Annotated in this window: 49 protein-coding genes (2 of these 49 cut by a window edge); 16 read left to right on the plus strand and 33 right to left on the minus strand. The window is 44.4% G+C overall.

From position 1 onward, the window contains the following. Nucleotides 1-1,021 carry the 3' portion of a DUF3502 domain-containing protein gene (locus tag MHH89_RS21620; protein ID WP_076282202.1) on the plus strand. The gene continues 515 nt to the left of window position 1, outside the view, so only the last 1,021 of its 1,536 coding nucleotides appear in the window; its start codon lies off the left edge, out of view; it ends in the stop codon at nt 1,019-1,021. Between the two features lie 78 nt (nt 1,022-1,099). After that, nucleotides 1,100-3,451: an AraC family transcriptional regulator gene (locus tag MHH89_RS21625; RefSeq protein ID WP_341088084.1), complete on the plus strand. Its 2,352-nt coding sequence runs from the start codon at nt 1,100-1,102 to the stop codon at nt 3,449-3,451. Between the two features lie 86 nt (nt 3,452-3,537). On the opposite strand, the gene MHH89_RS21630 is transcribed toward MHH89_RS21625, so the two are convergent. The 3 genes from MHH89_RS21630 to MHH89_RS21640 form a co-directional block, all read right to left on the minus strand. Beyond that, nucleotides 3,538-5,436, minus strand: a complete 1,899-nt coding sequence (locus tag MHH89_RS21630) for an AraC family transcriptional regulator (RefSeq protein WP_341088086.1) — start codon at nt 5,434-5,436, stop codon at nt 3,538-3,540. 6 nt (nt 5,437-5,442) lie between these two features. After that, nucleotides 5,443-6,150, minus strand: a complete 708-nt coding sequence (locus MHH89_RS21635) for a DNA alkylation repair protein (protein WP_076191538.1) — start codon at nt 6,148-6,150, stop codon at nt 5,443-5,445. 68 nt (nt 6,151-6,218) lie between these two features. Beyond that, the gene (locus tag MHH89_RS21640; RefSeq protein WP_076124245.1) at nt 6,219-6,773 is read right to left on the minus strand and encodes a TetR/AcrR family transcriptional regulator; all 555 of its coding nucleotides are present in this window, start codon (nt 6,771-6,773) and stop codon (nt 6,219-6,221) included. A 166-nt stretch (nt 6,774-6,939) separates the two neighbouring features. Here MHH89_RS21640 and MHH89_RS21645 point away from each other — a divergent pair, with 166 nt between their 5' ends. The 3 genes from MHH89_RS21645 (at nt 6,940) to MHH89_RS21655 (ending at nt 10,053) form a co-directional block, all read left to right on the plus strand. Further along, nucleotides 6,940-8,415 carry a DHA2 family efflux MFS transporter permease subunit gene (locus tag MHH89_RS21645; RefSeq protein ID WP_076124247.1) on the plus strand — a complete coding sequence of 492 codons (1,476 nt, stop codon included), beginning with the start codon at nt 6,940-6,942 and terminating at the stop codon, nt 8,413-8,415. Nucleotides 8,416-8,682: 267 nt separating this feature from the next. Further along, on the plus strand, nt 8,683-9,258 hold the full coding sequence (locus tag MHH89_RS21650) for a C39 family peptidase (protein WP_076124249.1): 576 nt from the start codon (nt 8,683-8,685) through the stop codon (nt 9,256-9,258). Between the two features lie 135 nt (nt 9,259-9,393). Continuing rightward, the gene (locus MHH89_RS21655) at nt 9,394-10,053 is read left to right on the plus strand and encodes a hypothetical protein (RefSeq protein WP_076282206.1); all 660 of its coding nucleotides are present in this window, start codon (nt 9,394-9,396) and stop codon (nt 10,051-10,053) included. A 153-nt stretch (nt 10,054-10,206) separates the two neighbouring features. On the opposite strand, the gene MHH89_RS21660 is transcribed toward MHH89_RS21655, so the two are convergent. Next, nucleotides 10,207-10,755, minus strand: a complete 549-nt coding sequence (locus MHH89_RS21660; RefSeq protein WP_076124253.1) for a pyridoxamine 5'-phosphate oxidase family protein — start codon at nt 10,753-10,755, stop codon at nt 10,207-10,209. 153 nt (nt 10,756-10,908) lie between these two features. On the opposite strand from MHH89_RS21660, the gene pdxR reads away from it, so the two are divergent. Both pdxR and MHH89_RS31370 read left to right on the plus strand, forming a co-directional pair. Further along, entirely contained in the window at nt 10,909-12,339 is a 1,431-nt protein-coding gene (gene pdxR, locus MHH89_RS21665) for a MocR-like pyridoxine biosynthesis transcription factor PdxR (RefSeq protein ID WP_076307583.1), read from the plus strand. A 365-nt stretch (nt 12,340-12,704) separates the two neighbouring features. Then, nucleotides 12,705-12,830 carry a DUF4352 domain-containing protein gene (locus MHH89_RS31370; protein WP_139332114.1) on the plus strand — a complete coding sequence of 42 codons (126 nt, stop codon included), beginning with the start codon at nt 12,705-12,707 and terminating at the stop codon, nt 12,828-12,830. 147 nt (nt 12,831-12,977) lie between these two features. On the opposite strand, the gene MHH89_RS21670 is transcribed toward MHH89_RS31370, so the two are convergent. The 7 genes from MHH89_RS21670 to MHH89_RS21700 all read right to left on the minus strand — a co-directional run bounded on the left by MHH89_RS21670 (nt 12,978) and on the right by MHH89_RS21700 (nt 21,785). Then, nucleotides 12,978-14,342 carry an MATE family efflux transporter gene (locus MHH89_RS21670; RefSeq protein WP_312147342.1) on the minus strand — a complete coding sequence of 455 codons (1,365 nt, stop codon included), beginning with the start codon at nt 14,340-14,342 and terminating at the stop codon, nt 12,978-12,980. Nucleotides 14,343-14,417: 75 nt separating this feature from the next. Next, a complete protein-coding gene (locus MHH89_RS21675) occupies nt 14,418-15,077 on the minus strand; it encodes a dihydrofolate reductase family protein (RefSeq protein WP_312147340.1) in 660 nt (219 codons plus the stop codon). Nucleotides 15,078-15,097: 20 nt separating this feature from the next. After that, a complete protein-coding gene (locus tag MHH89_RS21680; protein ID WP_341088097.1) occupies nt 15,098-16,234 on the minus strand; it encodes a sugar ABC transporter substrate-binding protein in 1,137 nt (378 codons plus the stop codon). Nucleotides 16,235-16,249: 15 nt separating this feature from the next. Next, complete coding sequence (locus tag MHH89_RS21685) at nt 16,250-18,190, minus strand: alpha-amylase (protein ID WP_341088098.1); 1,941 nt, start codon at nt 18,188-18,190, stop codon at nt 16,250-16,252. Nucleotides 18,191-18,226: 36 nt separating this feature from the next. Then, nucleotides 18,227-19,273, minus strand: a complete 1,047-nt coding sequence (locus MHH89_RS21690) for a zinc-dependent alcohol dehydrogenase (RefSeq protein ID WP_254848691.1) — start codon at nt 19,271-19,273, stop codon at nt 18,227-18,229. Between the two features lie 265 nt (nt 19,274-19,538). Beyond that, nucleotides 19,539-20,921, minus strand: coding sequence for an SMI1/KNR4 family protein (locus MHH89_RS21695; protein ID WP_341088099.1), 1,383 nt, complete (start codon nt 20,919-20,921; stop codon nt 19,539-19,541). Between the two features lie 120 nt (nt 20,922-21,041). Beyond that, a complete protein-coding gene (locus tag MHH89_RS21700; RefSeq protein WP_076124265.1) occupies nt 21,042-21,785 on the minus strand; it encodes a glycoside hydrolase family 16 protein in 744 nt (247 codons plus the stop codon). A gap of 148 nt (nt 21,786-21,933) precedes the next feature. On the opposite strand from MHH89_RS21700, the gene MHH89_RS21705 reads away from it, so the two are divergent. The 6 genes from MHH89_RS21705 to MHH89_RS21730 all read left to right on the plus strand — a co-directional run bounded on the left by MHH89_RS21705 (nt 21,934) and on the right by MHH89_RS21730 (nt 31,806). Next, a complete protein-coding gene (locus MHH89_RS21705) occupies nt 21,934-22,854 on the plus strand; it encodes an ABC transporter permease (protein WP_076124267.1) in 921 nt (306 codons plus the stop codon). A gap of 18 nt (nt 22,855-22,872) precedes the next feature. Continuing rightward, the gene (locus MHH89_RS21710) at nt 22,873-23,757 is read left to right on the plus strand and encodes a carbohydrate ABC transporter permease (RefSeq protein ID WP_038573901.1); all 885 of its coding nucleotides are present in this window, start codon (nt 22,873-22,875) and stop codon (nt 23,755-23,757) included. A 64-nt stretch (nt 23,758-23,821) separates the two neighbouring features. Next, on the plus strand, nt 23,822-25,486 hold the full coding sequence (locus MHH89_RS21715; protein WP_341088104.1) for an extracellular solute-binding protein: 1,665 nt from the start codon (nt 23,822-23,824) through the stop codon (nt 25,484-25,486). 148 nt (nt 25,487-25,634) lie between these two features. After that, nucleotides 25,635-27,473, plus strand: a complete 1,839-nt coding sequence (locus tag MHH89_RS21720; RefSeq protein ID WP_076124271.1) for a sensor histidine kinase — start codon at nt 25,635-25,637, stop codon at nt 27,471-27,473. Between the two features lie 3 nt (nt 27,474-27,476). After that, entirely contained in the window at nt 27,477-29,048 is a 1,572-nt protein-coding gene (locus tag MHH89_RS21725; RefSeq protein ID WP_076181764.1) for a response regulator transcription factor, read from the plus strand. 136 nt (nt 29,049-29,184) lie between these two features. Then, the gene (locus tag MHH89_RS21730; RefSeq protein WP_341088110.1) at nt 29,185-31,806 is read left to right on the plus strand and encodes a family 16 glycosylhydrolase; all 2,622 of its coding nucleotides are present in this window, start codon (nt 29,185-29,187) and stop codon (nt 31,804-31,806) included. Nucleotides 31,807-31,989: 183 nt separating this feature from the next. On the opposite strand, the gene MHH89_RS21735 is transcribed toward MHH89_RS21730, so the two are convergent. From MHH89_RS21735 to MHH89_RS21770, 8 genes are all read right to left on the minus strand, one after another. Beyond that, nucleotides 31,990-32,370 carry a FlxA-like family protein gene (locus MHH89_RS21735; RefSeq protein WP_076124277.1) on the minus strand — a complete coding sequence of 127 codons (381 nt, stop codon included), beginning with the start codon at nt 32,368-32,370 and terminating at the stop codon, nt 31,990-31,992. Between the two features lie 203 nt (nt 32,371-32,573). Beyond that, entirely contained in the window at nt 32,574-33,098 is a 525-nt protein-coding gene (locus MHH89_RS21740; RefSeq protein WP_341088113.1) for an ABC transporter permease, read from the minus strand. Between the two features lie 181 nt (nt 33,099-33,279). Continuing rightward, nucleotides 33,280-34,125: an ABC transporter ATP-binding protein gene (locus MHH89_RS21745; RefSeq protein WP_341088115.1), complete on the minus strand. Its 846-nt coding sequence runs from the start codon at nt 34,123-34,125 to the stop codon at nt 33,280-33,282. A 104-nt stretch (nt 34,126-34,229) separates the two neighbouring features. Beyond that, entirely contained in the window at nt 34,230-35,165 is a 936-nt protein-coding gene (locus MHH89_RS21750; RefSeq protein WP_341088116.1) for a LytTR family transcriptional regulator DNA-binding domain-containing protein, read from the minus strand. A 265-nt stretch (nt 35,166-35,430) separates the two neighbouring features. After that, entirely contained in the window at nt 35,431-35,964 is a 534-nt protein-coding gene (locus MHH89_RS21755) for a YceI family protein (RefSeq protein ID WP_076278212.1), read from the minus strand. A 250-nt stretch (nt 35,965-36,214) separates the two neighbouring features. Beyond that, on the minus strand, nt 36,215-36,649 hold the full coding sequence (locus tag MHH89_RS21760) for a MarR family winged helix-turn-helix transcriptional regulator (protein WP_076124286.1): 435 nt from the start codon (nt 36,647-36,649) through the stop codon (nt 36,215-36,217). A 1-nt stretch (nt 36,650) separates the two neighbouring features. Continuing rightward, nucleotides 36,651-37,607, minus strand: coding sequence for a quinone oxidoreductase family protein (locus tag MHH89_RS21765; RefSeq protein ID WP_341088118.1), 957 nt, complete (start codon nt 37,605-37,607; stop codon nt 36,651-36,653). A gap of 172 nt (nt 37,608-37,779) precedes the next feature. Next, nucleotides 37,780-40,662, minus strand: a complete 2,883-nt coding sequence (locus tag MHH89_RS21770; protein WP_341088120.1) for an S-layer homology domain-containing protein — start codon at nt 40,660-40,662, stop codon at nt 37,780-37,782. 316 nt (nt 40,663-40,978) lie between these two features. Between MHH89_RS21770 and MHH89_RS21775 the strand changes: the two genes are divergently transcribed. Continuing rightward, nucleotides 40,979-41,449 (plus strand): pyridoxamine 5'-phosphate oxidase family protein, encoded by a 471-nt coding sequence (locus tag MHH89_RS21775; RefSeq protein WP_076191502.1) that lies wholly within the window; start codon nt 40,979-40,981, stop codon nt 41,447-41,449. A gap of 474 nt (nt 41,450-41,923) precedes the next feature. Here the strand turns inward: MHH89_RS21775 and MHH89_RS21780 are convergent, their stop codons facing one another. From MHH89_RS21780 to MHH89_RS21800, 5 genes are all read right to left on the minus strand, one after another. Beyond that, nucleotides 41,924-42,100, minus strand: a complete 177-nt coding sequence (locus MHH89_RS21780) for a hypothetical protein (protein WP_175619910.1) — start codon at nt 42,098-42,100, stop codon at nt 41,924-41,926. Between the two features lie 12 nt (nt 42,101-42,112). Continuing rightward, nucleotides 42,113-44,356, minus strand: a complete 2,244-nt coding sequence (locus MHH89_RS21785) for a U32 family peptidase (protein WP_341088124.1) — start codon at nt 44,354-44,356, stop codon at nt 42,113-42,115. Nucleotides 44,357-44,466: 110 nt separating this feature from the next. Further along, a complete protein-coding gene (locus MHH89_RS21790) occupies nt 44,467-44,607 on the minus strand; it encodes a hypothetical protein (RefSeq protein WP_175623597.1) in 141 nt (46 codons plus the stop codon). 550 nt (nt 44,608-45,157) lie between these two features. Then, nucleotides 45,158-45,637: a 23S rRNA (pseudouridine(1915)-N(3))-methyltransferase RlmH gene (gene rlmH / locus MHH89_RS21795; RefSeq protein WP_036677839.1), complete on the minus strand. Its 480-nt coding sequence runs from the start codon at nt 45,635-45,637 to the stop codon at nt 45,158-45,160. Between the two features lie 257 nt (nt 45,638-45,894). Next, nucleotides 45,895-46,245 (minus strand): ArsR/SmtB family transcription factor, encoded by a 351-nt coding sequence (locus MHH89_RS21800; protein ID WP_076124295.1) that lies wholly within the window; start codon nt 46,243-46,245, stop codon nt 45,895-45,897. Between the two features lie 142 nt (nt 46,246-46,387). On the opposite strand from MHH89_RS21800, the gene MHH89_RS21805 reads away from it, so the two are divergent. Continuing rightward, nucleotides 46,388-47,800 carry an MFS transporter gene (locus MHH89_RS21805; RefSeq protein ID WP_341088127.1) on the plus strand — a complete coding sequence of 471 codons (1,413 nt, stop codon included), beginning with the start codon at nt 46,388-46,390 and terminating at the stop codon, nt 47,798-47,800. A gap of 98 nt (nt 47,801-47,898) precedes the next feature. Here the strand turns inward: MHH89_RS21805 and MHH89_RS21810 are convergent, their stop codons facing one another. From MHH89_RS21810 to MHH89_RS21845, 8 genes are all read right to left on the minus strand, one after another. Continuing rightward, nucleotides 47,899-48,066, minus strand: coding sequence for a CxxH/CxxC protein (locus tag MHH89_RS21810; RefSeq protein ID WP_063829780.1), 168 nt, complete (start codon nt 48,064-48,066; stop codon nt 47,899-47,901). 231 nt (nt 48,067-48,297) lie between these two features. Then, nucleotides 48,298-50,049: a thiol reductant ABC exporter subunit CydC gene (gene cydC / locus MHH89_RS21815; RefSeq protein ID WP_341088128.1), complete on the minus strand. Its 1,752-nt coding sequence runs from the start codon at nt 50,047-50,049 to the stop codon at nt 48,298-48,300. Continuing rightward, nucleotides 50,046-51,812, minus strand: coding sequence for a thiol reductant ABC exporter subunit CydD (gene cydD / locus MHH89_RS21820; RefSeq protein ID WP_076124299.1), 1,767 nt, complete (start codon nt 51,810-51,812; stop codon nt 50,046-50,048). Before cydD ends, cydC begins: the two co-directional genes overlap by 4 nt. Beyond that, a complete protein-coding gene (gene cydB / locus MHH89_RS21825) occupies nt 51,812-52,828 on the minus strand; it encodes a cytochrome d ubiquinol oxidase subunit II (RefSeq protein ID WP_076278208.1) in 1,017 nt (338 codons plus the stop codon). The genes cydD and cydB overlap by 1 nt, the downstream gene beginning before the upstream one ends. Further along, nucleotides 52,815-54,218, minus strand: a complete 1,404-nt coding sequence (locus tag MHH89_RS21830) for a cytochrome ubiquinol oxidase subunit I (RefSeq protein WP_076181720.1) — start codon at nt 54,216-54,218, stop codon at nt 52,815-52,817. Before MHH89_RS21830 ends, cydB begins: the two co-directional genes overlap by 14 nt. 222 nt (nt 54,219-54,440) lie before the next feature. Beyond that, nucleotides 54,441-54,668 carry a cold-shock protein gene (locus tag MHH89_RS21835; protein ID WP_036677829.1) on the minus strand — a complete coding sequence of 76 codons (228 nt, stop codon included), beginning with the start codon at nt 54,666-54,668 and terminating at the stop codon, nt 54,441-54,443. A 92-nt stretch (nt 54,669-54,760) separates the two neighbouring features. Further along, the gene (locus MHH89_RS21840) at nt 54,761-54,961 is read right to left on the minus strand and encodes a cold-shock protein (RefSeq protein WP_019914582.1); all 201 of its coding nucleotides are present in this window, start codon (nt 54,959-54,961) and stop codon (nt 54,761-54,763) included. 419 nt (nt 54,962-55,380) lie between these two features. After that, nucleotides 55,381-56,628, minus strand: a complete 1,248-nt coding sequence (locus MHH89_RS21845; protein WP_076124305.1) for a S1C family serine protease — start codon at nt 56,626-56,628, stop codon at nt 55,381-55,383. 388 nt (nt 56,629-57,016) lie between these two features. Here MHH89_RS21845 and MHH89_RS21850 point away from each other — a divergent pair, with 388 nt between their 5' ends. Further along, a complete protein-coding gene (locus tag MHH89_RS21850; protein ID WP_036677826.1) occupies nt 57,017-57,223 on the plus strand; it encodes a hypothetical protein in 207 nt (68 codons plus the stop codon). On the opposite strand, the gene MHH89_RS21855 is transcribed toward MHH89_RS21850, so the two are convergent. After that, nucleotides 57,192-57,671, minus strand: the 3' portion of a protein-coding gene (locus MHH89_RS21855; RefSeq protein ID WP_036677825.1) for an MBL fold metallo-hydrolase. Its footprint extends 327 nt past the window's final position; the window shows 480 of its 807 coding nt (coding positions 328-807); the start codon falls outside the window, past its right edge; the stop codon is at nt 57,192-57,194. The genes MHH89_RS21850 and MHH89_RS21855 overlap by 32 nt on opposite strands.

A 57,671-nucleotide genomic window follows, 5' to 3' on the forward strand; every position in this document is an offset into this window, starting at 1 on the left:
TGTGATTATTGCACGAGAGGATCTGCTGCAAGAAGTCGGTATGACCGATTTGAAAACCGTTGAGGATGTTGAGCAATTTTACAAATTGGCAAAGCAAAAATATCCTGATATGATTGGCTCAGGACGCGGCTGGAGCTTGAATATCTTCAATGGCTCGATTAATTCAAACATTAATATTTATCAGCCGTATAGCTTTATTATGACCGATGGCAACAAGCCGGAAGATCCGACTGTCTACAGCTTTTATGAATCGGATGAATACAAACAAATGGCGGATATCGCCCGCAGATGGAATAAAGAAGGTCTTATCCCAAGCTACGCCTTGTCAAATCCTGCACAAGCAGATTCATCGTTTTTTGCAGGCAAAGCCTTATTCGGCATGGGTGCAAGCTATCGCGTATTTGAGTATATGGATGCCATACGCAAAGCTAACCCTAATGCGGTGTTCAAAAACTACTATTTAGGTGATCCTGCGAAAAAACCACTAATGTCACGCGGCACATATTCTACAGCGTTTGCAGTTGGGGCTAATGTAAAGGGTGCTGAACTTGAGGGTTACGTGAAGTTAATTAACTTACTGCAAAGCAGTCAAGAATGGACAGACTTTATTCTGTATGGCGTTGAAGGCAAAGATTATAACCTAACTGCTGATGGACAGATTGAGTTTATTAATCAAGATACATTGTTCGACACTTGGTTGCCTGATAACATTCATTTTACAAGATTTAGAGATTATATTACTGAAGAACAAATCAGTACGTATCAAAATTGGAACGAAGGCTCGATACTACAAAAAGATATTGGCTTCTCCTTCAACATGGAGCCCGTAAAAACGGAATACGCTCAAATGCAAGCCGTAGAACAAGAATATATACAACCCATATCACAAGGTTTTAAAGACTATGACTCCAATATTGACACTGCCTTGAAAAAGCTGCGTGATGCCGGTTTAGAAAAATTTATTGCTGAATATCAAAAACAATTTAGTGAGTTCATTTCCAGCAAAAAAGCAACTAATTAAGCTTATATGACTATCGGAATAGCCTGATTCATCAACTCACAATTAGGCTATTCCTTCATAATTTCATATAAGGAGGGAATGAAGCTATTGAAGCTGTTGAATCCAGGCAAACAATTTGTAAGTAAATATGCCAATAGATGGCGCAAAAGCTTTAAGTTCAAAGTCTATATGAACTTTTTATCCATTTCTATTATTACTGTAATTATTATCAATGTTGCGGCCTTCCAATATTTTAATGTTTATATGAAAAATCAAATTAATGACATGTTGCGAAATAAGCTGGAAAATATCAGTACCGTATACAACAGCAAACTAGATCAATACCGTCGCCTGACAGAGCTTATTAATAAAATGCCCAAATCTATTTCTTACATTTATGACTATGAAAACACCAGCGTATTGGACGCGATAGAGATAAGCAATAACTTACACCCGATTTTGAATGCGAACGAATCCGTCAACTCCATTTTCTTTTTTAATCAGGATGACATTATTTATGAACTGGATGACTACTATCTTAATCGAAATGAAAAACAAAATATTTTAAAGCAAGTACTGCAATCTAAGACGGATCGTTATCCTATTCCGATTACATTAGCAGATGGCAGCCAGCGACTCGTATTTTTTCAAACCTCGCGCACAGCCTTATACGGCACTAGTCAAAGTGGTATTATCATAGTCTCCAATACGGAAACATTACGTAAGAGCATTCTTTCCAGCTATGAAGATCAGTCTGACAGTATATTAATCGTAGATAATCAAACAAGCCAAATTATAACTGAACAAAATAATAATTATCCCATAGCACCAACTACACTAAATGAAATAGCGCATGCCACAGATGGCTATAACAGCTATTCATCAAAAAATAAGGGTAAAGATGAAGATATAGTAATTTCCTATGTAAATAATGGGCATGAAGGATACAGTATCGTTTCCGTCATGGATTATCAAAGCAGTATTGAACAATTACTTAAGGCTAGAAATGCGATTATTATCTTTTCCATCTTCATTATTTTCATTGCGCTATTATTAAGTTATGTGTTCACTAATAAAGTTTACAAGCCAGTTAATCATATGCTGCTCAATATTTATACAGCCTTCAGAAACTCGGAGCAGGATGATGAAGAGGAGCAAGAACATGGAAATCATTATGATGAGATACAAACAGCATCACTGACAATATCGAAAGCGCTTTCTAAAATGAGTGCCTTGGAATCACGGCACAGCAGCAATGAATTTATAGATTTTCTTCAAAAGCGTAACTATAGTCAACAAAATGCAGACCCGCAACTGCCGCGAGAACTGAAAAGCCTGCAAGAAAAGCTAGGAGATCAAGGACATTATCGCGTTATCAGTGTAGAAGTTACTGCACCTTCTGCTCTAGATCTCGATTATAATCTCTTACTTCTTTTGCAAAATGTCGGGCAACAAATATGGAGCCGGGAAATAGATTATAAAGCCTATCCGATAAGCAGCAATCAGTTCATTCTAATTGTCAGCGAAGGACGGTCGGGTATTTTACTAAACGATCTGCAAGTTGTGGCGCAATACGCTGAACAAATGATTCATAAGCTTGCCGAGAACTATAAAGTTCATATCACTATAGGCATTTCACAAATAGCATATAACTTGCAGCAATTACCGGATTCCTATGAACAAGTCCAACATTTGATAAGAAATAAATTGTTTTGCTACAAGCAGTCGTACTTTATCTTTGACACCTTTACACCAAGTAGTCTATCCAAAGGGCAAGCGAATGAGTTGACACAGAAGATTTTGGAGCTAATTAAAAGCAACCAATTGCAAACGATCCCTCTTGAAAATATAGAAGCTTTACTTGAGCTTGTGAAAAATATTGAATATGAAGCAGGTTTAAGTTATTTAGCCAATTTGCTTGCTGATGCTGCTATGCTAGCGCATAACTCCATAGTAGAAAATAAGGAATACCGTAGCATCTATCTGGATGTCTATGTGAAGCTGCAAAGCTGCAATAATATTGATGAGCTTAGTACCCTGCTAAAAACAATGCTCGACAGTGCTTGTTTAGAGTTAAGAACTTCCCGTTCATTAACGGTGCAAAACAACATTATGAAGGCGATCGAGTATATCCATGAGCATATTAACGATAATACGCTATCCATTGATGCCCTTGCTGAAAAATACAATATGAGCTCATCGTACTTTAGCAAACTGTTCAACAGCTATACGCAGAAGACCTTTCCAGATTATATAAATCAATTAAGACTGCAAAGAGCCGCAGCTCTACTGGTGGAGAAGAAAGATTTCAATATTAACGACATTGCCAGCGAAGTTGGCTTTAATAGTAGTTCTTATTTTGCTGCTGCCTTTAAGAAGAAATATGGGCTGTCACCGTCGCAATACAGGATCAATTATCTTGATGTTACTGCAGAATCAGCTGGAGAATGACACATAGAACATGGCGGCGAACCATCTCCAAAAAAACCTAAAAAGGCACCCGAAGGGGGCCTTTTAGGTTTGGAATACACGTTGTATTAGTGGCTTGTCAGCCAAGCCGCCAACTCTTCTGTCTGACTCAGAATAGCTATTGGGTCCCAGTAGCCGGAGCGATCGCTTGTCCAAAGAAATACGTGATCATTTTTGACTGCTGGCAGTGCGCCCCAGATCAGGTCGGCTTTAAGTTCATCCAGCTTTTTCGAGTCGGAGGTAAGAATAATATAGTCACCGGCATACTTTGGTAAGACCTCAGCAGAGAATGAAGCCCAGCCCGGATCGGCCATTTCGGCGGCGATATCCGCAGGAGGCTTAAATCCCAATCCATTATAGATTGGTTGTCCACCTTTGCCGAAGTCTGTTCCGACGGCCATCAAGCTGTTTTCAGACCATTCAATAATGGAAAATGTGCTATCTGCAGGCACAACCTTCAATACGCTCTCCTTGGCATTGGCCATACGGCTGTCATAGTCTGCAAGCCAGGTTTTGGCCTTATCTTCTTCACTAAGCAGCTCACCGAAATAACCCACTTCCTCATGTACCGTTTTTAAGGAAGCGTATGGAATAACGACCGTAGGTGCGATTTTTGACATCTGCTCATTTAGCTCAGGATAGAAATCATCCATAATAATCAAATCGGGATTAAGCGACAGAATTTTCTCTACATTTCCATTTCCGTCCCCTATATTCTCAACGTCTTTCAAATACTCCTGAAAATATGGATTTTTAATATGATGTTCGGAGGTTCCGATAGGTGTAATGCCAAGCGCAATTAAGCTGCCGAGATATTCACCTGCAACAATTCTTTTGGGATGAAGGGGGATCTCCACCTCACCGTTAACCGTTTTAACGATTTTGGTCTTCGGCTGCTGTGAGGCAGCATTCTCCGTAGCACCGTTTGTACCACATGCGCTCAGTACCAAAATGAAGCTTAACAGCAATACCGATGCCAGCGTAGGCCTTGAATGTTTAAACATGAATGAATCTCCCTCTTGATCAAAATGATACTGATAATCGTTATCAATATAATCAGTATAGTCAAATGATTCAAGGGCAACAATGGAGGATTCTATGTTTGTGGCAGGACTATCTTCTAGTTTGTTCTTTCTGGAATGCAATTCTCTATAGCTAATCGGGGAAACACCCTTATACTTTTTGAACAGCCTGCCCAAATAACTAGGGTCTTGATAACCGACGCCCACTGCAATTTCCTTCAGCGTAGCATCTGTTTCCAGCAGAAGTGCCACCGCTTTTTCGATGCGCACCTTAATTAAGTAATCAATCGGGCTAAGTCCAGTACGGATTTTGAAGTAGGAAGATAAATGGGTTACGCTATAGTTCAGGCTTTCCGATAATGATTCCAGCGTAATGTTATCCGTATAATGTTCATGGATAATGTCGGCAATCCGGGCGGCCAGATCACGCTTAGTCGTATTAACCCCTTGCACCGACATTTGATGAAATAGCTCATACACAAACTGATGGAGTAAAGTGCGAACATGCAACCGCGCAAGCGGCTGCGGCTTCTCCCACTCCTTAAACATCTCGCTCACTATGCGATACAGCGCTACCGAATTGTCAGGCGTCATGCTGTACGAATGATCAAAGGATTTAGCGCCCTCGTATAGCGTAGCAATCTCTAAGGGTAGTGAGGGATGCATACTCACTTTATAATAAATGCTATAGTAATCCAGCCCCTCGCTGCCTGCGTCAATGTTGAGCACAGTTCCTTTGCCTACATGAAGCACTGTAAAGCGCTGTAAACGGTGAACTTGGCTTCCCAGGTTAACTGTAGCATTACCGTGAATCGACATAAGAAACAGCCTTGAGGGGACGTAATAGGAAGGTATAGATTCGCCAGGTCTAAGGGTCATCCGACGAATATCAACTACTTTGCAATTCGCGTGATTCCATACAGCAATAAGGTCATTGATGTCCATGATTGACTAACACCTTACATGTTTTCGTTTGAAGCCGAGCTGCGATTTATCAACTGCCTTTTGAATATTAATTGAAGCATTCAAAATCTTGCTTTTTGCACTACCGGTATGGACTTCCACCGGGCCAACTTCCTTTGCAATCTCAACCGCTTTATCATGAAGCGGCAGATAGGATACGCCCACAGTGTAGATGAAATTGTTCATTGCGTATTTCGTTCGCTCAGGAGCATCATGAATCGTATTTTTAGCAAGCTCCAACATAGCGGCCAATTTTTCTGCGGAAAATTCACTGTCCGGGCGATTTCCGAGCAGCCAGCAGTAACAGTTCCAGCCCGCCGACATTTTCAGCTCTATCTCACTGGCAATCCATTTATCAGAAACCTCTTGCGCAATATCCGTCTCCGCCAACGTTACTGCCACCACAAAGTCCGATAGCATATAGAAATAAGCGCCATCAATCCACCGCTCAAAATCCGACTCGGTCATTGCTTTAGGCTCCGCGATCACCCCGGCAAAATACATAGCGTCGTAATTTCCCGTAGCATAAAGCTGCTCGGCCAAGGGTTGATTATGTTTTATTTTTCTGAAGATAGGCTTCATCTGGCCTGTGGCCACACCAAAAAGCGGTTCGTGCGCGCCATTGGATAGATATATTTTCTTGGTGCGTTCCTTGCCGAGAGCTTCAAGCTCTTGCATGACCGTTTCTAAATCCATTGTTCGCACTTCCTTTTTAGATTATTGGCTAGGGACTCAAACTTTACTTGAATATATCATAAAAGCTCTTATAAATACCTTCTTTTATACATCAAGGTAATTTGCCCCGCTATGTATTCAGCGCTATATTGGTTGCCATCCTTAATCCACCACATAATAATCCCCAGTAGTGAGGCTGCAATAATATCAACGGAGACTACCTCCTTAGTAAGGTCAATGTTCCTCGCGTTTCTTCGTTTTTCGACAGTACTTTTTAACAGGTTGGTCAAGTGTTTTTTGAAGCCTTTATGCTCAATCAATACAGCAAAAACTTTCCGGTATTCAAAAAAATAATTTAAAAAGGTGACCAGCTGCTCCTGTTCGTTGTTGCTCTTCATTTGTAATAGCGGTTCAACCTTCATGGACAGGTCATCGAAGATTTCATGTACGATCTGGCGCAATAAATCGTTAATATCCTCATAATGCAAATAAAACGTTGCACGATTTAGTTCCGCGCGGTTGGCGATTTTTTGGACGGTCAATTGCGAAATCTCCACATTGTCGGCCAATAATGAAAAAACGGCGTTCTTAAGCATCTTTTTTGAGCGAATAGCTCGTGGGTCAACTCTTTTATGTTCAGTCATTTCATCCCTCTATTATCGTTTAAATGGCCTTTCATCAACTAATTTGCCTATTCTGTCGATTAGTCGACATTTTCAATAAAATTGCAAATAGGAATACTATTTAAATCCTGATATGATTTATTTTATTGACACTATGTCGAAAAAGCAATGAAGAGAGGACTGCAACATGCAAGAAGACATTAAGAAAATAAATAAAGGGATCTTACTAACCATCTTAATCTTTGGTTGTTTCTTATCCACACTCAATCAGACGCTTTTAAATGTCGCCTTAAGTAGTCTGATGGATGTATTTGATGTCACGGCAACAACCGTACAATGGATTTCAACAGGATTTATGCTGATCAACGGGATTTTGATTCCGATTACGGCCTATTTAATGAAACGTTTTACAACACGGCAATTATTTATAAGTGCCATGTCATTTTTATTAATCGGTTCTATAATTTGTGCAGCAGCGCCGAGCTTTAGTCTACTCTTAATCGGACGAATGATCCAAGCTGCCGGTGCTGGCATTATAATGCCGCTCATGATGAGTGTTGTGCTGGCGATCTTCCCCGTTGAAAAACGTGGCAGCGCTATGGGACTGCTTGGACTGGCGATGATATTCGCTCCTGCTATTGGGCCAACGCTGGCGGGATTTGTTGTCGAATACCACTCTTGGCGCTGGTTATTTATCGGGCTTATTCCACTTGTCCTCATTGTTATAGCGTTGGCACTCAAGTATTTAGTGAATGTATCTGAGACGTCTAAGTCGAAGCTTGATGTCATAAGTGTTCTTTTATCAACCGTCGGATTTGGCTTAATTTTATACGGCTTCAGTAGTGCAGGCAGTAAAGGCTGGGATGATGTAATCGTGATCCTGACCTTAGGGATTGGGGTCGTGGTAACAGCCGTATTCTGTCTTCGACAAATCAAATCGGATGATCCGCTGCTAAACCTGTCGGTCTTCAAAAATAAAGTGTTTACGATGACGTCTCTTATTAACGTATTAATCACGATGATGATGTACGCAGATATGATCTTATTGCCTATTTATCTGCAGAATGGCCGCGGGTTTACAGCATTTGATGCAGGACTACTATTGTTGCCGGGCGCACTCGTAAATGCGTTCATGTCACCCGTCACCGGTAAACTATACGACCGTTTCGGTGCGAAGCCGCTGTTCATCATTGGTCTATTGTTTATTATTCCATCTATGTGGGCGGTAACAGATTTATCTGAATCAACTACGTATACGTATCTAATGATTCGTACCATTGGCCTGCGAATTGGATTAAGCTTCATTACTATGCCACTCAATACAGCCGGACTAAATGCGTTGCCCAAACAACTTGGCACTCATGGTACAGCTGTGAACAATACCGTTCGCCAAATTGCCGGGGCCATTGGTACTGCTGTCGTAATTACAATTTATACAGTGCAGGCAACAAGTCATGCAACTACAGTGATGCTGAACAATCCCTCCACTACTCCTGACATTCTTAAATCCCTTACATCAATTCTTGGGGCAAGTGACGCCTACTACTTCATGATGATTTTATCCATTGCCGCATTTGTTATAACCTTATTTATGCCCACGAAAAACAAGCTCATGATTGAAAAGAAAGCAAACCTAGTTAGCAAGGAAGAACCTCAGTTGTAACTAGTAATTGCAGAGTAAATGAAGAAAAGCCATTCCTTAGCGGAGTGGCTTTTGTTATGAATGGCTTGCTTTGGATCATTGGAGCACGTATTCCTACGAGCATCAATATTTTCTTATCCATATCAGTATCCCCCTCTCCGTATCAAATGTGTAGACTCTATTATAAAAACGGAAAAATATTTAAACTTTACACATAAGTTAATATATGGTATTTTAATAGTGTTTTTAAAAGGAATATTAATCCATAATAAGGAGCTGATTCCATTCATGAAATTATCTTTAAAAAAGAGATTGATGCTTGTTGGAACCTTTGTTTCAGTCTTTCTTTTTTCTTTTGTTTCCCAAGCATATGCGACTAATTTAATTGGCTACCCTACAGCTACACAAGCTAAGAATAATTGGTGCTGGGCTGCGACTAGCGTTACCATACTTCAATATTACGGAATCTCTGTAAGCCAATGTTCTTTTTATGATCATGTGAAGGGAACCTCCGGCTGTACAACAGACGAGAGTGAATCTTATGGAACTGTTCAAGAAGGCATTCATGATTATGGTGTCTCCAGTTGGAATCATACAGGAGCACTATCTTACAGCGATGTAAAAAACCAGATTGATAACGTTGGCAGTCCTATATATGTAAGCTGGAAATGGAATAGTGCTACCGGTGGCGGGCACGCAGTAGTTATCTATGGGTACGACACATATAGTGGAAATGATTGGATTCAACACATGAACCCGAGTGGGGGCACAAAAACCTCCATGTTATACACCAACGTTAAAGGTGGCTCCAGCTACGATAGAACCTGGAGATGGGGACTTCATGGCTTCAACAAATATATTTAAGGAGGGCTTCCCATTAAGAAAACGCTGCTGTTAACTGTAACTTCATTCGTTTTATTTCTGACTTTTTTCTCACCTGTATGGGCTCAGACCGTAACTGAAGATGTTGTTTCTTTTGCAAATACAGAAGGATTAACATTGATTAAAGAAGGGCTATCTAAAGATCCTGAAGGGTATGGTTACAACAATGAAGCAGAGATTAGTGAAATTACCGTAGGTCAAGGAATGCAGATTCATTTTATTGATGGCGCTAAGCTTAGGGCGGCTTCCGATAGTCTGATTGAAACGGTCACACCCCAAGACAACTGGGAGTTTCTTATTTTATCGGGCGGAATACCCAAATCTAAAATGATCATTCAAAAGGATTCAAACGGGTCCTATCAAGTTACTGAGTTTGGAGGAAATCCTAATACTTTGGCCTATGCTATTCATTCACTAGAAGCTGAGGGTGAAGTGAGTGAGCCTACACTTATCCGTGAGCGGGACGAATATATAGCTGCCTTCAAGAAAGACAATCAGGAACTAATCATCGCCCCACAACAAGCCTCATCAGCAGAAACAAAAGGACTAAGCAATATTTCGGAGCCTCAAGCACCCGGGCATTTAATTGATGTGTTACAAACGATGCAGAACGATTCTTCCGATGACGAGCAGGATGGGTCGGGAACCATTGCTTCCGCATATTATGCGGACGATAATAATCATCTAACAAGGTCTATCACCATTAGCGCCATTATTGCTCTAGTAGCGGTATTTGTGTTCTGGGCCTATCTCAGAAGACGTACACAACCTAAATAAATGTAAAAATAAGTAGGCCGCCCTCCTTCATTGGATTGCGGCCTACTTTGATAGATAGTACCTCTAAAAAGCCTCCCTCTCCCCATATGATTAGGACATAAAGGCTGCCAAAGACCTCGTTAGCATAACACCATTTGTAATGGTATCTTGCGGCTAAACATCTCGTCCAGTACCCATGCCCCTTTTATACATTTTTTCTGCTTCAATAGGACTTTCTTTTGCCGTGATATGATACGGAATTACCCGATAAACTTGAACCGGACCGCCAAATACAGCCGATCTATACTTTTCCACATGCTGCTTGGACAAGGGGCGATTATAATAACCCGGTACGTATTTATTGATCAATTCCTGAAGTATGTGTGTGGCTTCATCCAAATCTGAAATCGGTTCTGCTTGTCCAAAAATCATTACGCTCATATAAGCTGTATCCGTTTTGGCTGGTACCGGATCTGTAATAGTTCCGTATTCCTCACATACCGTAAAACATACCTCCGGATTATCACGCATGACCTGATTACGTCTTCCATCTCCAGCCCCATGAATATACAGTTTCCCTTCAGTCCATACATAATTAAGTGGCACAACATAAGGGAGGTTCCCATCAACCAACCCCAGATAACCTAATCTCGTTTGGTGAAGGAACCTTTCAATCTTCTCTTGATCTAGGCATTCCCTGGTCTTGTAACGAACCGAATTCATATCGAATCTCTCCTTTTATTTAAATTGCGGATACCTGCGTTGTTACGGTAGTATATCAATGAATGGATTGCATTAAAATATCCATAATTCGCTGTTTAGAGCAATCCATAATCAGCTTTTTATGATTGGAGTTTCTATTTGGAGGTATGTACGATGATGAAAGTAATTCGTAATGATAAGAGACCGATCTGGCAGCAATTGCTTGATCAAGCGATCCATAATATTACTAGTGGAGTCTGGGCACCAGGAGAACTACTGATTCCTACCCGCGAACTTGCGCACATCGTAGGTGTCTCCCGCTCAACTATACAGATCGTCTATGAGGAATTGTTAAGTCGGGGTTATACAGTTACCTCCCGCCGGGGAGGGACGCGAGTTAGTACATGGAAGCAAGTCGCTATATCAACGAAGGAAATAGAAACAGAGGGCCCCACACCTCCTTCACTCTCCTTGCTAGACTCAGCTGTTGATCAATTACATGACTGGTTCAGAGGTAAAGAGCCGCTAGAAGTGGATATTGATTTCAGTCCCCATGAACCCTATTTGGACGAACAATTCCAAAAAAACTGGCGGCAATCGCTGCTCCAGGCATCCGCTGAAATGGATTTATCAAGCTGGGCTTACGGTAACTGCTACGGGTACACACCATTACGTGAGCAAATACAGCGTTATTTATCACTTGAACGGGGCATACATGTCCAAACCAATCAGATTCTGTTGACCTCAGGAGCTCAGCATAGTATTGACTTAATCGCACAGTCACTTTTAGCTGATGGGGACACTGTCTCAGTAGAAGATCCAGGTTTCCCAGCTGCTTGGATGGCAATGAAATACCGCCGTATGAATGTGGTACCCGTTCCTGTTGATGAGTATGGTCTAGTGGTTGAGCATATTCACCCGCAATCCAAGCTGGTCTTTGCCACCCCTTCCCACCAGTGCGCAGTAGGGGTCGTTATGTCGGAGCCCCGCCGGCAACAATTGCTGCATAAGGCCGTTCAAGAACGATTTTGGATCATTGAAGACGATTATGATAGTGAATTTCGATATCGCGGGGAGCCGCTGCCAACGCTGTTTAGTCAGGCATCTAATAATACTTTGTATCTCATGAGTTTCTCTAAAATGATTGCACCAGGCATTCGTATTTCGGCTATTGTTGGATCAGTCGAGGCAATTGCTCAACTAGCGAAGGTGCAGGAGCTGACTTACCGTCATCTTCCGATTATGGATCAGCTAACACTAACCCACTTCATTAAAAATGGTCATTTTATGCGCCATATGCGAAGAGTCAGAAACGTATACCGGCGAAGACACGAGGTCATGGCAAAAGCTATTATGGCTACCGGTTTAGGGGAGCGCTTCACGCTCAGTGGAGTAGAAACTGGATTACATATGTTATTAGAAGCTGAGGAAACATTCGACGAAGAAGCTGTGACAAAGTTAGCCCTACAACATGGAATACGTGTGTACCCTCTTGGACCCTATTGTTTGGATAGCAAAAGAAAAGGATGGGTATTGGGGTTTGCAAAAGTAAATGAGGCAGCGATTGAGCAGGGCATTCATCGTCTTGCGGAGCTGATCCTATAAAATCATCTCCGCAGCACTCACAAAATTTGTTAAACAGTCCATAGACTATTTTAGATCTATGAAACCCTTGCTTCCGCGTATTATCCGGACGATAATAATCACCTAACAAGGTCTATTACCATTAGCGCCATTATTGCTCTAGCAGCGGTATTTATGATCTGGGCCTATCTCAGAAGACGTAAGCAACCTAAGTAAATGTAAAAAGAAATAGGCCGCTCTTTTCATGGAGTGCGGCCTATTTTTCTCTCATCTACGGCTCCCGAGAAATATTCAAACACTGCACTCTAATACTATTAAAAACTTACCAAGAAACTACTAAAAGGCATGTTGATTACTACTTCCGGAGACTATTTTTTATATGAGAAATCAATCCTGGATTGGCTCAAACAGGCAATGTAGTATTTGAAATCCCAGAAGATATGACTGGCTTTCTTTTGAATGTCCAAACTGGGTTCTGGGGAACCGAACAAGGACAGATTGAATTGAAATAATACTATATGGATCGTAAACCACCCAACTGGATATTTAAAAATCAATGCAAAAGGCACTACCTTGAGGCAGTACCTTTTGCATTGTTAAGTGAAGAGATATCCAATTTAGGGGGGGAATACTCCACATCGACCCAATCAGGTCGTACATTACATAGCTTTTTCAGCCAGATCGTTAACTAAATTTCTCATCCACTTACGGGAGTAAATCCGGGCGTAGCCGAAGCCAAAGCGGACAACCTCCTCCAGCGAGATGACGAGATACACAAGGTAGACAGGTTGCTTCCAAATGTATGACAGCAACAGCCCGGATGGGACACCTATCAGCCACGTTGCGGTAGACTCCATGCCGAATACGAACTTGCTGTCTCCTCCGCTGTTTAGAATACCGCCGGCTATAATCATATTGGATACTTTGACCCAAAGAAATCCAGCAAACACGATAACGATATACATGCTCATTTGCTTAGCATCCTCGGAGATATTGAACGCAGAGACATACAGCTTCGAGCCTGCCGCAATGATAATCCCGACAATCAGAGAGATAATGATGCCTAGGCGAATGAACCTTTTCGCATGATCGAGTGCGATATCAGATTCATTCGCACCCAAACGGTTGCCAACCATTACCCCTGCTGCACTAGCCAGACCCGATAATAAACCGATGCAAAGACCCTGAAGTGGGAAGGTAATGGTCATTGCAGTCATTTCCATCGTCCCCATACGGCTATAAATGACCGCATATGCCGTTTCACCCAATACCCAGATCAATTCAGTCAGTAGCAGCGGATAGGTCGTTCCAAAAAACTTGCGAATGAGCGGTTTAGGAACGCTGAATAAGTTCTTTAACCCGACAGCTCCCGGTAAACGATACCGGTACACGGCACCAATGATCAACAAGCATTCAAAGACCCTAGAGATAAGAGTAGCAATGGCAGCGCCCTTCAGACCAAGCGCAGGAGCACCGAAATGACCGTAAATAAGTACGTAATTCAGTATAATATTCAAGCCAACTGCAATTAGACTTACATACATCGGCCATTTGGCATGGCCAGTACTGCGTAAAATGGCGGAATACATCATCGTGAGCATGACAGGCACAAAACCGATCGACATTATCTGGAGAAAGATATAACCCTCATCTATTACATTCACGTCTGTAGTAAATAGGCTCAAAAAGAGCGGCGAATCGATAAAGACAGCCGCAGAGAACAGGAACGAGAACGCAAAGCCGGTGATCAGTCCGAGACCCAGTACTTGAGAGACGCTTTTGGAATCTTTATTTCCCCAAAACTGGGCTGCATATATGGATACACCCGTCGATAAACCGGCCAAGACAACCGCGATGATCCCGTATATTTTGGTCGACATCCCCACCGAGGCAATTGCCACATCTCCCAGCTGCCCAACCATCAATTGATCCGTCAAATTAAGCAACGCCATCAGCAAGCTTTGAAGCGTAACGGGCACAGCGATTTTATACACACTTTTGTAGAAATCTTCTTTCTCTGACATGTATCGTTCACAACCCCCATATTCTCGATTTTTCCAGAACTTATAGCCATTCGCAGTCTATGACTTAGTGTGAGGTTAGATCACCTTTTTGTAGCGCATGAGCGTGTAGTTATCTTTTGGTTGAATTTCTACAATCTTGAACTTTTTCGCAAAGTTCAATTGCTGATACCCGTCTCCATCCACTAAAGTAATGTTTGTGGAGCCGCCTATGATGATTGGAAGCTGCATTAGAATAATCTCATCGACGATATCCTGATTGAAAATATGCCAGTTTAAGAATCCGCCGCCTTCGACCATCAGACTGGTAATCCCATAGTTCTCCTCCAACTGACGTTCAAGCTCCACAAAATCTACTTTATCCTCGCCGCAGATAAGGCACTCCTTTCCTCTTTGCCGGATCTGTTTGATTTTTTCTTCATCCCGTCCTTTCTCGGTCGTGACAATAATTGTCTTCCCTTGGTCCGAGAGTACATTGCAATCTAGCGGAATATCCAAGGTAGTTGTCGGAATGATACGAATTGGATTTTTATTTTCCTCATACCGATTAGTAAGGAAGGGATTGTCCGTCAAAATTGTATTTTTGCCGACCATAATTCCCTGCACCTTCCCCCGGAATAGATGAATAAATTCCATATCCTCACTGGAAAACAAAGAAAAAAGCTCTTTACTCGAATTACCAGCGCCCATAGTGAGCTTTCCATCAATAGAAATTTGGCTGAATATCGTTGTTTTCATTTGGCTCTCCCCATCTCTTATTAGCTTTTAAATGCGCCCCAAGAGGCTTGAATAGTCTGTTCTATTTTGTTCAATGCTTGTTCAGGATTGCTCAAGGGCAGCTCGATAAGACCCGCATTTAACGCCTCCCATACATGGATCATGAAGGGATAATTCGGCATCGGCCGTGAGTGATCTAGAAGCGATAAAATCATCTTTTTGTTAGGCGCAGCAGAGGCAGCTAGACGGTTCAGTACCTCTTCATGAGCCGGAATCCGCTGTACACCCAGCGTCCACATCGTTTGGCATTCGTCACTCAGCATAAAGCGCGTGAATGATAAAATATCTTCCCGCTCCTCGGACGTTAATGAATGATTAGGGTAGATCAGGCCAATAGAAGAAGACATGGATAACGATTGCCGCCCTTCGATGCTCGGAAGCTGGCAAACCGCAAGCCTATTGTTCATATGCTTATCTAGATGGTTATAAATCCACTCGCCACAAATAATGGCGCCGATCTTACCGTCAATGAACTGCTCAAGCAGTCCTGTCGAGCCGTCGAGACTAACGAGCACGCCTTGATCCATCTTGTCGCGAATAAACTGAAGCGCCTGCTTCATTTCAGAGGTGACGATATTCGGCTTTCCATTCTGTACAGGCCAGCCGCCGAAAGCTGTAAGGAACGGAATAAACCAATAGCCTTGCTGTAAGTCTGCTCCAATCGGTACGATACCTTGGGCGGATAACCTTTCTGCTGCCTCTTCGAACACGTCCCATGTCGTCGGCGCACTAGGGTAAATCGACGGGTTGTAATACACAACCAGATGATTGCCCCGCAATACCGGGATACCATACTGAACACCATTCATTTGCATCGTTGAAAGAGCACCCTCAGTCAGCGTATCGTCAAATAGCCCGCCCGGCACTTCGGAGTAAAGACCGTTCTCAACATAGGAGGACATGTCGGCAGGAACCATCGCCAGATGTGGACCTTGCTGGGTGTCCTTAATTTGGTTCAGGCGCGCAGTCAGCTCCGTAATATTCATGACTTGTGGCGTAATTTGTAACCCAAAGCGCTCAGTATACAGCTTACAAATTCCCTCCAGCACCTCAATCGAGGTATCTCCCGGACCATCAAACTCATGCCATATCACGACTTCCTTATTGTTCTTTTCCATTGCAGCCTCTCTCCCTTACCTAAATTGTCTATGATTGTTTACGAGCACTAGAGCCTGATTAGGCGCAAGCAGCAAGCAGTCGAACGCCTGACCTACGCTGCTACCCGTTAAGGAACTATCCAGTGTTACCGTCATTGGGCATCGGCCAGGTACGGCTACCTTCAAATCAACTTGACAGAAAGCATCAGCACTCAAGTTAAAGCAGCACAGCAGCGTTTCATCCCCTTGCATATACCCATACAGAACAATACCTTCCGGGGATTGAGCCACAAAAAAGTTTTCCGGCTTCACTAGGTGGCGCCAATCTCTCTTGAGTTCACTTAGCTCCGCCAACAGCGGCAGCATCGGTGTAGGATTGGTCCAATTAATTTGCATGACGTTAAAAAAAGCTCGGGAAATCTCCTCTCCGTTCGTGTTGTCTCCAAGACCACAGTTGAGCGGCTGCTCCTCATTCATTTCATAACCCGTCGTCACGTATGGAATTGCGTTCGGAAGAAATTGATTAAATACCGCAATCATCCGAGCAACCTCAACACCGCCACGGCTGGTGATCCGAGGAGTATCTGCTGTTTCTGCACAAGCAAATACATGAATATTCAACTCAGGCAGCTCTTCTAAGAATGAAACGAGATTGTCTTTAGTAATTTGTGTCATGACGTTCCACCCACTGCCAAGCATAATGTTATAGCCGGTGTTTGCCGCCTTCTTGTGGTTGCGATTGAACAAATCTTCGCTGATTAAGATCGCATTTGGATTCATCTCTTTAATCGTGTCAAAAATACGAGTCAACAACGGAATAGGAAGCACGTGTCCGATGTCGATGCGGAAGCCGTCAATCCCATATTTTTCGAGATTAACCCGTACTGTCTCCTCCAGAACATCCCACAGCTCCAGATTCGGCTCCTCTCCCGGGTAGTCATTACATTTAATCGTATCAAAAAGGACATATGGCGCCTGATCCGGACTTATAAGATGTCTCACTTGCGGAGAGAAATCCTCGTAGAGGCGTAAGAACGTAATGTCTGTCCAAATCGGCTGCACATCATTTATCCAATCCGAATGCGCTGGAGCAGTCGTTATCCCCATCTCTTGCTCCACCAAAGTTAATAGCTCATCTCCAGTTTTAGCAGCTTTCTCCTTTAAGTGCTGCCAAAGAATTGGATGGAGTTCATTGGGCGGTGGCGTGAACTTCCGCAGAAATACTGCTGTCTCCTGGCTGCGGTAGACCGTCTCCAATTTGTCCGGCGTACACTCCTCAAAAAATCCAAGCTGGGGAATCGCGGGCGGCGCAAAGCCTTCTAATTCGTCCATTTTGATCCAATATACCCATTCAGGATGCTCGGTAATGAACACACTGTTTTTCGCCGTCACACGGGGAATGAAATCAACAACAGTCTTAATATCAAGTAAATGACAAGCCTCTACCAAAGCGCTGAGCTCATCGTGGATCGTAAACTCCTCCATATCATCCAATAGGCTATCGTGCAGGTTCTCGTCCAAATGGAATAACGATTGCACTGCGTAAGGGGACCCAATATCCCCCTTCAGATTCAACTTGCTGTACTGGTTAACTGGAAGCATGTACAGAATATTGATGCCCATTTTCTTTAGCAGAGGCAGAAGAATAAAGAATCTTAAAAAAGTACCCGATTCAATTTTTCCGTCATGGTTATAATCCCAAGCCGTAGAATAGCGAATAAGCGAAGAATAGATCGCGCTATCGTCCAGATTTATGCGTTCCTTAAGCAGATATCTCCACGAAAGCCTGTCCACATAATTCAAATGATCAGTCAAAAAATCATACGGGTGTACACAAATTTCACCCTCTTTTTCTAAGAGAACACGTTCATATTGGCACTCATTCCACACTGCGGGTATCCAAATTGGCTCTACCTCTTTGGCCTTTTGTGTAGACAAGTAATCTTGAATTAATCTGAATTTGCTATCATTGCTCATCAACAGTGCCACCTCTCATTGATTGTAGTCTTACGTTTAGGGAACAAAAACCGTCTTTACGGTTTCACTCCCAACCACCTTCAAAGAGTTCAATTCATAGCCGATTAACTCATCTATCGCTGCTTCATGCTGACTGAGCTTAACTTTTCTAGTTACTAGTTTCTCCATTTCAGGAGTTTCAGCGGCAAACCGCAAAGCTTCCTCGAACATGTAGCGGTATTCACCTGCTGCTATAATTTTTATTGCATGCTGCACGAATTTGGTAGGGGAAAAGGTGTAGCGATACTTCGCATTAATACCAAAAGGAACGATGCGGCCTCCACGTTCAATCCACTTTTCCGCCATTTCGAGTTGAGTGCCCACCGTATCGATAATCACATCAAACTTATGTCCCGCACAGATTTTGTCTACGGTAGCTTGATTTAATTGGGCAGGGGTTAGAGCAAAATCTGAGATCTCTTTGGCAAAAGCTAGCCGAAAGGGATTAACTTCAGTCGCTACCGTGAGCGCAGATTTCGACTTGCTCACAATTTGGCTTAACAGTCCCATTGGACCCGATCCAAGAATGAGTACCTTGTCGTCTGCTGTGACATTAGCTTCTTTGAAATTGTGCAGTACACAGGCAAGCGGCTCAATCAAAACCCCCGTCTCCCAGCTCATATGATCGGGAAGACGGTGTGCAAACGTTTGTGCAGTTGAGTAAAAAAAAGTGAATGTCCCATTTCGATTCAAACCCGCAATAGGCATCCCATTTCCATCGATGCCCGTACAGAGGTGCGGCTGTTTCTTCAAGCAAAAATAGCATTCATCACAGCTTTGATTCGGATCGATAACTACGCGGTCGCCTACCTTAACACGGTCAACGTTGCTGCCGATTTGGATTACAGTCCCTACTGCCTCATGACCACGAATGACGCCTGGAACCCCCTCCTCTTTCCCAGTTATGACTGCTAAATCTGTTCCACATACACCTGTCATCTCAATCCGGATCTTGACTTCATCCGGTGCTGCAATCTGCGGCTCTTCCCATTCGCAGAGCTCCAGCTTATGATTGGATGTCCACACCAACGCTTCCATACTCATTCCCCTTTCTCTTTTTTGTTATCCATATTCGCCCAGAATATATCATAAATACCATGTAAAAGTAAGGTGAATGTTGTCGAAAAATGTTAATAATTACATTTTTATATAAACGCTCACGAGTAAGCGCTTTAATTTTCTTTCGCTTATTATGCGGAGTGCACTGTCTGAAACGGCAAGTTTAAGGGCCATCCCTTGTGGGATGACCCTTGAATACTATCGTGATCAATCGAGCACCGCACGGGAATAAATCCCGAATCAACGTCTCCTATTTTGCAGCTTCCGCTTCCAGCCGTGCAATGACCTCTGAGCCAGCTTGATCTGTGAAGCTAAGCACCCCGTTTTCCTGAACGATCAGTCCTTCCCGTATTCGGCCATCCAGCCAATCGCTGATCCAGCCGGGAGCATACCCGCCTTGGCCGAACTCGCCGCCAAAAGCAATCATTTCTTCATATACATCCAGATATTGTTGACGGCTCGTATTTGGATAAGAGCTTGTGTATAGCCAGAACTGCACATCATACATCAGAGTAGAAAGCTCATCCGCATGAAAGGAGAAGTGTCCCTTCTCTTCAACGATTCGGGTACATACTTTACGTATCTTCTGCTCAAGCTGATCTACTTCAGACACATGGCTGCACAGCTTCGCAAGTAATGGTGAGAATTGGCCTACGGCTACTTTGCGCAAATCCTCCTCTTTATCTTCTTCAGAGGTGTCGTATTCTTCATCACTCACCAGGCCGCGTATAAACGTCTCGAAGTCTGGGGCCAGAAACGTAATCTCATAATTATCTTCCTGATCCACATGAATCACCTCGGGTTCACCGTCCTTCCCGCAATTCCGGTAATCCAGCATCACGACATCATGACCTGCCGAAGGGCAATCGCAAATTACCACGCCAATGTCAGGGTATCCCCACTCCTCAATCATAAACGGACTGCCGAGATCGCCGCAGAGTGAATAGCTTTTCTCACGTCCGATGCCCATAATGCCCGTAATCGCGATATGATCCTCAGCCCATGAGGTCGCATCCTCCGTAGGAAAACAGGTATTATAAGGCACTCCCCCATTGTGCTGCTTCATCAGACTGATATAAGAGGCAGGAAGCTTGTAACCTAGTTCTTCTTCTACAGAAGCAATCAGCTCATCCGTAGGCGGGGCCGAAACATATTCTTTTAGCGCATAATCGCTATCTTTCCAAAATTCGGAGAGGTCCATCCCTTCAAAAGGAGTTGCAGTCGTCCCCGAATCATTATGTTGCTCTCTGATTGCCTGTCTGGCTGCGGCGTGTTGTTCTTTGCGTAGCTTGCGCTGGCTGAATTTCAGAAACATGGCCGTATTCTCATCATCCGGATCGAGGTCATGGGCAATACCCAGCACTCTCACCGCTTCCTCATATCGATTCAAATAATAGTAGGAATATCCCACACGAAAATGCCACAGATAATCATTCTGTCCTTGTTCCGCAATCTTCGCGAAGTGTTCAAGGGCTTCTTCATAACGTTCCAAATTGTTATACGCTCTTGCCAGACTGCTGACCATCTCGTAATCTCTGTCCGCTGGAGGAATCTCCATCAGAGTGTCTACAATCTTCTGGTGTTCATCATCTTCATGCCACTGTGTCAGCTGTGCGATTAGTTCTTTGTCCATGGTCTACCTCCCAAGCTTATAATCAAGTTACTAGAATATAGAGAAATATGGTCTTCCCTATTCTACCAGATGGGATGTAGGTATTGAAAATCGATAATAGAGCCTCACAAAGATTCTTAATTATGGGTACAGCCATATCCCTGAAACCGTCATCACCGCTGGCAGTGCAGCCTCGTCAACCGCTACATTGTCATACCAGCCGCCCACTGCAAGGTTCAGCACCAGATAAAATGACTCGTTAAAGGGCATAACCCCTGGCTCCAAGCAGCGCTCGGCAAAGCAATGTCCGTCTACCAGCCATCGAATCGAACTGGCGGTCCATTCCAGTGCATAATCATGGAATTCATTAATGGTTCCGCTTTCAAAATGGTGCGAGAACTCCTCGACGATTTGATGTTCCCAATCCTTTCCGTAGTGCAGTGTTCCGGATATTTGCTGAGGCAAGCGGCCTTTGGCTTCCATGATATCAATCTCGCCGGAAGCTGGCCAAGGTCCGTAAGCCTGTTCCTGCGGAAGCAACCAGATGGCAGGCCAAACCCCTTGCCCCACCGGCAGCTTTGCACGCACAACTAACTTCCCATAGCAAAAGGAAAAATGGTCCTTTGTATCCAAACGAGCCGAGGTATATGCAAAATTGCGCCCATCTTTTCCAATGGATTCACTGCGTGCGCACAGATTTAAGCCAAATTCATCGATATACAGATTGCTGGAATGATCCGTGTAATACTGCTGCTCTCCGTTGCCCCAACCTGGGTCTATGGGATTACCTTCATTATCTAATAAGTCGTTGCCAAGGCGGATATTCCATAGCTTCAAATCGGCATTTCTATCTAAGAAATTCTGTTCCCATATAGGTTTATTCATCCTTTGCACACTCCCTTCATTTAATCACAGCATACTTAATTTTTGCGGCTGGTCAAACAAATCTAAAAAAATGGGATAGGGTCGATAATCATGGGCTTTTTTTCCTATACGCTTTTTCATACGATGAAATAGAAAGGGGGCACGGAAAATGTTCCAATACAGAACGGAACAAATGAAAGCGCTTTTTAAGCAGTGGCAATTGCAAAGCATGGTTATCCCGGGAATCATCTGGATGTTTATCTTTTGTTATATCCCTATGTTTTGGCTCATTATTGCATTTATGGACTACAGCATCGCCAAACCCTTACTAGAATCACCGTTTGTCGGGCTGAAGCATTTTCAGGATTTTTTGACGGATGAGCGTTTTTGGCGTTCGATTCGCAATACTCTGGGGATGAGCAGCATCAAGCTGGTCCTGGGTTTTCCCATTCCTATCTTGTTTGCCTTGCTGCTGAATGAAATACGGAGCCTTCGATTTAAGCGAACGGTACAAACCATTTCGTACCTGCCGCACTTTATTGCCTGGACGATTTTTGGCGGCATTGCGCTCAATTGGCTGGGCGAGGGCGGTGTGATCAATCAGTTGATGATGGCGATCGGGCTCCAGGAACGCGAAATCCTGTTTAACAGCGACCCTAAGTACTTTTGGTGGATCACCTTTTTCACCGATACGTTAAAAGAAACCGGCTGGAGCGCCATTATCTACATAGCGGCAATATCCGGCATTGATCCGGGGCTGTACGAAGCGGCTGAGCTGGATGGCGCAAACCGGCGGCAGCGGATGTGGCATATCACCATTCAGAGCATACGCCCCACCATCGCTATTTTGTTCATCCTCGCTGTCAGCGGGATACTTGGCAGTAACTTTGAGCAGATCTTTATGTTGAAGAACAATATGAACATGAGGATGGCGGAAAGCCTAGACTTGTATATCTACAACATGGGGTTGGTCTCCGGGCGCCATTCCTTCTCAACAGCCGTCCTGTTCGCCCGCTCTATTGTGGCGCTAGGTTTGTTGTTTTTGGCCAATCACACATCCAAAAAACTAACCGGCGACAGCATTTTTTAGAAAGGAGAGGACAGAGGTATGGAAAGACGCAAAAGATTTCGGCAAATTGGAGTATTTGAGGTCTGCAACACCCTGCTGATGCTGGCGGTTTGCTTTTTAACACTGTACCCGATGTGGTTTGTATTCATTAACTCGCTTAACGCGCCGCAGCAGGCATCCCTGGGCACCGTCAACTGGTTTCCCAAAGAATTATCGCTGGCCAGCTATAGCGTTGTGTTCAATGATAAGACAATGATGAACGGTTTTTACATTACCACTCTGCGCACAGTGATCGGGACAGCAACGCATGTGTTGTTTACCGCCATTATTGCTTACGGAATGAGCAAGTCTAATCTAATCGGACGCAAGCTGTATCTTAAAATCGCATTGGTTACGATGCTGTTCTCAGGCGGGCTGATCCCTACATTTATTCTGATGACGAAGCTGGGATTATATGATAATTTTTGGATATTCATCATTCCCTCCATGTACACTTTTTTTAATATGGTCATTTTCATGAGCTTCTTCCGCACCATACCTGACAGCCTGGAGGAATCTGCGAAAGTAGACGGTGCTTCAGACTATGGTGTCCTGTTCAGAATCGTATTGCCCAATAGCATGGCTGTCATTGCGACTATATCGCTTTTTTCAGCCGTTTATCATTGGAATGATTATTACCAGGGGGTCATCTACATCCGTTCGCAGGAATTACTGCCACTGCAGACCATGCTGTACAAAATCATTGCGGAGAACTCTATGTCCTTCATGCAGCAGCAAGCTATGGCGCAATTCGGCGCAAGACTTCCCGGCAACTCTATTAAATTTGCATCCATGATGGTGGCCACACTGCCTATTCTGATAGTCTATCCTTTCATTCAACGCTATCTGGTCAAAGGCGTGATGATTGGCGCCATTAAGGGATAAGAGTGTGAGTGTCTAGAAACTGGTATACAAAATTCAGAAGCAGCAAAGAAAGGATGATAATGTCATGAAAAGCAATCTGATTAAGCCGGGGTTGACCCTCGTTCTGGCCGCAAGCCTGATGCTAGGCATAGCCGCGTGTTCCAATTCAGCGAATAGTGAAAATAAGCCAACACCACAGCCTACAGATAGTACACAGCCGCCGCAGAGTGAAGCAAAGCTCAATTCCGATGATCCGGCATGGAAGCTGGATACCAGCCCTGTTGATTTGACCTGGTTCGTAGGTGCTAACTGGTATGCCCACACTTGGGGAGACAGCTTGACCTCCAAGTACGTAACGGAAAAAACAGGCGTAAACATCAAGCTTGAGGTACCTTCCGGGGAAGCGAATGAGCATATTACCCTAATGATGACCTCGGGCAAGCTGCCAGACTTGATATCAATGGGTTCGTGGGAAACCGCTGTCAAAAAGCTGTGGGAAGGCGATCATGTCTACGCCTTAAATGAATTAGCTGACAAGTATGACCCTTACTTCTTCAAGGTGGCCGGGGACGGTACACTGAAGTGGTATCGTCAAGAAAATGGCAATACCTATGGCGTTCCGAATGATTCATATAGCCCCAACCTGATGCATGAAACTGGCATGACGGCCGCCAACCAGACTTTCCTGGTGCGAAAAGATTTGTATGAAGAGATGGGCAGCCCGAACCTTAGCACTCCAGAGGGCTTTCTGAACGCACTGCAACTGGTAAAGGATAAGTACTCCCAATATAAAGGCCAGCCCATCAGTCCCTTTTTTGCACAAGGGAACGTCCCTTACGGGATGACCGAATATCTGCAGAACCTACTGGCCGTACCGCATGAGAAAGACGGAAAAGTATACGACCGCATTACCGATCCCGATTATATTGCCTGGCTAAAAACCTTCCGTACGGCTTACGAGCGCGGGTTGATTAATGTGGATTTCCTGGTGGATTCCGATACTCAGGTAGAGGAAAAAACAAACAACGCCCGCTATTTCATGATGGTCCGTGAGTGGACCGGTATGTCGGCTGTCAATCCTATGCTGGCTGCTAGCGGCAACCCGGACTCTTACTACATCGCAGTCGATGGGCCAAAGAACAGCAAGGGCGATAACCCTAAGTTATTCCCTGGCAACATGGACGGCTGGATGGTGACGATGATTAGCAAATCAACCGAAAACCCTGAACGAGCCATCCGCTTTTTGACCTATCTGGCCAGCGAAGAAGGCCAGCGAGATTTGTTCCTTGGCAAGGAAGGCGAAACATGGGAGATGGTAGATGGCAAGCCGCAACTGAAGCCTGAAATGGTAAAATTACTCGACACTGATATTGAGAAGCTGGAGAAAGAATACGGCATCATGGATACCTATTGGATGATGCGAAACCCTGTAATCGTCAACCAGTGGAGACCGGAGAAATCTCCTGTCATTAAGCAAATGGAAGACTTCGCCAATAAGCAGGCCGATATTGATAGCGGTATCTATAAGGGCTTAGATCCACAGGGCGATTCTGATGTGTCGGTAGCCTGGTCCCGTATTTCGCAAAATTGGGAGGAAGTACTCCCTGAGCTAATTACAGCCAAGAATGAGGCTGAATTTGATAAAATCTTCGACAATTTCCTTGACCGCCGCGAGAATTACAGCTTTGGCAAGGTGATGGAATACCGCCAGGCTGAACTGAATGTGCGAAAATCCAAAATGGCAGAGTAATAATGCCCGTATTAAGATTGCTGCCGGCCACCGAAAGGGTGGCCGGTATTCCCTTTTTCGCTTCTTTTAACCATTTAACAAAACAGCCTAGTTACCTACCGGGCAGTTTGTAATATATGGTATATTACAAGGGTAGGAGGCTACTTAAATGAAGTATCTGCTGACTAAAATGAAGAAGCTGTACCGTAATTCCCGCATCTCCCAAAAATTGTTTTTGGCCTTTAGCATGATGATTGCCATCCCTGCGATTGTGGTATCCTTTTTATTTATCCGCACACAGGAAAGTCAGCTATACAAGGACGCTATGGCTACCGGCAGCAGCCATGTTTCAAGAATTAACGAACAGCTGCGCAGCAAAATGGGCATTCTTGAGAACGCTTCCTCTACTGCGCTGAATCAAAAGGCATTTGTAGATTTTATTCACTCCAATATGCGCGGGGATGGCCTGCGTCTCGTAAAATTTAGACAAAATCAATTTGAGCAAATGCATAATATCATTCAAAGCTACGAGATGATCAGCGAGCTCAGTTTCTATGTCGATAATCCAAACCTATTTGAGATTTGGCCTGAAATCTACCATTATGACAAGTTCTGGCCGAAGGACTACTGGGTGACACTTCGGGAGGAAGGCGGTGCGGCATACCGCTTATTTGCTTTTAAAGATGGAGAGCATACGCTATCCTATTACCGGTTGGTACGTCTTCAGGGGCAACAGCAGAAACTCCCTACCATTATGGAAATCCGCGCCCAGCATAGCGTCTTTTTCAGTGACTTGCTTGAGGATAGCGGGGGGGATTTCTTTTCTGTAGTGATGGATGGAGCCGACTCTTCCCGATCGGTATACAATCCTGAGCATATTTTTTCTCAAAATGCCGGTGAAGAATTGGATAAAATTCTAGGCAGCATTCACCAGCGGTTGGATGTGCTGCAGCAGAGTAGCCCCATTAAGGTAAAGGTAGGCGACCATACTTACTACGCGTTGTATCGCTACATCGCCCCACTGAACGCCTATGTAGTGGATATTGCCTCTCATCAAGCGCTGATGAAAGGCCCACGAAGCTGGTATTTGCTCGTAGTAGCGATCACATTGTGTATATTGCTGCTGATGTTACTGCTCGTTTCACATACCACTCGGCGCATTTTCCGCCGGCTCGACAGGGTGCTGGTTTCTATGCGCAAGGTGCGGCAAGGCCAACTGGATGCGAAAATTGATACCGGCCTGGATAAAAACGAAACCGGTGACGAAATCGACGAGGTGGCCGTCAGCTACAATAATATGTTGGACGAAATCAAACATCTGATGACCCAAGTGGTAGATAAACAGCTGATCGCCAAAAATGCACAACTGCACTCGCTGCATTCGCAGATCAATTCACACTTTTTATATAACGCGCTGGAATCCATCCGTATGCTCGCGGAGGTTCAGCGACAGCCGGCTATCGCCGAAGCGTTGGTGTCTTTAGGCTCACAACTGCGATACAGTATGCAATGGCGCAGCGATACGGTTGCGCTTACCGAAGAACTTGCCAACATACACAGCTATGTCCGATTCATAAACTTTATGGAGGGTGGCAGCATTGAGTTGACGGCGGATCTCCCGCAGGAGGTACTGCGTTATACAATCCCTAAAATGTGCATGCAGCCCATCGTCGAAAATGCCGTTCATCATGCAGCGCCCTCGGGCGGCAGCGTAAGTATCCAAATTACCGTATCGGTAGAAAATGACAGCCTTCTGCTAATTGAGATACGAGATGATGGCGCAGGTATTGACCCGGAAATGCTGTCCAGTCTGCAGGCTGTGCTGCGGGGCGACTCAGATTCACCGATTGTTACCAGCAAAAACGGACTGGGCTTGGAGAACGTGCATAAGCGCATACAGCTTCATTATGGTAAGGACTGCGGTCTTTGGATTGACAGTGTGCAGGGCGCCTATACTTGTGTAACCATACGTTTGCCTTGGGAAAATGTGAATCTTGGAGGATGGTAGGGCATGATCAATATTCTAATTGTGGACGATCAAAAGCACATTCGTGATGGGCTGCAGGCTATGCTGCGCCAATTTGCGCTCCAGCTGGACAATATTTACTGTGCCGTAAACGGAATTGAGGCCTTGGATATATTGAGTCAGCACAACATCCAACTGGTGATTACTGATATCAGGATGCCCGATATGGATGGACTGACGCTGATGGCGCAGAGCAAACAGAAGCACATCGAGGTAGATTATCTGATTATTAGCGGCTATAGTGATTTTGCCTATGCTCAAAAGGCCATCGAACTTGGAGCAAAGGGCTACCTACTCAAACCTGTGAAACGTGAAGATCTGCAAACCGCAGTAGAACATGTAGCGAATGAGATAAAAACACGGCAGACGCTCTCGCGTAATATGGAGCATATCTCGCGCCGCGCCCGGGAGACAGACCGCAAGGAACTGAGTATGTTCATGCAGGGTGCAATGATTGATGAGGCGTGGGTTATCCAGACCCAGCAACAGAATCCAGAGTTGTGGAGTAATTACCGCCTGTGTCTGCTGCGGGAGGAATTATGGATTAACCAACCGGGGGCCGACAGTAGCCACAGCATGGAATCCCTTGCCTACCGAGTGTATGGCAGACGAGGGTGTATATGCCTGCAACACCGCCCGTACCTGATTCTCGCGGTTGATGCGGCCGTAGATACGGGAGCCTTCCCGGCCGCCCTCAAAGCAGGACAAATAGATGCCATTACTGCTATGACCAGCCCGCAGCAAGGATTGAAGGAGTTGCCCCGCAGCTATACACAAGCGTTGGAGCTCTATCGCCACAGTTACCTATTTCCAGAGAAGAGCTGCATCTTGCCAACACATATTGAGCGACTGGAGCAGCAGTGGGAGCTTCCCTATGAAGAGTTATACGCCCTGTTTCAGTTAATCGGCACCAAAAACAGCGGTACAATCACCCAAGGCATTTCTATGATATTTCACAAAGATACATTGCAACGCTATCACATCCAATACACACAGCAGCTATGCCGTGCCATTGTACAGATGCTGGAGGAATCTGTACGTGTGATCCGCCCGTACATGGGGGAAGAAGCGCTGGACATCGAATGTTTACGAAATCTATTCGATTATCCGGGTATTCGCGATTATATTCAGGCGCTGCAACAACAGCTGCTTCGGCTGAACCAATTTTATTATGAATATAAGTGCAGCTATCGCAACTCGCAAGATTTAAATGAAGCCATACGCTTTATACACGAAAGCTATCATAAACCCCTGGATCTCGCGATGGTATCGAATCACGTGTCGCTTAATTATGCCTATTTTTCTAACCTGTTCAAAAAAAATATCGGCAAAGGCTTTGCAGAATACTTGCGCGATGTGCGCCTGGATAAAGCCCGGCGGCTGCTGGCCGAAACCGATCATAAAATTGTAGAGGTAGCCACCATGGTAGGGTATGAAAGCTACAAAAGTTTTACACGATCCTTTCGGGATGTCATGGATATGCAGCCCACAGAATATCGGCAAATGATGCGCCGGAAGCACGACAGCGGGGAAAAGTACCGTGACACAGCGCTATAAATAATCAAAAGCCAAAAAATTGGGTTAGAACAAAAATAATTGTACCTTTTAGCTGATTATTATATTCGATAGAATAGAGATGTCCCTAAATGTAAGCGGTTTCGTTTCTTCATTATTTTATTAAAGGAGGGCAAGTATGAAACGACTTTACAATACGGAGAGTGCTTTTAAGCAGAAGGTATTTAGTTTGTTCTTAGCAGTAGTACTGTTAGCTGGGGTTGGCCTATTGCCGACTTCAAAGGTGCAGGCAGCAGGAACCACAGTTACCTCTATGTCTTACTTTTCAGCAGCAGACGGTCCTGTCATCTCAAAATCAGGGGTTGGGCAAGCTAGCTATGGTTTCGTCATGCCTACATTTAATGGGGGCTCTGCCACCTGGAATGATGTTTCCGATGACGTCGGTGTAAAAGTAAAAGTTGCTGGAAACTGGGTGGATATTGACAATGCAGGCGGCTATACCTACAACCAAAATTGGGGACACTGGAGCGACGGTGGCTTGAATGGCTATTGGTTCACTCTCTCCACAACAACGGAGATTCAGCTATTCTCCAAGGCTAATGGAGTTACACTTGAGTACACCCTGGTATTTCAAAACATAAACAAAACAACCATTACTGCTATGGCCCCTACACAAGGGCCGCAGATTACAGCAGGATTTACAGGAAGTGCAGGCTTTACTTATCCTACCTTCAACAATGATCCGGCCGTTACCTATGAAGCCGTAGCTGAAGATCTGAAGGTATATGTAAAACCTGTAAGCAGCAGTACATGGATTGATATTGACAATAATGCAGCCAGCGGCTGGATCTACGATAACAACTTCGGACAATTCACCGAAGGCGGCGGTGGCTACTGGTTCACCGTAACAGAGTCTATCAACGTCAAGTTAGAATCGAAAACCTCAACGGCTAACGTCGTTTATACCCTCACCTTTAATAAACCTGTAAGAAATTCATATGTCTTAACTCCTTATGAGGGAACGACCTTTACCGCAGATGCAAAAGGTGTAATAGGTGTCCCGCTACCCAAAATTGATGGGGGCGCTCCAATAGGCACTGAGCTAGGAAATTACGTATACCAAATTAACATCAACGGACAATGGGTTGCTATGAGTGATTCCAGCCAAAGCGGATTTGTATACGCCGGCAATGGCTATAACAACATGTCCGATGCCAACCAGTGGGGATATTGGGCTGACTATATCTATGGGCTTTGGTTCCAGCCCGTCCAAGAGGATGTGCAAATCCGTATTGGCTATCCATTAAATGGACAGGCGGGCGGAAGTGTCGGCAACAATTACGTCAACTATACCTTTATCGGTAATCCAGATGCCCCACGTCCGGATGTATCCGATCATGATGACATTGCCATCGGAACACCAAACGACCCGGCGATAGAGGGCATGAATCTCATTTGGCAGGATGAATTTAACGGAACAGCACTCGATACGAGCAAATGGAGCTACGAACAAGGTTATTATATTACTGACGATCCGAATAGCTGGGGCTGGGGCAACGCGGAACTGCAGCACTATACAGACAGTACACAAAATGTATTTGTACAGGACGGAAAGCTGAATATCAGAGCTTTGAACGATTCAAAATCCTTTCCACAGGACCCAAGCCGGTATGCCCAGTACTCATCCGGCAAGATTAACACCAAAGATCACTTGTCCTTCCAGTACGGCAGAGTAGATATTCGTGCTAAGCTGCCTACAGGTAACGGCGTTTGGCCAGCGCTTTGGATGCTTCCGGAAGATGCCGCTTATGGAGCGTGGGCCGCATCCGGAGAAATTGATATTATGGAAGCCAAAGGACGCTTGCCCGGCACGACCAGCGGGGCCATACACTTTGGCGGACAATGGCCTGTAAACAGATATATTGCTGGTGAATATCACTTCCCTGAAGGCCAGACCTTCGCCAATGATTATCATGTGTACTCCATGATCTGGGAAGAAGATAATATGAAATGGTATGTGGACGGCAAGTTCTTCTTTAAAGTCAGTAGAGATCAATGGTATTCCGTAGCTGCACCTAACAATCCGAACGCCCCATTCGATCAACCCTTCTACATCATTATGAATCTGGCGATCGGCGGGCACTTCGACAGCGGCCATACCCCAGATCCGTCCGATATTCCTGCAACAATGCAAGTGGATTATGTTCGTGTCTATAAAGAAGGCAACAGCGAGAATTCGGTAAACGTACCGGTTACCGGTATTTCTCTGAATCAAACTACTGCGCAGGTGGAGGTCGGACAGACTGTGCAGTTGAACGCCAATATTGCCCCGTCTAATGCAACCAATAAGCAGGTCACTTGGAACGTATCAGGTACCAGCGTCGCTTCCGTGAATCCGAACGGTCTCGTGACGGGACTCACTCCAGGCACAACAACCGTAACGGCTACAACAGCCGACGGCAATAAAACAGCCCTCTCCACCATCACTGTTGTACCGGCATCATCATCCGGTGTTATCATCGTCGGCGATGAGGTGCGGGGTCTGAAGAAAATAGGTGACGACCTGCTGTTCTATGTGAACGGCGCAACCTTTGCCGACTTACACTATAAGCTAAATAACGGTGGGCAGCTAAACGTAGCCATGACCCCGGCAGGAAACGGAAACTATACCTACCCTGTAAATCACCTGCAACACGGGGATACCATCGAGTACTCCTTCACCTATAATCCGGGACAAGGGGCCGTCGATTCCCCAACGCTCTCGTATATCCATGGGGTAACCCAAGGAACACCAGAGTAAAGTAGTTGAACGCTAAGCAACTGCATGAACACGAATAGGCGAGGAGGAAGTGTTGAAGCTTCCCTCTCGCCTATTTTGTTGTTTCTACCGTGTTGCTGGTCTCCTCGGTGGAAGCTCAGCTAGCCTCATGATTATGGGCCGTCAGTTCATCACCTGACGCTTTCCGCACCTTCGCTCGCTTGCCTAAATTAACGCGTCGAAATGACCCTCCGCGTCCACCGTCGCCGTCCGGGGATCAGTCAGGCCGATGCCCTTGAGGCCTCCCTTTCCTTCAATTCCCCAAAGGGGGAGGTGATCCTGAAGCGGAGAAGCAGGCACAAAATTTACGGAGGTGCTGCTCCCGCTTTTCTGTACCAGTTGGGACTCCAGCAGCCGGATTTGCCGCTGCAGCTGCTCCCGGCGATAAGGCGTCTGCATCTCACTTCCTTGTGCCGCATTCACTTTATCCAGTTCCATCATCAGCCGGTTTCGCTGTTTCTCCAGAGAACTGACATCACTCTGTGTACCGCCGTAGGCCGCAATGGTCTGTACGGAGCTGATGCCTGATACTGTCTGTGCCGCCATGATCTTTCCCCCCGTTTCCTTGGCTCCCAATCCAAAATCAGCCAAATTTGAAAGTTCTAATCATCTTTATTACCCAGCAGGCTCCGTCATGACAACATCACAGCCTCAATTGGAAAATAATCGTCGTATAGTCTCAGTCGGCCGCTTGTTTCAACCCTACCAAAGACCCACCGAAGGCTGGCTAAAGTCCCTTCAGAGCTCCCTTACTCGTCCTTCAACCGCCGCTGATACAAAATGACAGACACTACTGTTAGCACAACCGTCCATACCAAATTAATGAGGAGTGGTTTCAATACATCGCCCGTCGTATAACCTGTATTGCTTAGACCCAGCAGATGCACAAGCTGACTGCTTGGCATGTAATCCAGCACTTTGAAGACCGGATAATCCTTCGCTAGTACTTCTCCCCACGGTGCCCCCATAAATATGAACGCCACAGGGAGTATAGATAATGAGGCTTCAAGCAACGTCTTGGAGAATAAGCCGCAGATCGTCCCGGCTGCAGTGTACAGAATAATCGAAAGAATGATTACTGCCACAAACGCCCATATATTAGCTGGCTCATAGCCAAATAATAATGTGGAAATAGCGAGAACAACAACAGACATGACAAAGACCAAACTGCTTTTACCGATTAGTACATCCATGGTCGTAGCCGGTGTCATCATTAATGACCGTAAAGTGTTACGCTCCTTCTCTTCCGCAATCAAGCAGGCTTGTGCGAACATGTTAGCAATACAAACGAACTATTAAAAAGAAAACCGCTGGCTCCAGGTAAAGACGCACCTGCCCTCTTGAAAATCAGAGCGATAATAATAGGAAAAATCAGCATAATGGACAGCGCGTAGTTACGTGAAAACTCTTTGTAATCCTTCACAAATATCGCCCGGGCACGTTTGTATGAGATACTCATAGTAGCTCACTTCCTGTCATTTTAATAAAGATATCACCTAGACTTGGTTCTTTCATCTCTAACCGGTCAATTAGCCCCCGCTTCATCCAATCCGCGATTTGATCAGCCGCCCCCTCATCGATCGGGAGCTCGTAGGTTTCCCCATTGATTAAGTCCACACAAATTACGTTCTCCCGGTGCTGTCGTTTAAGTTCCTTTGGAGAGCCTATGGTTTGGATTTGTCCCTGATACAGAATCGCTACCCGGTTGCATATCAATTCTGCTTCAGACATATCATGCGTAGTCAGAAAAATCGTTGTTCCTTTCTCATTTAAGTAGCGTAAGCCTTTATAAATATGTGCTGTGTTTACCGGATCCAAAGCCGAAGTTGGTTCATCCAGAAATAATAATTCCGGCTCATGGATAATCGCGCATGCCAGCATGACACGCTGACGCATCCCTTTGGATAAGAGGTTGGCTTTCTTTTTGCGCTCTCCGCTTAAGTTTACAAACTGCAGCACCTTGTCGACCGCAGATTTGGGAAGATCATATAGCTTACGATACAGCTCCAGATTTTCCTCAATACTTAACCTCTCATATAGACCACTGTTATCCGTCAAAATGCCAAAACGCATCTTCTGAGCAGACTGCTGCATCATCTCCGCTGACTGATCAAATACACTTGCCTGTCCACTTGTCGGATTTAATTGTGCCGTTAAAATCTTGATTAATGTTGTTTTGCCTGAGCCACTCGGTCCAAGGAAACCAAAAATTTCACCCTTAGGAATTGAAAAAGAAACATCTGCTAACGCATCTTTTTCTCCAAATCTCTTACGGATACGTTCTACCCGAATAACATTCATTAACTCCACATCCTTAGTGTTGATGGCTTAAACATATACAGATTACATGCTTCCTGCCATCAAAACGCGCCGAAATGTAGCTGTAAGCGCCTGAATGGTACCCTTTAAATGTTAAGAAGTGCTTTTAATTCAGACAATTTTGAACGGGATAACGGAACCACGGCATCTTGACCTGTATTTAATCGCAAGCTGTAGCTATTTTTCGTCCATGTAATAATCTCTCTTACTTTTTGCAGATTAACAATATAGGATCGGTGACACCTAAAAAAACCGAAATTTAATAATCTCTGCTCGAGCTCGGTCAGCGTCAGCGCACAGTCATAATTTTCACCGCCCACATGAACAAGGATTGACCCCTCTACACTTTCTATAAAATCAATTTCAGGCGGATTAAATAAAATCACTTTGTCATTTCTTTTGGTAGAGATCTTCTGCAAGGTTATATTGGCCTCGTCTTGTTTCTGTACTTCCTGCTTATCCTCGTCGAAGTCCCGAATATCCAATGGATGAAATCCCGATTCGTTCAACCGATAAATGGCATCACAGGAAATAAGGGCATCCTCTAAATTCGAAGTTAAAATTAAAATCTGCTTTTCTTGTGAAAGATCATCAAGAAGCCGTTTGAGTTGACGACAATCTTGCTCTTCCAAGTAAAAATAGGGTTCCTCCAGTACAAGTGTAGGCTGATGCGCAAAAAATACACGCAGCAATGTCACATACATTCTTTTCGATGAGCTTAGATCCTTGATCTTTACCTTCCGTTCTTCCTTTAAAGCAAAATAATCTATCAACGAAGCGGCACGCTCATTCCTCTCCGTTATTCTGATTAGAAAAGTGATTAGTTCCTCCACCGATAAACGCATATACTCGTTTTGCCCAGCCCGAAATAAATAATATTGGGAATGATCACCTAATTGATTCATTAAAAGCTGCTTTCGCTTCAAGTCCGTTATGATGCCAACCGATTGGTTCGGTGTCATATTTAATTCGATCTTCGGTAGAAATAATTCCCCGTTATAATAAATTGGTTGAAATTGCATGCCATCCTCCCGGTCAGTGCTGCTATAGGGTATACTTTTTCAATTTAGTTCCTGTTATTTCCTGCTCGATAAATACGATTTAGGTAATATTTAATGCAAATATAAGTCAAGGCATCTTCTAGTCATTTCTGCACATAAAAAAAGCCCAAGCAGCTTCTCCGCTCGGTGCAAGAGTACATTAATTAGTAATACGGTTCAGCGCAATTTCTGTAACAGCAAGTTTTGAATAAAGACCATCCCGATAAAAGGATAGTCTTTAGGGTCACTAATTTATTTTAATTGCCTCAATACAAAGCTCGATCCTCACTTCATTTCCGACTATAATTCCACCCGTTTCCAGAGGCGAGTTGAATTTCAATCCAAATTCATTACGATCAATACTGGCTGTTGAATGAAATCCTACACGTTCCCGTCCGCGGGGGTCCTTGTTTAGTCCTTCAAAAACAGTATGAAAAGTAACAGATTGGGTTACTCCATGCAGAGTTAGATTGCCTGTAAGTTCATATTGCCGCTCACCAGCAAAGACACAGTTGGTGCTTTGAAATGCAATGGTTGGATACTTGGCAGCATGAAGGAAATCGTCGCCCCTCAAATGTTCATCTCGTTGCGCTTGGCGAGTTGTGATACTATTTGCGTCTATGGAAGCCTGAATACCCATGGTCGTTAACTCGTTGGGATCAAAACTTAAAATCGCCTGGAAACGCTCAAATACTCCTTTGATTTTATTAATCATTAAATGCGTCACCGAAAACTCGACGGAGCTGTGGTCCGGATCCACTTCCCATTTGATATTACTCATGAATAAATTCCACCTCTATAATAAGATTATGAGCAAGGTCACCTATCTCCAAAACAATGCGCTACTCGCTATACACCTAATATACAAAAACGCTACTGACAACGTTGTGTCAGTAGCGTTTTAGCATTTTTGCGGCTTCCTCGTAAATCCGATTTCAGAATGGTTCCCCATTGAATCCGTAATTCCTTTTACCCGAATATCCACCATGGCAATAAACATCGAACTGTGTGTGAACAGTCATAATCTGCAACTAGTCGAATCTTTGCAGCGATTCAAATAAACGCCTTAAGTTATTCAATAAGCTGTTTTTTTCCTCCAGAGTCCAGTCATCCAAAGCTTCATGCAAAATTCGTTCACGGGTGAGGCTAATCATTGCATTGATTTTCTCCCCGCTTTTCGTCAATTCAGACACACGAATGCGGGAATCTGCACTTGATGGATACGTATGAACCAACCCCGCGTTTTCTAACTTATCGATTTGCCGGCTAACACTCGAATAGTTTTTTCCCATCATGGCGGCCAAATCACCAACACTAGTCGGTTGGAGATGCACGATGCCCACAAAGACACGAAAGGTTGCTGCCTCCAAATTTACGCCAGCATTAGCAATCATCTTCTTATCGCGGTCTGGCCTATTGATAATGGAAACTAAATCGATCAGCGCTTTAAAAATATCGTTTTCCATTTTATTTCACCCTTACAACAGGACGAGGCATTAGCGGGGCATTCCAGGCCTCTTCAATATCTTCTAGAGCGAACTCTTTTGTGGTAATTTTTATCTTCCCCTCGGCGGCCATTTCAAAGACACCTCTAACAGCGGATAGCATATCAGCTTTGGAAACACTCTTATCTCCGCTACCTACGAGTTCGATTGTTGATGAGCGTAAAAGAGATGAAGGTAAATGAATGCTTTCTTGGCCAGATGAAGTTCCAATGCTTACAAAACGGGTTGAACGATCCGTTTTCGCCTTAGCAAGAGCTGACATGATGGCGAGTGCGCTGTCGCCCCAAAGATAATCCAATATAACATCAACACCTTCAGCAATAACTGGCATTAGGACGTTTTCAAACATTTTTTGACCGTTGTCGGCTGTCATATCAAATGCAATGGCCTCATCAGCTTCAAGTGCTTGCAACTTTGATTCGTTGCGTCCTGTTACAATGACCTTCTTGGCCCCCAGACCCTTAGCAATCTGAACTGCTAAACTACCGGATGCACCAGTAGCGCCATTAATCAATACAGTTTGACCGGATTTAAAACCAGCTCGAAATACCAATGCAGCCCATGACGACATAGCAGGGTTGGCGATAGCGGCAGCAGTGAGATCATCAATACCATCTGGTAAACGGACAGTCAGCTTTTCGTTGACGATTGTTTGCTCAGCGAAACTACCATATGGTGCAGTAGGCAGCGCAAAGTAAACACGAGACCCATCTTTTAAAGTTCCTACACCGTCGATACCGGCTACAATTGGAAAGTTATCTTCAGAAGAATAGTGCATACCCATTGAACGGAACTTGCTAACTCGACTCAAGGCTGTGGCCGTAACGTTAATTATAACTAGCCCCTCTGTCCCAACGGGGGAATCAAAATGACCCATTACGGGAATCGTCCCCTTAACCTTTACGATTGCTGCCTTCATATTTACACCCTTCTTCCACCCCATATTATGTGCATATTGCACATAATAAAGTATACCACGAATTATGTGCAATATGCACACTTTATTTGGAATCCATATCCAAACGCACGCCCATTAGCTTATTTCCAAAAGAAACGGCTGGTCAGGTTCCCCTGATCCAGCCGTTTTTTGATTACTTTAATATTACATTATCGATTAGTATTGCCGTATCGTAGATACTGTCTCCTTGATCCCAAACATGGAACCGAAGGACAATGGAGCCCTTGCCGGCAAATTGGCTTACATCAAATTGTACATGCTTCCAATTCGTCATGTATGTTGTATGATCCCCGCCGTAGAAATCAATCGCTACTTTGTTCTCTTCAATCCAATAGGCCGTGGATTCATTAATCGATTCAGCCCCGATAATAACAGAATCATTACCATAGACACTGGACGTCACTGTATTGCCGCCATTTATGTGAGAAGTAATGAGGGAAGCCGTATTAATGTATACACTGGAAGTTACCGTTGCGCGGAACGTGTCATTGAATTTGCTTCCAACGAATTCCTTAGGCTCCTCAGAAATGAAATTGTAATCGAACGATAGGGTTGTTGCACCCGCCGGAACAATGAAACTTTGCTCGATATAACTATCTGAATTGTAGTCATATCCTCCTTGATCATTGTTTTCATACCCAAGGCCAGTGCTGATAATAGCCATGTAGTTCCCCTCTGTCGGTTTAAGCGGTCCCAGCTTGGAGATCACCCGAACATCGCCGTTTCCATTCCAGCCGGTCCAAGTTCCGTTTTCAAAGGTTCCGTTGATGACCCCTTCGGTCTTAGTGCCAATGCTGCTTCCTTTCATGAAGAATGCTGCCAACCCATCGTTTGCTCCATGGGCAGCCACTGCTGCTTGAAAGGCTTTTTCGGTTGTCATGTTGTCATCGTTTAAAGCGGTAAATACGGATTTAGCAATAGCTTGATCATATGCAAGCTTTACATAATCGGTATATCCATAATAAGTGCCAGCACCATTGTTGATGAAGGCATCTGCCATGGAATCGTTGTACGCGCTGCGGCAGCTGCCATTATATACGATGGTATCAGGTAGCATATCGTTGTACCGTGTAATAAAAGACGGTGTAATAGCATAATAACCGGATATAATAGCCAGTCGTCCCTTTTTCAAGTCCAACTCATAGGTCTTTTTGCTCTCTGTCGTTGCCTTTTCTCCTGTCAGGAACATAACTTGCGGTCCAGCGTATTTGAAATCAATGCCGTACTTATTATGGAGCTTTTGAAGCACTTTTTCATCATAGTAAGTATCTCCGTGGGTATCCAAGACCACGACGCCATACTGATTCAGCCCTTTAAAGAAATTAACGCCCGCTGAGGTGTCCTTTACTCTTTCTACAAGGAAAGGGTAACTCGACTGGTCAAAGCTGTGATATACAGCGTCATAAACAGTCGAAGATGGAAGTGTGCCGGAGAACGGAGAAATCACAGCAACCCGCTGGCTTCCTATGGTGGCCACGGTTTGTTCCACATTTTGCGTTAGCGCCTCAGCCGCCAATGTAGTACTGGACGCAGCCTCTTCTACGGTGCTGCTTAACCCTTTTGTATTCTCAGGAGCTGCGGATATCCCCCCTAGAATCCCGTTGTCCAGCAAATACCAGATGCTTCCTCCTTCACCCGAAATCCCAGCATGCTCTACTTCTGCTTGGGTTTGGAGCCAAGCCACAGTTTCTTCCTTTGCTTTTTGCAAATTACCATATGAAGTAGCCAGTTGATCAAGCTTACTCTGTGTATTATTTTCAATGATTTCCGTTTGTGCAAGCTGTTCATCCGTAAGATGCTTCATTACAGATAATTTAAAAACTGTGCTGCTTGGCACATCTCCCACAAACGCCTGCAGATTTATGTAACCCTCCGTACTTTCAGTCAATACTGCTTTGCCACTGTACAGTCCGTCTGCCTCAAGACTGTCTCCATGGGCTTCCAAACCGTCATCGTACAACGAAATGATTTGCGAAATGACTTTGCCGCTGTCATCTACTTGATAGACACTAGCGATTACCGTTCCTGGCGCATTAATCGATGAGCGGAATATAACTTCTGTTGGCTCTTCCACATAAATGGCATCTGAACTCTCCCCCTTCACCACAACCTGGAGAGCATTTGCCGGTGCCGGGGTTGCCGGTGTCGGTGTCGGTGCCGATGTTGGTGTTGGTGTCACTGGTGCTGGGGTTGCCGGTGCTGGGGTTGCCGATGCTGGCGTTCCCGGACCTGAAGCTCCCGGCGCCGGTGCTGTCACAGATGTCCCGCGGTCAGTTGTTGCCGGGGTGGCAGTCGGTGTTGCCTCAGGACTCTTGCCCTTATTAAGCTCTTCAGCAAGAAGCTGTTTGGATTTCTCGACATATACTGATTTATTGGTTTTGAACTCATAAGCCAGACGAGCCAGAGCCTGGCGCTCCGCATGCTCTTTCGGTTTGAATTTCAGAGTGCCGTCACTGCCTTGGACCCCGTTGATGAAACCATTTTTGAAGGCAAGGGATACTTGCGCTTTTGCCCATTCGGACACCTCTGAGATATCCGACAGCTTGCTATCAACCGGAAGCTTCTTCGCTGTTTCATCCAATTCGAAAGCTCGGATGAAAAACACGACCAGCTCCTCACGGGTGACATTTGCATTAGGACTGAAGGTGGTGGCCGATGTCCCCTCCGTAATGCCTGCCTTTACCAATGCACCTACATAACCGCGATACCAACTGTTCGCGGCAACGTCTTTAAACGGTGCGGCTTGATCAGCATTTGCTTCTAGCCCCAACGACAGGACTATGATTTTCGCCAGTTCGGCACGTGACATAGCCTTTTTCGGTTTAAAAGAGTTATCTTCATAACCTGAGATTATTCCTGCTTCAGTTAATGATTGAATCTCCTTTTGCGCATAAGAGCCTGTGATGTCTTTGAACTGCGCGGCCTCACCAAACACCATATGTGGCGTAAGAGTGCTTAATAATAGGGCAAACACAATCATCAGACTGAGTTTACGGCGTGCTGCTTGGAATAACATTGTTTCTTCCCCCTTCTTACTCTAAAAATATCAATGAGTCTGTCGTCCTAGTGAGTTCCAAGGATGGCATTTTACACCATTATTCGACAACTTCTTGATTCTACAATAGGACCAGGGTAATTTACAATGTCTATTACATAAAAAAAATAGATATATTTGTAGACTGGAGATTAAATGGCATAAAAAAAAGACCATCGAGTATAAGCTTGGATTGATGGCGATTTAATATTTTATCGTATTATTCTTCACATGCACTAAGATTTTACAATGATAAGCTTAATCATGTATGCCTTATGACACTTTAGGAGGTAATATAATGAGCAAGTACGACGAAGCCATGAAGCTGCTGGAAGAACAAGCGGGTAACAAGGACGGCCTGATCTCACTATCCACCATCGCACTGGAACCGGGGGCTAATGGCAAAAGCCGTCCCTCCGCCCGCATTGTAGACGCCTATTATGAGGACGGTGCGTTCTACACCGTTACTTACGCGACCTCAGGCAAGATGCAGCAGATCGCCCAAAACCCCGAAGTCGCTGTTTGTATCATCGTCGAAAACTTTACGGCCGATGGTATCGGTGAAAACCTGGGCTGGGTATGTGACGAGAAAAACGCGGAGATGATGACAAAGCTGCGCACAATATTCGCCGGGTGGTATAACGAAGCCAATAACGACGAAGATCCTAACACATGCCTGCTGCGCATTCGCCTGACAAAGGGCCTGTGGAATGACGCCCATAAAGGGATCAGAAATGAGATTGATTTTATCAATAAGACGGCAAATTAAGTGGTCTGAGTGGTTCGCCTTATTGGATTAATGTGAAGTAGACATTTGATAACAGACAATGATAGCTCAAAGGGAGTGTGCGCATACTCCCTTTTTCGTTGTTACTTATGATACGATTCACCGTAACATCTATAGAACGAAATTGAAGGCCTCACTGTTCCTTCATCCCTTAACTCTTTCGCTGTTCACTCCGCACTCTTCCCGCCCTGCGCCAATCTCTCCAAAATTCTTCTTTTACGATACAGCATCCGCGCGGCCCCGGCTGCCTCTTCCAGGGACACAAGGTAGAGCTGGGTTCAGAGATATCGTTAATTAATCTACACTACTTTTCGATTTCTTCGTGATAGTTAACCTATCATGTTAGGACTACCTAAGCATCTTAACTTAGAAGTTCGATGTTTTGGACCTAGTCTATCGTCCTTAAATTCGAAGGTTAATTCGATCCTAAGATTTCTACAACTAACCAATGTAGATTCAACGATAAGGGGATTTCTGCTGAAAAGCAGTCGGCCTCTCCAAAAGACTTTTCCTTACTTCTGACACGTTCACTGCGATGGTTGAAGCGGCAAGTTTTAGAGCCGCCCGGTACTGGGCGGCTCTTTCTTGTTCTTTTATGTTAAGCTGAATGATTAGCAAGGAAGACAGCGTCATCCCTTTGGCTACCTACACAATCTCTTTATTAAAATGTCCTCTTGTGTCTGTTTCCTGATTAAAGACAGCATTATTCATAGAGCCATTTAATTTGCCTGACGCCATATTAATGACTTTCACAACCTGCTCTTTGGATTCAACTGTGAAGTTTAATCTGAGCGCCTCGATTCCTTTGATGTTTTGTAGCTCATCTAAAAGATTAAGCGTCTTCCCATTAAGGAGAGTCGTTGTACAATCATTATGGGAAATTATAGGGAACGTTCCGTGCTCATCTTTTAACTCATAGCTCTTCGTTTTGCAAATTCTGCATTGATTCATTTTTTTCATCGGACAATACTTTGTAAACATCAAAGGAACCTTGCCATATACAATCATTTCCAGTGCAGGATAGCCGTCATTTTCTTCATAATAGGCATTCCTTAAATCTTCAATTTGGCTCTTATTCAATTCATAAGATAAAGTGACTCGTTTTGCACCTAATTTATATAATTCATAGCAACTAGTAGCATTAACAACATTTAGAGAATAGTCCGTAACAAACGGATTCGTTTCTCTGTAGTGATAAATTCCGCCATATCCTCCGATTAGTAGCTGCCCTTCTTTTTCCTTATAACGATTCTGATTTCTTCTAACAACATTTTCATAATAGATTTCCTTAATTCCACAGCTCACGCAAGCATCATACTGCTCCTTAGTCGTTACAGAGGCCGTAAAGTATGGTTTTTCAGGGGCAAAGCTTATTTTTTCTTTTGCTTCCAAAGCCTTGGTTCTTTTCTGCTGGCTGTTAAGCTTTAAGTCATATAAGCCCAGTACAATATCTCTTCTTGCTGCATTTAACAGTTTAGCTGGAATAAAAGCATTGCATTCCTCAAAATCCACATGATTAAGTTCGAATATCGTATCATTTAATCTTGAAAATTGCTTGATTACCTGGTCTTTTGTTGTTGGATTATTAATGGCTTCGCCTAGTATTTCCTCGCTTTCATATGAATAATGACAGCCTAAGCCCTCCGCATCTATGACAAGCTTTGAATCTGGACGTGCATATACTCTAATATCGAGGTTAAACCGCTTAAATTCTTTTTCCAGTGATAATTCTAATTCTTTGTTATAGAAATAATCCTTCGTTTTATATACTAAATCTCCCGTAGACATCTTTTCTTTGATTTTGATATAGCAGACATCCTCTGCTTTGTTGATTAATTCGCCCTCTTTATCGTACAGTTTTGCAACCGTTAAATTAACATCTTCATTGTTGTGACTGATTCGAATGGTATCGTTCTGATTTAAAGGACGTGTAAGTGTTATTTCATACCTATCTTTAACAATCTTGCTGATTGTTCCAATTTCATAACCAAAGTGATTAGGTCTTAAAATGTTTGTAATATTTCTCCTATCTTCGTGAAACAAATATCCTTTAGTAAATGTTCGATTGAATGTTTTTTTCAGATTTTCTTTATCTTCTTCGGTTATTTTATAATCTAAGGCCATGCGATATTTGGATACAACATTAGCAACATACGTAGGCACTTTCATTCGGCCTTCTATTTTTAAAGAATCGATTTCTTTTAAATCCTCGATATAGTCGATTGTGTTTAAGTCCTTGGTAGATAGAATATGGTTTTTCCCTAAAGATGTACCTGTTGTCTTATCCATGAGTTCATACTCCTTACGGCATGAACCCACACATCTTCCGCGATTTGCGCTTCGATTACCCATTAATCCTGACATTAGACAGTTTCCCGAGTAAGATACACATAAAGCACCGTGAACGAAAATTTCTAAAGGTATCTCAGCTTTTCTTTTGATCTCTTTTACTTTTTCAATCTCAACCTCACGGGACAGAACAACTCTTTTGGCACCAAGTTCTTTTAATAATAAAGTTCCGTCTAAATCGTCTATTCCCATTTGAGTTGAACAATGTGCTTCCATATCAAGAAAGTTTTTAACGATATAATCGAACGCAGTCAGATCCTGGACGATAATGCCATCCACACCGATTTTATTTAATTCGTGGATCTGCTCTTTCATCTCTTCAACTTCGTTTTCAAAAACGATGGTATTCATTGTAACATAGAGTTTAACGTCCCTCAGGTGCGCATACGTAACCGCCTCTTGTAACGATTCTAGATCAAAATTAGATGAGTATGCACGCGCACCAAATTTTTGCATTCCTAAGTATATGGCATCACAACCATTAGAAATTGCAGCTTTTAAAGCTTCCATATTTCCTGCTGGAGCTAGTAATTCAGTCATTTTTTCCTCCTTATGATCCATAAATAACGGCAATGCTAGTTTGTCCAAAGGTGTTCTTAAAAGTACATCGTCAGGACTGCATGGTATTGAAGAACGGTTAAAGGTCGTTTTCACGCTTTTGTTATTGCTTTTCTTAACAGCAGGTTTCCGCTTGCCGTACTGCGTCCTCTCGTCTTCTTAGTCCCCTGCTTCATCCCAGTTAAGATGGATAATACGATAATAACTACTATAAATTCGATAAATGACGTCATGGCCGCTCCCTTTTAAATTAATAAGATTATTAGAAAATTAAATTTCAGACTATTACCATTAATCATAAAATAAGAACTATACTTAAGCTGCAGCAAAACGCACAAGCCAATGGCTTGTGCGCTTGTTTTAAATGACCTCATTTGCTCTGAGGGACGTATCTCATAATAATTCTTTAAGTACATTTTTCGCCACGCGTATCTTCTCATCATTAGCGTCACGAAGCATACCTACAATATCCTGAATATCGCTCTCAGCTGAGGTAACCATAAACTCTTCACTCCTCATGTATAGAGAATTATTTGGCTCCTGGAGCCAAAATTGAGCAGGAATTATGGGTGCCTATCATTGCCAAGTAGCAAACATTTAATTTTACATAAGTATGAGCGAGCATCTGGCGCATTGATTAGCAGCCTTAAAAGAGCCTCCACTAAAATCGAAGTGGAGGCTCTTTTTACATTTTTGTTATTTCAATTGTATTGGCTTTCAACCGTTATGCCGTGCAGTTCAAGTCATTTAAACTAATATTGAGTTCTGTTCTCCGCTTCACCATCATTTGTGATAAGGTTCCCCCCGATTGATCTTCACCGCGCGATACACCTGCTCCACCAGCACCAGGCGCATGAGCTGATGAGGCAGCGTCATGCGCCCGAAGCTCATGCGCTGCTGCGCGCGGCGCATGACCTCGTCGGAGAGCCCGTGGCTCCCTCCGATGACGAACACGACATGGCTCGTCCCGTAGGTGCCGAGCCGGTCAATTTCTGCGGCAAGCTCTTCCGAGCTCCACAGCTTGCCGTCGATCGCGAGCGCAATGACATGCGCCTCGCTCTTAATCTGCGCGAGAATGCGTTCGCCCTCGCGTCCCTTTACCTGCACCACCTCTGCTTCGCTTAGAGAATCCGGTGCTTTTTCATCTGCCACCTCAATGACCTGAAACTTCAGGTATGGTGTCAGCCGTTTTGCATACTCCGCGATGCCATCGATCAAGTACTTTTCCTTCAATTTTCCTACGCCAATAATTTGAATAAGCATAAGTGCCTCCTGTCATAATCCTCTATAGAAATAGCAAAAGGACGCGCACTGGGCGTCCCTTGTAGTTTTAGTAAGTACCTTCTGTTCTATCACATATTTGGTGGAAAAGAAACGACAATTAAAACGGCCTACTCTTGCGCATTCTCTAAATGTCCTATTTTTTATGCAATCCCTGGATCTCCTGATCCCCAGTATTCCTAGATTTCCTGAATCTAGAATTTCATGTATTCCTCGTCCTCAGCAGGTTCAATCCATCCCTACTTACTTTCTTCCTGCTCCTCCATCACAAAATCCGGTTTCCCCCCAGCTTCATAAGCGCTCAATATAGAGTCCAGCAAGCCTGGGAAACGTGCATTAAGATCCTCAGTCCGCAGGGACAACATGCGCTGTGTTCCTTGAACTCGTGTAAAAACAACACCTGACTCGCGCAAAGTACGGGCATGGTGAGACATGGTGGATTTTGCGATCGGGACGTTGAAGCAGTTGCAAGCCTGTTCTCCATTTAAGTGAATATCCGATACGATATGTAAGCGAATCGGATCGCTGAGTGCATACAATACGGAGGCAAGCTGAATGTCCTTGCGGTCCGGATGAAATAGTATTTTCACGGATGATTATCCCCTTTTGTCGTACGATGAATGCGAAAAAAATATTGGTGTTCCTAATTGCATTTTATATCAACGCATGCTATATTTCAATTGTTCGTAAGTAATCGAACTATTAAACAATAATAAAAGGAGTGCTTCGCACATGACTTCTGTAAATAACCTCTCCGCGAATGCGGATCATGAAGCCTCCGTTCCGGAAGCGCCTCTTCCACGAGAAGGCCTGCTGACCCTGCTGTTCAGTGTCGCTGTGGTTCTCGTCATCATGAATACGGCTATGTTCAATCTGGCGCTGCCTGATGTGACCGAAGCCTTCGGGATTACGGCTGCGTCCGCTTCTTGGATTGTCACTGGGTATTCCATTATGTTCTCGATTGCCTCAATCACGTACAGCCGGCTTTCTGATTTTCTGCCGATTCGCCGTCTGTTGGTTATAGGCTTGTTGACGCTGGGCCTTGCGGCTGTTGCCGGCTTTTTCAGCACCAACTTTATCTTCCTGCTTATCGTTCGTATTCTCCAGGCCTCAGGCGCGGGCGCAGTAATGTCCTTGTCGCTTGTCCTATTTACCCGCTATATCCCGCAAGCCCGCCGCGGCAAAGCAATGGCGACAATTATGTCAGCCGTCTCGCTGGGTCTAGGACTTGGGCCGGTCGCGGGCGGAGCCATCGTCGAATATCTCGGTTGGATTTGGTTATTCTCTGTAACGGCAGCTATTCTGCTTCTAGTGCCGCTGTTCCTTATTCTGCTGCCCAAAGAAGTACCCACCCGTGGCTCCTTTGATGTGCTTGGCGGGCTGTTCTTGGGCGTCGGCACGACCGGGCTGCTGCTGTTCCTGACCAGCGGGCTGTGGATTGCCTTGATCGCCGGAATTGTCGCCATTGCTTTATTTGTTGGCCGTATCCGCAGCACACCTGATCCATTCGTGATGCCGGAGCTTTTCCGTAACCGCTCATATCTCGTGTTGGCTCTGATCGGAGTTGCCTCCTACCTGTGCAGCTTTGCCACGTTATTCCTGCTGCCGCAGATTTTGACTCACCGTTTCGGCTTCAGCGCAAGCCATGCCGGGCTTGTGATCTTTCCGGGTTCGCTGCTCGCCATCTTTGTCTCCCGCTCCGTGGGACGAATCATTGACCGTTATGGCAATGCGGGGATTTTACGTTTTGCACCATTGCTCGTATTGACCGCTACCATCCTATTCACTTTCTTTGCTGGGCGGTCATGGATTGCCGTCATGTTCATCTATATGATTATGAGTCTGGCCTTCACGACACTGTCCAGTAGTGTATCCAATGAAATCTCTCGGATTCTGCCTTCTTCGCAAATCGGCTCTGGGATGGGCCTGTTCCAGCTGCTGCAATTCTTTAGCGGCGCCTTCAGCGTGGCTATGGCCGCAAGCGCTCTGGAATGGCAGCGCGGACTGCCGCTTTCTGCAGCCTACTCCAATATCTACTGGGGACTCTCTATTGCAGCATTGATCGCCATCATCTCAGCTATTCTCTATCGCCGAGGCAACCGAAGTAGCTCGCTGACCGACATAGTAGATGCAGCAGATGCATAAGACCTAATCGGCTAACACATATATTATTTCATGCAAAAAAACACCCTGCGGCCCATTTCCGGAACTGCAAGGTGTTTTTAATAAATTTTAACAGTCCTTTAGACCACTAAATATTCCGCATTCTTCTCACATTCCGCACATTTGGCCGGCGGGTCCCAGTCCGAGAACTCGGTCTCCTTCAAGTCCACAATATCAGGTGCATCCTCATACTCGTCCACAAATTTGTCGATGGCTAACTCTACATGTTCTTTACATACTACATACATTCAACCAAGCATCCCTTTCTGTGCCGCTGCGGCCTAATACTCCTTCTATTGTTCTACCATACTTCCCACGAAAATGGAACTCCTATCTATCCATTCCAGCAATCTGTTCATCCATTGTCTATATTCTTGCCCTACCGAAAAAAAAGATTCCTCCCACCCCAAACGGGCAAAAGGAATCTCTTCACTAATATCTCTCTAATTTCTATAAATGTTATCTGCAAACTCTCCATCCTACCCTAGAAACTCCACTGGACGATCCAGCTCATACAATCTGCGGTAACGTGGTTCTTTTTCCATCAGCTCTGCATGGGTTCCACGCATTTCTACCGAGCCATTTTCCATAAAAATCACTTCATCCATCTGCTCCGCACCAACCAAATGATGCGTTACCCAGATCAGAGATTTACCGTCCATAGCTTCAAACATCGTCTGCAAAAGATCACGCTCCGTGCTTGGGTCCAACCCTACGGTCGGTTCGTCAAGAATGACGACAGGTGTATTTTGCAGCAAAATACGAGCTAACGCTATCCGCTGGCGCTCTCCACCGGAGAAACGTTGCCCCGCTTCACGGACAAAGGTATTGTATCCATCTGGTAACGAGGAGATCAGCGTATCCATTTTGGCTAATGCTCCAGCTTCTTTAATCGCTTGTTCGGAAGCCTTCGGATCACCCATGCGAATATTGTTCGCTACCGTAGTATCAAATAAGTGTGGGCTTTGATTTAGCACCGCTATAATAGACGGAATGTTATCGCCATAGGCAGCAGCCGCGATTCCATTAATCATAGCCGAACCTGCAGAAGGTTGGATAACCCCTTGAATAGCCTTTAACAACGTCGATTTCCCTGCCCCGCTACGGCCGATGATGGCAATTTTTTTGCCTTGTGGGATGTCGAGGCTGAGATCACGAACCGACCAATTATCCTCTGATCCATAGCGGTAACCTATATTTTCGAGCTTGATATGAGCACTTTTTATGACCTGAGGTAGAACATCGACTACAGATGCCTGTTCGGAAACTATATTCTGCTCTTCTCCGACCACTCCAGACAACCGCTCCAGCGAGTTACGGTACTGCGGGATTTTCTCCACTGCTTCGGATACTGGCAAAAAAGCATCTGCTACAGGAAAAACAACCAAGACAAACGCCGCAATCAAAGTACCTGCAATAGCACCATCCGCATACTCTCCGGCGGCCCAATATAACATCGAAAGTACACCAACCCCAACGACTGCTTGCCCGATAAACGCACGTAGACGCGCCCAGCTGCGCAGCGCTGCATCAGTTTTGGCCACTTTTTTCTCATCTGCTTCGTAGGTCTCCACGAACTGGCTTTGCCGTCCACTAATGACCCAATCGCCCATACCGAGAACGGCGTCCGTCAGCTTTTGATAGAGGTGATTACGCTCTACCTTCACTTCACGTTGACGTTTCTGGGTGAACAACAAAGATATAAGCGGCAATACCACGACCAACACCAAAATATACAAAGCCATTAATAACGCAAAACCGATATCAAAGGTGCCCAACGCAATCACTGCAACCCCGTAGATCAATAAAGCAATAACACTTGGAAATACGGTTCTCAGATATACATTTTGCAAATATTCGATGTCATCAGCTAACATCCCGAGAATATCCCCAGTACGAAAACGCGACGACAGGAACAAGGCCTGTGGCTCCAAAATATTGTACAGGCGCACACGCATTTTAGAAAGAATCCGTAAAATGGTGTCATGCCCAATCAGCCGTTCCACGTAGTGAATGACTGCCCGGCTTGTTCCAAACGTACGTACACCAACAATCGGCACGTAGATCATCAGGATATTTTCGACCGGCGTAGACGCTTTTGAGATCAGAAATCCTGAAGTATACATCAATGAAGAGGCAGTAAAAATCGTCAACGCCCCAAGCACAATAATTAGCACAAAACGCCAAAAATACGACGATACATAGGGAGCAAACCATCCTTCACGTTTCAATGGATTCCCTCCAATTGCGACCCAATCAACTCATAATACGCACCCTTGCGGGCAAGTAACTCCTGATGGGTACCGATTTCTGCCACTTGGCCTTGCTTCATTACTACAATAATGTCCATATCGAGCATCCAGTGCAGGCGATGGGTAGCCAGAAAGACCAGCTTTCCTTCAAAAAGGGGCACCATCGTCTCCTTCAGCTCATATTCCGTTTCAATATCCAGATGCGCCGTTGGCTCGTCTAGAAGCATAATCGGACGGCTGCTAAGCAGTGCCCGGGCTAATGCCACCCGTTGCTCCTGGCCACCGCTGAACGAACGGCCGCCGCCACCAATCATCTCATCTAAGCCATGCGGAAGAGTATCCACCAAACCCGATAAACCCGTAGCTTTCACTGCCGCGGCAACAGCCTCCATAGAAGCCTCAGGGTAATAAAAACGTATATTATCAGCTAACGTACCGCTAAAAATATACGGACGCTGCGGGATATACGAGGTCTGTTTTCGCCAAGCCTCATCCGTTAATGCACTAACCGTAGTACCGTTAACCGTGATACTTCCTGAAGTAGGGTGTAAGAAGCCCCCTAATATATCCACTAAAGTAGATTTACCGGCCCCGCTCTCTCCGATAATCCCAATTTTGCTAGCTCCTTTAAATTGCAGGTTCAGCGCTTCCAGCGAAGAAAGCCCTGCTTCCTCATACTTCACGCTAACGTCATTTAATGTGAGCACGCTATTCTCATGCCAAGTGAATATTTGTTCCGATGTTTTTGCTGCAGAACTGACAGATAGATCACCGTTAGGGACGATTACTTCAGCCTTCACCTCATCTTGATCTATAATGCTCTTCATTGCTTCAGCGGCTTCTTTCCCATCCAAAGTAGCATGGAAATCTGAACCTACCAATCTGACAGGCAGGAAATATTCCGGAGCCAAGATTAGAATCGTTAAGCCCGTAACCAATGTCATTTGTTCATTTACAAGCCGCAAACCAAGACTTACCGCTACAGAAGCTACTGACAGCATAGTGAAGAAATCCAGGGCGAACGATGACAAAAAGGCCACTCGCAGCGTACGCATGGTCGCCGAGCGATAACGATCGCTGACAGTAGCAATGCTGTCGCTATGACTACGACTGCGTCCTAGAAATTTTAATGTTTCTAGCCCACGTAATGAGTCTACAAAATGATTAGATAATGTGCGATACGATTTCAATTGCCGATCCATTTGCTTACGGGCCGTCATCCCAATCAAAATCATAAAAACAATAATAATCGGCATAGTTACCGTAAGAATAATCCCGCTCGTAGTGTCCATCGTAAAGACGTAAATAAGCACCAAGATCGGTGTAACAGACATCCCTACCATTCTAGGAATGATCGCTTCCAGATACGTGCGGAATTTAGTTACCCCTTCCAGCACCAGTGTAACAAGATCCCCGGTTCCACGCCCGCCCACCATTCTAGGGCCAAGCTGGAAGAGCTTGTCCATCATTTCCCTCCGCATAGTGCTGCCCGTTGCTTCCGCGAAGCGGTAAGAGACACGGCTCATCAGCATAGCACAAGCATGGCGCACAAGAAATGCAAGAAGGAACAATAGCGCAGTGCCCCATTGTTCCTTCAGAGGTTCTCCCGCAAATAGCGCAGAGATGACTTCTGCCAGCGATTTAGCCAGCAGAAGTATGGACAAGCTTTGCACCAGGGTAAGGAAGCCTACAATCAGAAAGACTGGCTTAACTCCTTTATACCCAAGCAAGTTTTTATCCATTAGTATTCAAGATGCTCCTTCTCGTGAACCCGTTTATGAAAAACAAAGTAACTCCAAATTTGATATCCCAATACGAACGGAAGGATAGTCAGTGCCACAATCGTCATTACCTTCAAAGAGTAATGGCCGGAAGCCGCATTAGTGATCGTCAAATTAAAAGCTTGATCAATTGAACTAATCATAACACGCGGGAACAATCCTACAAAGATAGAAGTTACCGAAAGCGCCATTACCGCTCCTGTCATTCCAAAAGCGTAGCCATCCTTCTTCTTCGTCATGAAGTAACCGGACAGTACAAAGGCGATAACTCCCAGGGCTACAATAATCATAAGAATCGTTCCACGTTGCTCGAAAATATCCGTCATATTATAAGTCATAATCACAAAAGCAGTAAATAAAACTGCGAGCGGGATTAGCAATTTTTGAGCCAACTTGCGAGCGCGAGCCTGTAGATCCCCCACTGTACGCAGTGTTGTGAACATGAGACCATGCACCAGGCACAGAAGGACAACAGTAAGCCCTGCTACTACAGTGTACACATTCACGATATCTGTGAACCCTGCATACATTTGCATCTCCCCATCAATAGGCAATCCTTTGATAAAGCTTGCAAATACTACTGCCAAGAGGAATGGTGGAAGGAAGCTGCCGATAAAGATACAAGCATCCCAAGTTCTTTTCCAAGCCAATGAATCACGTTTACCTCTGAATTCAAAAGCGACACCACGCGCTATCAAAGCTAATAAGGCAAATACAAAAGGAATATAGAATCCACTAAACAGCGTTGCATACCACTCCGGGAAAGCCGCAAACATTGCACCCGCAGCTGTGATAAGCCATACCTCATTCCCATCCCAGAAGGGTCCGATCGAGTTAATCAGAACACGGCGCTCTGTATCATTTTTAGCGAGAATTTGTGTTTCCATCCCTACGCCGAAATCGAAACCCTCCAGGAAGAAGAACCCTATAAACAGAACTGCAATCAGCACAAACCACAATTCATTAAGAGATATCATGGGAACCCTCCTCGTTATATGGATCATTCGAATCGCCGTGATCGTTATCCATCGCATAAGGACCTTTTTTAATCACTTTAATAAACAATCCGACCAACACTAATCCTAGAATTAAATAAATCGTTGTAAAAGAAATCACGGAGAACAGAACTTGACCACTTGTAATATTAGGCGACACACTGTCTTCCGTTGTCATCAGTCCGAATACCGTCCATGGCTGACGCCCGAATTCGGTCATAACCCAACCGGCTGTATTCGCAATCGGAGGAAGCAACAAGCCCCATAACATAAACCGCATAAACCAAGTGTTCGGACGGTCCATTTTTTTGCGCCACATTAAGTACATAGCGTACATTCCCAATACAATCATTAACGTTCCTGCTAGAACCATGATCCGGAAACTCCAGAATGTCGTACGTACAGGTGGAATATAGTCACCGGGGCCATAGGTTTGCTCATACTCCGCTTGCAGCTCAAGCATACCTTTAACTTCACCGGAAAATTTACTATATGAAAGGAAACTCAGCATATAAGGAATTTGAAATTCTCCACTACTGATTTGATTCTTTGGATCAATGTTTGCCCATACGGTCCAAGGTGCCGGGTCACCACTCTTACCCCACAGTCCTTCGGAAGCTGCCATTTTCATTGGTTGAGTTTCAACCAAATATTGCGCTTGGGCGTGACCAGCAACAGCTACACCAATAGAAGAAATAATCCCTACGATGGCTGCAATCTGAAAAGACTTCTTAAAGAAAGAAACCTCTTGTTTCTTCAATATTTTATAAGCACTAATACCAGTTACAAGAAAAGCACCTGTTGCATAAGCAGCCAGTACTGTATGTGGGAATTCAACCAGCAATTGTCCGTTCGTAATAAGCGCGAAGAAATCATTCATTTCTGCACGTCCATTATTTATCTCAAAACCCACAGGATGCTGCATAAAAGAGTTAGCCGCTAGAATCCAGAATGCAGATAACATCGTACCGAATGCTACCAGCCAGATGGACAGTAAATGTACTCGCTTGGACACCTTATCCCAGCCGAATATCCATATCCCAATAAAAGTAGACTCGAGGAAAAAGGCTGCCAATGCCTCAACTGCAAGTGGAGCCCCGAATACATCACCCACAAAACGTGAATAATCGGACCAGTTCATCCCGAACTGAAATTCCTGCAAGATTCCTGTAACTACCCCTACTGCAAAATTGATGAGGAATAGCTTTCCCCAGAACTGCGCCATTTTTTTGTACTCTTCATTACCTTTTCTAACGTACATTGTCTCCATGATTGCAATCAAGAGCGCTAGTCCGATTGATACCGGTACAAAGAAATAGTGGAATATTGTCGTCGACGCAAATTGTATACGCGACAGCATTACTGTATCCATATTTGTCCCTTCCTTCTCCCCTTTTCGTTAATTATATTCTGTCAAAAATTTAAACTTCTTTTTGTGATAAATGTCACATAAAGATAGTCATTTAACGGTGAAATTCAAATGATTTGTGACAAAGATCACAATTTAGCATAAAGAAAGCAAAAAAAATAAGACGGTTTACCCGTCTTGAGTGGTTCGTCGTTCTATTAAATGCTTGACTCATTTAGGTATTGGTTAGATGGAAATACCCTTCTTCAGCGATTTGAGATCGCCATTCGAATTAAGCAATTGGGGTAGCATCTTCGTGCTGCGAACCATTGGAGAGTCACATAGACGGCAAGAAGGCGCATGTTCAAATGCGAAATTATCCCTCATCCATCCGTTGCATCCCTCATTGGTACATGCCCAAATTGCGGTATTTTCTTCCGGTATTTCTTCCAAAGGTTTCTTCCGGTAGTTCATTGCCGTTCCTCCCATCCTGTAAGTCAATAGTGAGTAACTAGATATAAAAAGACCGTCCCAACTTTCACAAGCTGGGACGGTTTCTTCTATTATTACAGTTTTACAACGTTTTCGGCTTGTGGTCCACGGTTGCCTTGAACAACGTTGAATTCAACGCGTTGGCCTTCGTCCAAAGTTTTGAAGCCGTCGCCAGTGATTGCGCTGAAGTGAACGAATACGTCGCTTCCGCCTTCAACTTCGATAAATCCGAATCCTTTTTCTGCGTTGAACCATTTAACTGTACCTGTTTGCATGTGTGTTACCTCCACAAATTTAAATTAATATGTTCTTTTTATCTTCAAACAAAGAAAAAATTCACACATTGAAAAAGGTTGTATTACCAAATATGACAGCCCTTTTCAATGCGAGAATTAGGGACTAAATGTATGATTGATATCATATTACCACACCTGATTAGCAAAGGCAAGCAAGCATCCGAATATATCCGGTTTTGCCCTAATAAGTATTACCTTCCAATGTAAGGGCTGCCACTTAGTGTTTATTCCCTAAATAGATCCTTTTTCTGGCATAATTATCATGGTTTTAGAAAAATAGCTTTTCCAAAAACGTTACTTTTATCCGCTTTTTCAAGAAGGTACCCCCTCGGAATCGAAGGGGTAGTCCGCTCTACTTGTCGTAACTGCTATATCATTATATACCGACTTCCAGCATATTATTCCTGTGGTTTTTCAAGAAGTTTAACTGTTGCCTGTTTGGCCTCGCCGTTTCGATAGTAAGTAATTTTCAGATCATCACCGATCTTCGTATGATTATATAAGTACTTGCGAAGAGAAAGGGTAGATATGATTGATTGATCATTAAATTTGGTAATGACATCATTGAATTGCAGTCCAGCTTCCTTCGCAGGGCCAACGGCTTCTAGAACAACTACTCCATCCTTAACACTGTTCGGCAGGTTCAATTCATTGCGTTGATCTTCTGCTAGTGGAACGTACGGATTGTTCAAATCAACTGAATATACACCCAAGTACGAACGGGCAATATGTCCTTTTTCAGCCAGCTCATTAGCGATATCTATCACATGATTCGCAGGAATTGCAAAACCCAGACCCTCTACACCCGTATCTGAAATCTTCATTGTGTTAATTCCAATGACCTTGCCATCCAGATCCACTAATGCGCCGCCACTGTTTCCTTCATTAATCGCCGCATCGGTCTGTATCACTTCTTGTTCCCAGTCATATACTCCATCCTGATTAAGGGATACGGGAACCATCCGTTCAGTATAGCTAACAATCCCCGAGGTCAATGTATCACCAAGTCCTAGCGGATTACCGATAGCAATGACCGTTTCACCTAGACGAAGCTTAGAGGAATCACCGAGCTGCGCGATGGTATCGATTCCTTTGGCATCAATAGAGAGTACCGCAATGTCGCTTACTTTATCCGTTCCAACGAGTGTTGCCTTACGAGTCTCTCCGTTCACTGTAACTACTTCAAGATTACCGGAGTCTTCAATGACATGATTATTGGTAATGATAAATGCTTTATTCCCTGTCTTTTTATAGATCACTCCTGAGCCTAGTGCAGACTCATCCAGAATGTTTAATTCTTCATTATCTTCTTTATGATTGATAATACTTACTACTGCAGGGCGAACCGTGGCAGCAGCTTGAATAATCCGGTCAAATGGATCACTACTGCTTGGGGCAACATTTCCAGTTGCTACAACCGGCTTCTGAGCAGTCTCATGACTCATCTGGCCTGTAAACATACTGAATAACAAAACTGCCACCACAGCGCTGACTAAGGAGCAAACGGCGGATATTTGCCAAGTAGATAAACCCTTACGCGATCTGCGTACAGAATGTCTACGATTAGCAAACGATCCCTTTGATGCTTCATCCCCTCTGGACCGCGAAACTTTAGTTGAATAGAAATCATCATCAAACAATCCCACCGAAAATCTCCCCCTTCTATTGCCAAGCGTTCACTGTTGGTAAGACCTGAACCTATAGCAACCACGTCCGAACCAAACCTCTGTAACCATTAGACTCCAAATATCACTAAAAAGTTTCACTTTATCCATTAACCCCACAAGAGTTTCGGTCAATCGTTAGATTATGATAATCTTTTAATATATCTTCTCTATTAGGAATATTTTGCAACTTAAAAGACTACAATAAAATAGAAGTGTCCCTAAAATTTTAGCTTTGCTCATCACGCTTTTAATTGTATCACAGGCAACCTGCAATTCGGGATTTTCCTCAGCTAAAACACCTGCGAATTTTTTACAGTTTTCAGTTCTAATTACACTATATATTCACACTATTAAAGGAGGATTAATTATGAGTTCTTTTTCAACAAGTATGGATTTAGTCGAGTTTATCGGTAAGCTAGGTGACTTAAAGGATGAACACTACCACATGACCCTTGCCTTTAGCGCAATGATCGAATTGATGATTGAAAAAGGCCTAATCTCCCGTCAAGAATTAGATCGCAAGACCGCTGAACTTGATCAGCTTATGACTGGCTCAGCTTATCCCATGGCGTAGGTTGATCATAATACGTATCACACAGTCTGAACTCACTATCTTTGAAAAAACAGCCCCGATCCTCCATTGCGCCGCGTACTGACATTTTTGCCAAATCCATCATATTGTGATCCCGGCTTAAATGCGCCAAATAGGTCCGTTTGGTCCGCCCTGTAAGAATTTCGCTAAGCGCAGCTCCAGCTGCCTCATTGGAAAGGTGACCCATGTCGCCTAGGATGCGCCGTTTCGTATTCCACGGATAACGTCCCATTCTCAGCAATTCGATATCATGATTCGCCTCCAGCACCAATACATCTGCATCTGAAATTGCATCTCTTACCTTATCACTAACATAGCCCAGGTCTGTAGCTACACATAACTTCTCTTTTCCATCATAAAAATTGTAACCCACTGGCTCCGCTGCATCATGAGAAATCGCAAAGGATTCTACTCGCATACTGCCGAAATC

This window comes from Paenibacillus sp. FSL H7-0323 (assembly GCF_038002725.1).
GTDB classification, from domain to species: Bacteria; Bacillota; Bacilli; order Paenibacillales; family Paenibacillaceae; genus Paenibacillus_AQ; species Paenibacillus_AQ odorifer.

Excerpts from the sequence above, each read along its gene's own strand:
- MHH89_RS21850 (WP_036677826.1), top strand. The coding sequence starts at position 57,017 with ATGAGTTCTTTTTCAACAAGTATGGATTTAGTCGAGTTTATCGGTAAG.
- MHH89_RS21840 (WP_019914582.1), bottom strand. The coding sequence starts at position 54,961 with ATGCAAACAGGTACAGTTAAATGGTTCAACGCAGAAAAAGGATTCGGA.
- MHH89_RS21745 (WP_341088115.1), bottom strand. The coding sequence starts at position 34,125 with ATGAATGTTATTCGGGTAGAACGTATCCGTAAGAGATTTGGAGAAAAA.
- MHH89_RS21755 (WP_076278212.1), bottom strand. The coding sequence starts at position 35,964 with ATGAGTAATATCAAATGGGAAGTGGATCCGGACCACAGCTCCGTCGAG.
- MHH89_RS21650 (WP_076124249.1), top strand. The coding sequence starts at position 8,683 with ATGAAATTATCTTTAAAAAAGAGATTGATGCTTGTTGGAACCTTTGTT.
- MHH89_RS21670 (WP_312147342.1), bottom strand. The coding sequence starts at position 14,342 with ATGTCAGAGAAAGAAGATTTCTACAAAAGTGTGTATAAAATCGCTGTG.
- MHH89_RS21740 (WP_341088113.1), bottom strand. The coding sequence starts at position 33,098 with ATGTTCGCACAAGCCTGCTTGATTGCGGAAGAGAAGGAGCGTAACACT.
- MHH89_RS21635 (WP_076191538.1), bottom strand. The coding sequence starts at position 6,150 with ATGGATTTAGAAACGGTCATGCAAGAGCTTGAAGCTCTCGGCAAGGAA.
- MHH89_RS21640 (WP_076124245.1), bottom strand. The coding sequence starts at position 6,773 with ATGACTGAACATAAAAGAGTTGACCCACGAGCTATTCGCTCAAAAAAG.
- MHH89_RS21760 (WP_076124286.1), bottom strand. The coding sequence starts at position 36,649 with ATGGAAAACGATATTTTTAAAGCGCTGATCGATTTAGTTTCCATTATC.
- MHH89_RS21835 (WP_036677829.1), bottom strand. The coding sequence starts at position 54,668 with ATGAACTACCGGAAGAAACCTTTGGAAGAAATACCGGAAGAAAATACC.
- rlmH (WP_036677839.1), bottom strand. The coding sequence starts at position 45,637 with ATGCTTATTCAAATTATTGGCGTAGGAAAATTGAAGGAAAAGTACTTG.
- MHH89_RS21790 (WP_175623597.1), bottom strand. The coding sequence starts at position 44,607 with ATGACGTCATTTATCGAATTTATAGTAGTTATTATCGTATTATCCATC.
- MHH89_RS21630 (WP_341088086.1), bottom strand. The coding sequence starts at position 5,436 with ATGGACATCAATGACCTTATTGCTGTATGGAATCACGCGAATTGCAAA.
- MHH89_RS21690 (WP_254848691.1), bottom strand. The coding sequence starts at position 19,273 with ATGAGTATGGAAGCGTTGGTGTGGACATCCAATCATAAGCTGGAGCTC.
- MHH89_RS21765 (WP_341088118.1), bottom strand. The coding sequence starts at position 37,607 with ATGAAGGCAGCAATCGTAAAGGTTAAGGGGACGATTCCCGTAATGGGT.
- MHH89_RS21730 (WP_341088110.1), top strand. The coding sequence starts at position 29,185 with ATGAAACGACTTTACAATACGGAGAGTGCTTTTAAGCAGAAGGTATTT.
- MHH89_RS21710 (WP_038573901.1), top strand. The coding sequence starts at position 22,873 with ATGGAAAGACGCAAAAGATTTCGGCAAATTGGAGTATTTGAGGTCTGC.
- MHH89_RS21660 (WP_076124253.1), bottom strand. The coding sequence starts at position 10,755 with ATGAATTCGGTTCGTTACAAGACCAGGGAATGCCTAGATCAAGAGAAG.
- MHH89_RS21725 (WP_076181764.1), top strand. The coding sequence starts at position 27,477 with ATGATCAATATTCTAATTGTGGACGATCAAAAGCACATTCGTGATGGG.
- MHH89_RS21685 (WP_341088098.1), bottom strand. The coding sequence starts at position 18,190 with ATGAGCAATGATAGCAAATTCAGATTAATTCAAGATTACTTGTCTACA.
- MHH89_RS21720 (WP_076124271.1), top strand. The coding sequence starts at position 25,635 with ATGAAGTATCTGCTGACTAAAATGAAGAAGCTGTACCGTAATTCCCGC.
- MHH89_RS21675 (WP_312147340.1), bottom strand. The coding sequence starts at position 15,077 with ATGAAAACAACGATATTCAGCCAAATTTCTATTGATGGAAAGCTCACT.
- MHH89_RS21625 (WP_341088084.1), top strand. The coding sequence starts at position 1,100 with ATGAAGCTATTGAAGCTGTTGAATCCAGGCAAACAATTTGTAAGTAAA.
- MHH89_RS21780 (WP_175619910.1), bottom strand. The coding sequence starts at position 42,100 with ATGACGCTGTCTTCCTTGCTAATCATTCAGCTTAACATAAAAGAACAA.
- MHH89_RS21770 (WP_341088120.1), bottom strand. The coding sequence starts at position 40,662 with ATGTTATTCCAAGCAGCACGCCGTAAACTCAGTCTGATGATTGTGTTT.
- pdxR (WP_076307583.1), top strand. The coding sequence starts at position 10,909 with ATGATGAAAGTAATTCGTAATGATAAGAGACCGATCTGGCAGCAATTG.
- cydD (WP_076124299.1), bottom strand. The coding sequence starts at position 51,812 with ATGGATAAAAACTTGCTTGGGTATAAAGGAGTTAAGCCAGTCTTTCTG.
- MHH89_RS21810 (WP_063829780.1), bottom strand. The coding sequence starts at position 48,066 with ATGTATGTAGTATGTAAAGAACATGTAGAGTTAGCCATCGACAAATTT.
- MHH89_RS21775 (WP_076191502.1), top strand. The coding sequence starts at position 40,979 with ATGAGCAAGTACGACGAAGCCATGAAGCTGCTGGAAGAACAAGCGGGT.
- MHH89_RS21645 (WP_076124247.1), top strand. The coding sequence starts at position 6,940 with ATGCAAGAAGACATTAAGAAAATAAATAAAGGGATCTTACTAACCATC.
- MHH89_RS21805 (WP_341088127.1), top strand. The coding sequence starts at position 46,388 with ATGACTTCTGTAAATAACCTCTCCGCGAATGCGGATCATGAAGCCTCC.
- MHH89_RS21695 (WP_341088099.1), bottom strand. The coding sequence starts at position 20,921 with ATGGACAAAGAACTAATCGCACAGCTGACACAGTGGCATGAAGATGAT.
- MHH89_RS21785 (WP_341088124.1), bottom strand. The coding sequence starts at position 44,356 with ATGACTGAATTACTAGCTCCAGCAGGAAATATGGAAGCTTTAAAAGCT.
- MHH89_RS21680 (WP_341088097.1), bottom strand. The coding sequence starts at position 16,234 with ATGGAAAAGAACAATAAGGAAGTCGTGATATGGCATGAGTTTGATGGT.
- MHH89_RS21715 (WP_341088104.1), top strand. The coding sequence starts at position 23,822 with ATGAAAAGCAATCTGATTAAGCCGGGGTTGACCCTCGTTCTGGCCGCA.
- MHH89_RS21750 (WP_341088116.1), bottom strand. The coding sequence starts at position 35,165 with ATGCAATTTCAACCAATTTATTATAACGGGGAATTATTTCTACCGAAG.
- MHH89_RS21830 (WP_076181720.1), bottom strand. The coding sequence starts at position 54,218 with ATGGATACAGTAATGCTGTCGCGTATACAATTTGCGTCGACGACAATA.
- MHH89_RS21735 (WP_076124277.1), bottom strand. The coding sequence starts at position 32,370 with ATGGCGGCACAGACAGTATCAGGCATCAGCTCCGTACAGACCATTGCG.
- MHH89_RS21700 (WP_076124265.1), bottom strand. The coding sequence starts at position 21,785 with ATGAATAAACCTATATGGGAACAGAATTTCTTAGATAGAAATGCCGAT.
- cydB (WP_076278208.1), bottom strand. The coding sequence starts at position 52,828 with ATGATATCTCTTAATGAATTGTGGTTTGTGCTGATTGCAGTTCTGTTT.
- MHH89_RS21705 (WP_076124267.1), top strand. The coding sequence starts at position 21,934 with ATGTTCCAATACAGAACGGAACAAATGAAAGCGCTTTTTAAGCAGTGG.